Consider the following 56,295-nt stretch of genomic DNA (forward strand, 5'->3'; position numbering starts at 1 on the left):
GCGGCGGCCTGCTTGTGACCCCCACGCTCCACCGCTGCGCGGGTCGCTGCCCCCCCAGGGGGCTGGCCTTGCTTGGGGCGGCCCGGCGCGGCGGCCTGCTTGTGACCCCCACGCTCCACCGCTGCGCGGGTCGCTGCCCCCCGAGGGGGCTGGCCTTGCTTGGGGCGGCCCGGCGCGGCGGCCTGCTTCGCGTCCTATGAAGCTCGCCGTCGTCGGTGCCGGCTGGGCCGGCATGGCCGCCGCGGTGGAAGCCGCTTCGCGCGGCGTCGATGTGACGGTGTTCGAATCGGCCCGCACGCTGGGGGGCCGCGCGCGCGCCCTGCCCGCGCAGTTGCCCGACGGCACACCTCTCACGATCGACAACGGACAACACATCCTCATCGGCGCCTACGGCGACACGCTGGCGCTGATGCAGCGCGTGGGGCTGGACCTCTCCCAGGCGCTGCTGGCCCTGCGCCTCGCCCTGCCGCACACCGACGGCTCGGGCCTGCAGACACCCGCCTGGGCTGCGCACTGGCCCGCGCCGCTGGACGCGCTCGCGGCCATCGCCACCACGCGCAGCTGGCGCTGGCGCGAACGGCTCTCGCTCGTCACCGCTTCGCTGCGCTGGCAGCGCCAGGGCTTCGAGTGCGACCCGATGCTCACCGTGGCCGAGCTGTGCGCCCGCCTGCCCGCGCGCGTGGTGCAGGAACTCATCGAGCCCCTGTGCGTGTCCGCGCTGAACACGCCCACGGTGGACGCGAGCGCGGCGGTGTTCCTGCGCGTGCTGCGCGACGCCCTGTTCGGCAAGGGCTTCGCGGGCTTCAGCGCGTCCAGCCTGCTGCTGCCGCGCACCGATCTCTCGCGCCTGTTCCCCGATGCGGCGGCCGAGTGGCTGCTGCGCCATGGCGGCTCGACCCAGATGCGCATCGGCACCCGCGTGAGCACCCTGCGCCCGCTGGCGGCGCAATGGATGCTCGGCCATGAAGGTGGCGAAGAGGCCTTTGACCGCGTGATCTGGGCCACCGCCGCGAGCCCCGCCGAAAAAGCCATCCGTCAGGCCGCCGACGCCTGCGACGAAGGCACCGAGCCCATCCTCAAGGCCTGGGCCCGCTCGGCCCGCGCGTTGCCCTTCACGGCCATCACGACCGTGTATGCCTGGGCACCCGGCGCGCGCCTGGCCTCGCCCATGCTGGCCCTGCGCGCCGAGCCCGACGCCCAGACCGCCCCCGCGCAGTTCGTGTTCGACCGGGGCCAGCTCAGCCCTGCGGACCCGGCCGCGCAAGGCCTGTTGGCCTTCGTGGTGAGCACCAGCGGCGAGGACCGCGACGACCTGCAGACCCAGGTGCTCGAACAAGGCCGGCGACAGCTGGGCCTGCCCGCGCTGCAGGCCGTGCAGACCGTGGTGGAAAAGCGCGCCACCTTTGCCTGCACGCCCGGCCTGGTGCGGCCGATGCAGGCCATCGCCCCCGGGCTCTGGGCCGCAGGCGACTACGTGGACGGGCCCTACCCCGCCACCCTCGAAGGCGCGGTGCGCAGCGGCCTCGCGGCGGCCCGGCTCGCCACCGAAGCCCACTGATCGACCCCTCTGCGGAACCTCTGGGGCGCACGGGGTTCACACCGTGTGACATTTTTTTCAACCCCGACCCGAAGGAGACCTCGCGGATGAACGCCCCCCTCCCCGCCCGACACCTCATCGCCGCCGCCGGCCTGTGCCTGCTCGCGCTCAGCACGAGCGTGGCGCAGGCGCAAAGCATGGTCAGCGTGCAGGGCAGCACGCTCAACATGCGCGAAGGCCCGAGCACCAAGGCCGCCGTGCTGTGGGAGCTCAAGCGGGGCTACCCGCTGCAGATCACCGAGCGCAAGGGCAGCTGGATCAAGGTGCTCGACTTCGAAGGCGACACGGGCTGGGTCGCGCGCTCGTTCACCGGCAACACGCCGCACCACGTCGTGAAGGCGAAGGTCGCCAACATCCGCAGCGGCCCGGGCGCACAGCACCGCATCGTGGGCAAAGCGGAGTACGGCGAGTTGCTGCGCACGCGCGAGAAGCGGGCCGACTGGGTGCGCGTGGAACGCGAAGAAGGCGTGGGCGGCTGGATCGCCAAACAGCTGCTCTGGGGCTTCTGAGCCCGGCGCTCAGCCGTTCTCGCGCACCGCGAGGTAGGCCGGGCGCGCCATGCAGCACCGGATCCATTCGTGCGTGAGCGGGTGGGCGTCCATCAGCACCCTGGACGGGCGCGCCCAGTTCAAGACGCTGGCCACGCACAGGTCGGCCACGGTGAAACGCGCGGCGGCGAGGTGGGCCTGGCCCGCCTCTTTCTGGCCCTGCAGGTGCCGCTCGATCACGCGCAGCGGCACCGCCAGGCGGCGCTCGGCCGCGTCGGCCAGCTCGGGCTTGCGCCGCTCCGTGGGCATCACCAGCCGGTGCATCAGCACCGTGAGGGCATCGGCCTCGGTTTCGGTCATGGCCCAGAAGCTCCAGCGCAGGGCTTCGGCGTCTTCGTGCGGCGTGGCCGGCGTGATGCTTGCACCGTCGGCCGGGCCGTGGTGCCGCGCGATGTACAGCGCGCAGGCCATGCTCTCCCACACCACCACATCGCCCTCAGGCCGGGCATCCACCACCGCCGGCACGCGGCCATTGGGGTTGATCGCGAGGAACTCGGGCGTGCGCGTGCCGCGGTCCTGGTAGGCCAGCTCGACGTGCCTGAAATCCAGGCCCAGTTCGGTGGCGGCCCAGAGCGGGCGCACAGCGCGGGAAGCGGGAATGCCGTAGATCGTGAGGCCCATGCTCAGGCCAGCTGGCGGCACAGGGCCGTCAGGTCGGCCACCGTGACGTGGGGCTGCAGCGGCGCGTGTTTCCAGGCGTGGCCAGCCCGGTTGAGCCAGGCCACCTGCATGCCCGCACCCAGCGCGCCTACCACGTCCAGGTGTGCGTCATCGCCAATGTGCAGCACCTCGGCAGCGCCCACGCCGGCGCTGACGGCTGCTGCGTGGAAAATGCGCGCATCGGGCTTGCCCACGCCGAACTCGCGTGCGCTGAAGGCGGCGTGGAAGTGCTGCCCCAGGCCCACCTTGTGGACATCCGCATTGCCGTTGGACAAGGCCACCACCGGGTAGCGCTTCGCCAGAAACTCCAGCGCCGGCAAGGCGTCCTCGAACAGCTCCACGCGCTGGCGCTCGGCGAAAAAGATGTCGAAGGCCGGTTCGGCCAGTGCCGGGTCGTCGCCCGCGCGCGTCAGCACCAGGCGAATCGCCTCGCGGCGCAGGGCGCTCATGTCGTGCGCCAGGTCGGGCCGCAGGGTGTGCATTTCATTGCGCACTGCGCGCAGGGCTTTGGGGTCGCCCCACTGCGCGGCGGTGGCCGGCGCGTGCTCCAGCAGCCAGGCCGCCAGCACGGCCTCGGCGCGCTCGATGATGGGCCAGATCGGCCACAGCGTGTCGTCCAGATCGATGGTGATGGCGCGGATGCGGCTGACGTCCAGCGCCGTGGGGAGAGGGGTATTCATGTCTGCGGGAGAATAGCGCATGCCCTTCCGCCCCGAACCGACGATCCCCCATGGCCAGCCAGCGCGCACGGCCATCGTCTATTGCAACCTCGGCACGCCCGATGAAGCCAGTGCCCCCGCCCTGCGCCGCTACCTCGCCGAGTTCCTGGGCGACCCCCGCGTGGTGGAGATTCCCCGGCTGGTCTGGTGGCCCATCCTGCACGGCATCATCTTGCGCACGCGACCGAAGAAGTCCGCCGCCAAGTACGCCAGCGTCTGGCTGCCCGAAGGCTCGCCGCTGAAGGTGTGGACCGAGAGACAGGCCACGCTGCTGCGCGGCTACCTGGGTGAGCGCGGCCACCAGGTGACGGTGCGCTATGCCATGCGCTACGGCAACCCGTCCATCGCGTCCGTGCTCGACGAGCTCAAGGCCCAGGGCGTGGCCCGGGTGCTGGTGCTGCCAGCCTACCCGCAGTACAGCGGCACCACCACCGCCAGCGTGATCGACGCGGTGACGGCCTGGAGCCAGCCCGTGCGCAGCCTGCCCGAGCTGCGCTTCGTCAACCGCTACCACGATGACCCCGGCTACATCAAGGCGCTGGCCCGGACCATCCGCGCGCACTGGACGGCGCACGGCCAGGGCGACCACCTGGTGATGAGCTTCCACGGCGTGCCCGAGCGCACCCTGCACCTGGGTGACCCCTACCACTGCGAGTGCCGCAAGACCGCGCGCCTGCTGGCCGAGCAACTGGGCCTGGCACCCGAGCGCTACACCCTCACCTTCCAGTCGCGCTTCGGCAAGGCCAAATGGCTGGAGCCCTACACCGAGCCCACGCTGGTGGCGATGGCGAAGAAGGGTTTGAAGCACGTGGACGTGGTCTGCCCCGGCTTCACCAGCGACTGCCTGGAGACGCTGGAAGAAATCAACATGGAAGCGCGCGAGGCCTTTCTGCACGCGGGCGGCCAGCAGTTCCAGTACATCCCCTGTGTGAACGACTCGCCTGAGTGGATTCGCGCACTGGCCGATCTGGCCGAACGGCACCTGCAAGGCTGGCCCACCAAGACAGCGGACAACCCGATGGAGCTGCAGGCCGGCCGCGAACGGGCCCTGGCGCTGGGCGCGAAAGACTGATCCTGGTTCACACGAGGGAAGACCATGTCCGCCCACCCCATCTTCAAGACGGCGTTTGCCAAGGTCTATCCGCTGTATGTGCAGAAAGCGGAGCGCAAGCACCGGACGAAAGCAGAAGTGGACGACGTCATCCGCTGGCTGACGGGCTACGACCAGGCGGGCCTGGAGCGGCAGATCGCGCAGGGGCACGACTTTGAAACCTTCTTCGCCCAGGCCCCGGCGATGAACCCGAACACCTCGCTGATCACTGGCGTCGTCTGTGGCGTGCGCGTCGAGGCGGTGGAAGACCCCCTGATGCAGCGCATCCGCTACCTGGACAAGCTGGTCGACGAGCTGGCCAAGGGCAGGAAGATGGAGAAGATCCTGCGGCAGTAGCGCTGGCGGGAGCGGCGCGCGCGGCCATGAGGACGCGAAGTCGTCCTACATCGCCCCGTGCCTTGGCGCGATAAGGTGGAGCCTCGATCACTGCAGGAGGTGCACCGTGGCGACCAGAAGAAGAACCCAGGGCTCGCTCGTCCAGCGAGTCAAAGCGCAAGACGACGCCCGCGACAGCTTTCCCGGCGAGCACTGGCTGGTGCTGGGCGCGGGCATTGCGGCATGGGCGCTCACGCGCAAGAGCCCATCGGTGGTCGTGCGCACGGCAGGCATGCTGGCCGCCTCCGCCCTCGTGGGCCGAGCCGCCAGCGGCCGCGATGGCTTGAGCAAGCTGCTGCGCTACACACCGTTGGGCCGGCGCATCCGCTAAGGCGGTGAGGTCTTGCCGTCTGGCTCCTGCGAGCCCCGCAGCACCCCGTTGATCTCGGCACCGAAGATCAGCGTGATGGCGCTGATGTACAGAAACACCAGCGTGGCCACCACGCCCGCGAAGCTGCCGTAGAGCAAGGCCAGCTTGCCTGCGGTGCGCAAGGTGTAGGACAGGCTCGCGGCCGCCCCCACCCAGAGGGCGGCGCCCACCACGGCACCTGGGATCACGGTGTAGAGCCGCTGGCGAATGTCCGGCAACCAGCCGTACATCAAGGCATACAACATCAACAGCACCAGGAAAGCCGAGCCATAGCGCACGCTGTTGCGCGCCCACAGGGTTTCCTGTCCCACGCCCACGTTCTCGGCCAGCAGCAGCCACACATACGGCATCACCACCACCGAACTGAAAGCCAGCAGCACGCCCGAGCCCACCACCACCGTGAACAGCGTGACCTTGATGCGCGCTTTCCAGAACGGCAACCCGCGCTCGATGCCATAGGCGCGGTTCAGCGCCGAACGGATCGCCTGCATGCCCGACGAGGCGGTCCACAGCGTCACCAGCACGCCCACGGCCAGCAAGGCCTGGTTGCGCTGGGCCAGCACCTGCTCGATGACCGGCTGCACCGCGTCGCGCACCAACTGCGGCGTGTAGCTCACAACGCGCGTGACAAGCGCCGCCGCATCTCCTGGCTTTCCCAGGTAACCGGCCGAAGCGGACAGCAGGATCAGCAAGGGGAACATCGCCAGCACCGAGGAAAACGCAAGGCTTCCGGCCTGGTTGGCGCTCTGGTGCAGGATGTAGTTCCGGATCGCCATCACCAACACCCGCAGGCCCGGCGTGGCGAGCACCGCGCGCTGGATGCGGTCTTTCGCCTTGCGCAGCGCGCTCATGGATAGCTTTCGAGATCAGGACCGTTCATGGGAATGCCAATACCTGCAGTTGACCGAAAGATGTCCATGGTAGCGGAGGGTCACTCCCTCCTGGGCGATGCCCCAGTCACCAAGATAACGGCCTTTGCAAGCGCGGCTATTTCAAAAGCTTGAAAAGTCCGACTGCGATACTTGTGCCGATGCCCGCAACCTTTTCCGCCAGGTGGTTCCTGGGTCGCATCTGAGGGAATCGCATTGAGGGTTCGACCCAATGATCGCCCAGCCCCTTTCGGACAATGTCAGCAACGCGTGGCGATCCGAGCGCGGTGACTGCCGTCTGCAACGCCCTCGTCTTCGCGGTCGACTTCAAACCCACGAACGAGGCAGTGAGCTCCCTCAGCCACGACGCCGACCCCTGGGCCAGGAGCGGCGTCAACGCCTTGAGCGAATAGCCGTCTACCTCCAGAAACCAATGCATCAGATCGAACTGCGCCATCTTCGCGAGTGCGCTCGCCAGCAGCCTCGCCTCGCCGGTGCTGCAGGGCGCCTGGCTCAGGTACCGCCACGCCTGGTCGACATACTTCCCGGACAGCGGGGGGGGGCCAAACTCATCCTCGCAGAGATGAGACACGGCAAACATCAAAGGATATTGCTCATAGGTCGAAGCCGAAATGGCCCGACCCATGCGGGCGTCTTCCTGGAACTCTTCCTGCATCTTTCGAAGCAGAAATCGGCTGTTCTCGCTAACGACGCACCGATCACAACCGGTCTCGCGCCAAAGGTCGTTGAGCAATGTGCGCCTGCTTTCCCTGCATTTTTCGCTCGCCAAGACGGACTCTGTCTGCACCATGAAGCTCACGGAAGGTAAGCCCCCTCCTCGCGAGAGACTGTCGGCTTCTTGTCGATGCGCGACCTTGGGCATCAAGGCCTCAACGATCGGCATTCGTTTCTGCAACGAAGGTCGGCGCTGCTCATCAAGTCCACGCCAATGACCAGAGGAAGCCTCAGTTGAAGCATTTGACTTTGGTGTCAGAACGTTCAATCTCGAGGTCATCCATTCAGACAGCGCCTGCAGTTTGATCAGTGTTTTTCGGGCATCCTCTGTTTGCCATCCCCTGCGCATGGTCGAAAGAACTTCTTTGAAAACGTTCTTTTGCTCCAGCGTCAAATTGGCGATCTCATTGGCCAGATTTTTATCCGCTGGTCCGAGGCCCATCATCGCGTGAGCGATCGACTTGGATTCAGCCGATCCGCTTTGAATCAGCTCAATCGCGCGGTTGATGCACTGAATAGGGGTGTCTTCGGCAAGCAGGTCCTGCTTGAAGCGGCTCAAGGCGTTGTAGCGCTTCTGCATGCGCTCAATCAGCAGCTCCCTGGTGGGGGCTGCAGGTAACGTTTCACGGCCGGGACTATGCGGCGCGCGAGGAACGGACGACAACATCAAACGGTTTCCTTGCTCGATATACGAGCTTGCAAAACGGCTATGTTCTCAATATGCCTTTGCGCTGTGCATCCAGGGAATCGAATGACCTATTCAAGCACCTTGGGCATGCCGTCCCGGGTATGAAGCTCAAGGCCACGCCTCCCGGCAGCTCGGGGAGCCCTCCTCTTCAGTGCCCCGCCAGAAACCGCTGCACCAGCTCGAACTGCTCGGGCACGTTGAGCGCGGGCGCGTGCCCGCACCCGGCAATCGTCACCACCAGCGCGCGCGGCCCGCGGTCGCGCATGGCCTCGGCCGTGTCGGCCAGCAGCAGGTCCGACTCCGCGCCGCGCAGGCAGAGCACGGGCACGTCGATGCGGTCGTAGGTGGGCCAGAGGTCGTAGTCCGTGGGGTGGTGGCTGAACTGCATCACCATGGCCGGGTCGTAGTGCGGCGTCACGCGGCCATTGGCCAGTCGGCGCGCCGAGCTTTCGGTGAGCAGGCGCCACTGCGCGTCGCTCAGGTAGCCGTAGGGCTTGTAGACGGTGCGGAAGTACTGCTCCAGCTCGCTCATGGTGTGGAACGCCGCCGGATTGCCCGCGTAGCTGCGGATGCGCTGCACCGCCGCATCGGCCAGCTTGGGGCCGATGTCGTTGAGCACCAGCCGCTCGATGCGCCCGTGCAGCGGGCCGGCAGCGCACACCATGCCGATGGCGCCGCCCATGGAGGTGCCGACCCAGTGGAAGCGCTTGATGGCGAGCTGGTCCACCAACGCGGTGGCGATGCGCGAATAGAAATCCAGGCAGTACTCGGCTTCGGGCTCGGGGCTCCATTCCGAGAGGCCGCGCCCGATCGTGTCGGGGCAGATCACGCGCCAGCCCTGCGCGCTGAGGTGCGCGGCCAGCGGGTCCATGTCTCTCCCGGTGCGGGCCAGGCCGTGCCAGGCGATCACCGTCTGACCATGGGGCGTCTCGGGCTCCCAGTCCATGAAGTGGATTTCGCGGCCTGCGCAGGTGAGGTAGCGCGAGCGTGGGGTCACGGTGGTGGCCGTGGGCGCGAGGGTGATGGCGGTGTTCATGGCCGGCCTCCTTTCAGGCGAGCGAGCGAAGCCCGCTCTCGCAGCTTGCCCACGATGCCTGTGGGGAAGTAATACACCGACAGGACGAAGAGCACGCCCAGCCAGAGCAGCCAGCGGTCGGGCGTGAGCAGCGCGGGCAACAGCGGCAGGCCTTCGGTGGCGCTGCCGGCCATGCGCAGCAGGTCCTGCAGGTAACTTTGCGCCACCACGAAAAGCACGCTGCCGATGAATGCGCCGTAGAGCGTGCCCATGCCGCCGATGACGACGATGAGCAGGATGTCCAGCATGATCTCGAACGAGAGCGAGGTGTCCGGCCCGTTGTAGCGCAGCCAGAGCGCGAGCAGGCAGCCCGCCAGCGTGGCGAAGGAGGCGGAGAGCACGTTGGACAAGGTGCGGTAGACGACGGTGCGGTAGCCCAGGGCCTCGGCGCGGAAATCGTTCTCGCGGATGGCCTGCAGCACGCGGCCGAAGGGCGAGTTCACGATGCGCAGGATGGTGAGGAAGATCGCGGTGACGGCCAGGAAGATCAGGTAATAGGTGATCAGCCGGCCATTGAGGTCCACCTCGCCCAGCGGCGTCTGCAGCGGCTCTTCGGTCAGCGTGAAGCCGGGCGAGAGCAGCTCGGGCACGCGGAAGGTCAGGCCGTCTTCACCACCGGTGAAATCCGACAGCTGCGAGGCCAGCGTGAGAAAGGCCGAGGCCACCGCGAGCGTGATCATGGCAAAGAAGATCGCGCGCACCCGCAGCGAGAACAGGCCGATGAGCAGCGAGAGCACCAGCGAGACCAGCAGCGCGCAGAGCACACCCAGTGCAATGGCGCCCCAGGACGGTGACTCCGCCGCGTTGAGCGCGATGGCCACGCCGTAGGCACCGATGCCGAAGAACATGGTGTGCGCGAAGCTCACGATGCCGGTGTAGCCCAGCAGCAGGTCGAAGCTGGCCACCAGCGCCACGAAGATCAGCACCTTGGCGGCCACGTTGAGCGCCTTCACGCCCGGAAACAGGAAGGGCGCGAAGGCCAGGCCCAGGAAGAGCACGATCAGCAAGGCGACCAGCCAGCGGCTGCGCGGCAGGTCGTTGGACAGAAGACGGGACAACATGCTTCAGCTCCTGCTCAACGGTTGGTGACGGGATACACGCCCTGCGGACGCCACAGCAGGATGGCGACCATGAGCGCGATGTTGGAGAACAGCGCGACCTTGGGTGCCAGGAAGCCGGTGTAGTTGGCCATCAGCCCCACCAGCAGCGCGCCGATGAGCGCGCCCAGCGTGGAGCCCAGGCCACCGATGATGATGACGATGAAGATCAGCACGTTGACCTGCGCGCCCATCTGCGGCAGCACGGTCTGCTGGTACAGGCCCCACATCACGCCGCCCAGGCCGGCGAGTGCACTGCCCACCACGAACACGCCGATGAAGAGCTGCCGGATGCGGTAGCCGAGGGACTCGACCATCTCGCGGTCCTGCACACCGGCGCGCACCAGCAGGCCGACTTTAGTGCGGTTGAGCGTCCACACCATCGCCGCGAACACGGCCGCGCCCACCAGCACGGCGAGCAGGCGGTACTTCTCCACCGCGGCATCGCCGAAGATGAAGGAGCCGCGCAGGCTCTCGGGCAGCGGCAGCGCGATCTGCTCCGGGCCCCAGATGACCTTGATCATCTCCTCGCCAATGATCATGCCGCCCATGGTGATGAGGATCTGCTTGAGGTGCATGCCATACACCGGGCGGATGATGAGCCGCTCGAACACCCAGCCCAGCGCGCCGGCCACGGCCATGGCCACCAGCATGGCGGGCAGCAAGGCCACGAGGTTGAGCCAGAGGCTGTTGGCCGTGGTGTAGCTGCCCATGCTGGCCAGCACGGTGGTGGCCACGAAGGCGCCAAGCGCGATGAACACGCCGTGGCCGAAGTTGAGCACGTCCATGAGGCCGAAGACCAGCGTGAGGCCCGAGGCGATGATGAAGACGATCATGCCCATGGCCAGGCCGGCCACGGTGAGCGTGAGCCAGGTCGACGGGCTGCCCACGGCGGGCAGCGCGAGCAATGCGAGCGCGGGCACGAGCGCCAGCGGCTTCCAGTCGAAGTCGGCGTTGAGTTTCATTGGTGTGCTCCGAGGGACAGGCCCAGCAGCCTGGATTGCAGCGATTCGTCGGCCGCGAGCTCGGCCATGGAGCCGCTGTGCACGACGCGGCCGTCGTCCATCACGGCCACGGTGTCGCCGAGCTGGCGCGCGAAGTTGAAGTTCTGCTCGACGAGCAGGATGGTGGTCTTGGCGGCCTTGAGTTCGCGGAAGGCCGCGATCATGTTCTGGATGATCGCGGGCGCCAGGCCCTTGCTGGGCTCGTCGATCAGCAGCAGCTTGCGCGGCTCGACGATGGCGCGCGAGACGGCGAGCATCTGCTTCTGCCCACCGCTCAGCTTGCCGGCCGGGTGCAGCCAGAATTTCTTCATGGCCGGGAACAGGCCGAAGATCCATTCGAGGCGGTTGGTGTCGATGTCGTCCAGGCTGCGCGCGCCGCGCGCGGCCAGCAGCATGTTCTCGCGCACCGAGAGGTCCGCGAAGATGCCCATGCTCTCGGGCACGTAGGCCACGCCGCTGCGCGCGATGTCGGGCGTGGGGCGTTGGGTGATGTCCTGGCCGTCGAGCGTCACCGTGCCCTGGCTGGCGTGCCACAGGCCCATGATGGTGCGCAGCGTGGTGGTCTTGCCCGCGCCGTTGCGGCCCAGCAGCATGGTGAGCTGGTTGGCGGGCACCGCGAGGTCCACGCCGTGGAGGATGTGGTACGCGCCGATGTGGGTGTGAACCCCTTTCAGCGTCAACAGGTCCTGGCTCATGCGCTCACCTCTTCTTCGGGGTTGATGCCAAGGTAGGCCTGCTGCACCACGGGCGAGGCGATCACGGTGGCGGGTTCGCCATCGGCCACGAGCTCTCCGTTGTGCAGCACGATGATGCGGTCCGAGAGTTCACGCACCACGTCCATCTTGTGTTCGACCAGCAGGATGGTCTTGCGCTTGTCTTCCTTGAGCTTGCGGATGAGGTTCAGGATCACGGGCACCTCGTCCACACTCATGCCGGCTGTGGGTTCATCGAACATGAAAACCTGCGGCTCCAGCGCCATGAGGATGCCGACCTCCAGCTTGCGCTGGTCGCCGTGCGGCAGGCTGGAGGCAAGCGCGTCGCGCTTGTCGGCCAGCGCCACGGTTTCCAGCACCTCGTCGGCGCGCTGCAGCAGGTCGCGCCGGTCGCTCCAGATGCGCCACAGGTTCAGCCCCGCGCCCGCCCTCGCCTGCACCGCCAGCCGCACGTTCTCCTGCACCGTGAGGTTGGGGAACAGGTTGGTCAGCTGGAACGCCCGGCCCAGGCCGGCCTGCGCACGCGCCGGCGCGCCCAGCGCCGAGATGTCCTTGCCACCGAGCCGCACACGGCCCGCGCTGGCCTTGATCTGGCCCGAGATGAGGTTGAAGTAGGTCGTCTTGCCCGCACCGTTGGGGCCGACGATGGCGGTGAGCGTGCCGGGCGCGAACGCGCACGAGACGGCATTCACCGCCACGTGCCCGCCGAAGCGGACCGTGAGGTCTTGGGTTTCAAGCATGGGAGATCCGGAGAGCGTGGACACCGGTCGCCGCCGGTGCGGCGACCTTCCAGAAACACGGCGGAACCGGCTTTGCCGGGCCGCACGTGTTGTCCCCGCCGCGTCAGCGGCGCAGGGGGTTCTTACCTCTTGTTCCGAATAGGAATGTCGAGATCAGAAGGTTTGATTTCGCGCACCAGCTCGGGCACACCCCAGGCAAACGCCGGGTCGGCCTTGATCTTGAAGTGGTACATGCTCTGCATGGCCTGGTGGTCTTCCTTGCGGAAGGTCATCGTGCCCTTGGGCGTGTCGAAGCTCATGCCTTCCATGGTCTTGATGAGCGTGTCGGTCTTGGTGTCGCCGTTGGTCTTCTTCAGCGCGGTCACCACGGCCATCGCGGCCGAGAAGCCACCGGCGGTGAAGAAGTCCGGCGGCGTCTTGAACTGCTTGTAGTGCTCGGCCACCATGGCGTCGTTCACCGGGTTCTTGGGGATGCCGAAGTAGTAGTACAGCGCGCCCTCCATGCCGGGGAACTGCTTGTAGGCCACCATCGCGGGCAGGATGTTGCCGCCGGTGGCGAGCTTGATGCCGTAGCGCTTGTCCAGCTCCATTTCGGCGATCTTGCCGAAGGGCGTGGGCGCGCCCGACCAGCCCACCGAGATGTACTTGGTGCCCGGCTGGTCCTTGAGCTTGTCGACGATGCGCAGCAGGCCGGCGGTGAAGTCCGTCGTGCCCACGGGCAGGTATTCCTCGTGAACGATCTTGGCCTTCTTGGTGAAGTCCTTGGCGGCCTTCACGCCGTCGCGGCCAAAGGCGTTGTCGTTGGCCAGCATGGCAATCACGTTGCCCGGCTGATCCAGCGCCACGGCGTTGGCGGCGGCGTCCTGGCTGCTGTTGCGGCCGGTGCGGAAGATGTACTTGTTCCACTTGTCGCCGGTGATCGAGTCGGCCACGGCGGGCTCCACCAGCAGGATCTTCTTGTACTCCTCGGCCACGGGCAGCATGGCCAGGGCCACGGGCGAAGCGGTCGGGCCGATGGCCAGATCCACCTTGTCGTCGGCGTAGGCGGCGGCCAGCAGGCTCTTGCCCACATCGGGCTTGCCCTGGTCGTCCTTCTCGATCACGACGATCTTCTTGCCCCCCACCATCATGGTGCCGCCGGTGGCGTAGCTCAGGCCCATCATCAGACCGGCCTGGGTCTGCTTGGCATAGGCCTCCAGCGGGCCGGTCTTGCTGTGGATGTGGGCGATGCGGATCTCCCCCTTGTTGGCCTGGGCCGATGCGAGCGAGGTGCCGAGCGCCGCGGAGCAGGCGAGCGCGATGACCGCCAGGCGGCGGGTGGTGTGAGTCATGTCTTGTCTCCTGGTTGGAAGGATCGTGACAGCGCGGTGCGCCGTGCCTTCCTTATCGCAGACTTCGTGCCAGCGGTACAGGCCTTTGATTTCAAAGGATTTTGCTCAGACAGCTTCGGCGATTGTACAGATTTCAGACAGCTCCAGATCGTGAAATTGTCTGAAATTCAGACAGTCGTCTGAATTTCAGACGCGTCACCCAGGGCCGCCAAACGGTCGTACAGGCTGGCGCGCGAGATGCCGAGCAGCTTCGCGGCGGCGGTGCGGTTGCCACCGGTGCGGGCCAGGGCCTGCGCGATCGCGCGCTGCTCCAGCTCGGCGATCTGCTCGGGCAGCGGGCGCAGTTCGTCGCCCTCTTCCCTTGCACGCACCACGGCCTTGGGCAAGGCGGCCGCCGGCGCCAGGGCGGGCAGACCGGCTTCCTGCAGCACCGCCCCCACCTGCGCGGCGGCGATGTGGTGCGAGTCGCTGCGCAGCGCAAGCTGTTCCAGCACGTTGCGCAGTTCGCGGATGTTGCCGCGCCAGGGCTGCGCGGCCAGCAAGGCCTGGGCGTCGGCGGTCAGCTCCAGCTGCGCGCCGCCGCCGCGCGCGGCGATGTCCTCGCACAGGGCCTCGATCAGCAGCGCGATGTCGTCCTGCCGCTCGCGCAGCGGTGGCACGCGAATGGGCAACACGTTGAGGCGGTAGTAGAGGTCTTCGCGGAAGCCGCCTTCGCGCACCATCTGCTGCAGGTCGCGCGAGGTGGCAGCGACCACACGCACGTCGAAGCGCACCAGCTTGTTCGAACCCAGCGGTTCGATCTCGCCCTCCTGCAAGGCGCGCAGCAGCTTGACCTGAACCGACATCGGCATGTCGCCCAGTTCGTCCAGGAACAGCGTGCCGCCATCGGCCAGCTTGAACTTGCCATCGCGCCCCTTCTTGTCGGCGCCGGTGTAGGCCCCGGGGGCCACGCCGAAAAACTCTGCTTCGAGCAGCGTGTCGGGCACGGCCGCCATGTTCACGCTCACGAACGAGCGGCCCGCGCGCGGCGAGGCCGCGTGAATGGCGTGCGCGAGCAACTCCTTGCCGGTGCCGGTCTCGCCCAGCAGCAGCACCGGGCTGGCCGACTGCGCGGCGCGCCGGGCCTGGCGTTTGACCTCCAGCGCGGCGGCGCTGCTGCCCACGAAGCTGGCGAAGGTGTACTTGCTGCGGCGCTGGCTGGCGAGTTCGCGCCGGGCTTCGCTGAGGTCCTGCTCCAGCCGCGCGAACTTGCTGATGAGGGGTTGCAGCGTGGTCTCGGGGTGATCGAACAGCACGATGCCCAGCACCCCGATCACCTCGCCCGCGTCGTCGCGCAGCGGGATGCGGCTCACCACGAAGGTGCCGGCGCGGTTGGTCAGCAGGTCGATGAGGATGGGCTTGCCAGTGGCCAGCACCTGGTGCATCTGCGTGTTCTGCACCACGCGCGAGACCGGGTGGCCGACGAAGTCTTCCTCGCGCTCGAAGCCCAGCGCGGGCAGGAAGCGGCGGTACTGGTCGTTGATCCAGACCACGCGCGCGTCGCGGTCCACCAGCATCATGCCCTCGCTGGCGTTGGCGAACAGGTCGAACATCGACCTCGCGGCGAGTTCAAGGATGCTTTGCGCGTCACGCGGCAGGCGGTTGTCCCGGGTCATGGCGCGATGGTAACCCTGCACTTCTCCGCGCCCGCGCTGTCACTGAACAGTAATAAGTAAAAACTACGATTCGCCGCGATGACGCACATGGTTCTTTCCTCTGTCCTTGGTTTTCCGACCAGCCCCCCCTCTCCCCATCGCGACGTGAATGAACCAACGGGCGGCCCACGCCACCACAGCCACGTGCACGCAGACGTGTGGGTGTTCAGGGACACCCCAATGGCCTCCACGGACCCTGGGCACCTGGAGGGGGCAGTGACCGCCCGACGGCTGCATTCCCAACTCGATGCCGTGTGCGGCATGGCCTACCTCACCCGCGCGCCGCAAGGCCTTGCCTCGGGGCTGAGCAAGGCGCCCTTGGAAAAAACCGGGCATGAGAACAGCGCGCCGATCGGGGACGGCTTTCCCGTGGAAGCGCTGGGCGCTTTCCAGGCCCTGCAGGGTGTGGGCGGCGCCATCGAAACAGGCGCGGCGATCAAAAACCTGTCCAACACCTGCCAGGCTTTGTCGCACCGACAGGCCACCCACGCTGCATTCGCAGAGGGCCAACGGACGCTGGACGAGGTCCACCGCCGGTGGAGGCATTCAGAGGCACCTCCCTCTCTGGCGCGGCGGCTGTGCGACGCCGCCAAGAAGGCCTGGCAGGCGCGCGCATCCAAAGTGAAGCTGGAGTCGGCCATGCGGCACGCGCCGGAGCAGATCGTGGATGTGGTTCGCTACACCGTCGTGTCCTGGACATCGCGCCTGTTTTCCGTCCTGAAGCTGGCCTTCAAGGCCAGCGCATGGCTCTCGTTGGCCGCCAGCATCTTGGGCATCGTGGGCTCGGCATTTCAAGCCTTGGCAGGCATCTTCAAATGGCATTCGTCAAACAAGCTGGTCGGGCAGGCCGAGCGCGCGCTGCGCTTGATCGACAGCGGCTCACCCGCCGCCAGCCCGGCATCGCTGCAAGCCCATGTGATCCGACACGCTCGCAGCCAACGAAAGGAGGCGCTGCAACAAGCCCGAGACAAGCGGACCAAGGCAAGGATAGAAACCATCACTGGCATCGCTGCCACCCTCTTCAGCGCCTTGGCATTCCTCTTTCCCCCGCTGGCGTTCATCGCCATCGCCACAGGTCTGGCCTATGCCGGCTACCGGGTGTACCGAGGCATCCGATCGTTTTTCTCGACCCGCGAACTGAATCGGCGAGAGACGGCCTGGCGCGTCGACTTCCATTCCCCTGCGTTCATCGAGACCCTGAACCGCTCTGCCCGCTCAGAGGGATGGACGGCCGCCAAGCTGAAGATGGCGGCGGAAAACCCCTGCTACGCCATCCATTGCCTGATCGAACGGATTCAGCAGGATGGCGCGGCATGGCTGGACGGCCTGCTGGAGCAACTCGGTGTTTCGCGGCCGGATCGAGACGCCGTCTTCTTGCTGGCCCAGACCCATGACGTGCCGCAGGCCAGCCACTGCCTGGAGAGGATGCTTTTCGGCGGCGACTGGTCCCCGTCCGAGCAAACGGGCACCGCCTGAGGTCACGCCACCTGAGGCATCACAGCTTCACGGCCCTGGGTTCATCGAAACTCAGGTACGTCCACGTCCCATCGTTGTCGCCCCGGTAGGCCCCGGCCGCCCCGTCGTGCTGCGCGGCCATGGCGGCGAATTGCCAGGCCTCATCCTGCGAGCAGTCCACGACGCGCGTGACCCACCGATCAAAGCCGAGGGTGCGCACCTGTTGTGCGGCCCGTTGCAAGGCGTCGGGCACCGAAGGGTGCTCCCAACCCCAGGTGAAGCGGCTCTCCTTCGTGCTGTAGACCCCCACCACCTGCGCGGCGGCCTGCATCACGCGGCCGTCCGCGAAACTCCAGCGCAACCAGCCTTCGTCCATGTCGAGGTGCCATTGGGTTTCGCTGCCCAGACCCCATGCCTGGCGGTGCTTCGTCGTCTGCTGCTCCAGCCAGGTCATGGCGGTGACGAGCCATTGGTCTTCAAAGGACTGGTGAGCGGACAGCGCCGCAGCCATCCTGTCCCAGGCCTGAGGCAGTCTCTCGGCGACAGACAAGGCTTCGCCTGCCGTGGATGCGGCTTCGTGGCCCTTGGGCTGGTGGCAGTCGAACTCGATGTTGAACCTGCCATCGGGGTACAGCGTGAAGGTCAGGCCCCACATGCGCTCCCCGGTGGTGTTCAGAAGATCGTCGCGCAGGAACAGCACGGCGTCTTCGGGTGCCGTGAAAGCCCCAGTCCCCGCGAGCCTTTTTCTTTCTATCTGGTTCTCGTGAACCAGATAGATGCTGATTCGGGCCATCTTGTTCAGGATGACCGCATGGCAAGTGACCGAGTCCCACGGCCGCCCACGAATGAAGGCGAGACAGGCGGCCTTCAATTCTTGATGCGCCTGTTCAACAGATCTGGAAGTGTTCATTGCAGAATCCCGAACCTCACGAAGTTGGCATGACTCAATGGGCGAAGACGGGCTCGCCGCTCCACGCTTTTCATGGGCGGCCATGCTGTCTTGGGGGAAAAGCGGCGTCCAACGCCTGTCAAGGCTGACAGGCTTGACGATTCGGGAGGGCTTTGACCTCAGGGGCGGGATGCGCTTCGTTGCCGCTATCCGTCTTTTCATTCCAAATACCTGCACTTGACGCTTGCGCAGGCCGGAATCGTGGTGAGCTTGCCCGGACGCTGGGTGCCCGCCGCGTTGTATGCAGGGGACAACCCAGGTCTTCCAGGCCAGGGATTCCCCCTAGCCGAGGGACGGTTTCGAACCGAGGCTAGCTTCCCGCTGGCCCTTTGAGCCGTGCCAACAGGCGCGGCAACACCAGCACCACGAGCACCACGGCCAGCAGCGTGGCCGACATGGGGCGCTGCAGGAAGACCATGAAGCTGCCTTCCCCGATGGACAGGGCATTGCGCATCTGCGCTTCGGCCATCGGGCCGAGGATGAGGCCCACGATCACGGGTGCGGTGGGGAAGTCGTAGCGGCGCATCACCACACCGAGCAGGCCCAGGCCATACATGAGGAAAAGATCGAACGCGCTCTGGCGCATGCCGTACACGCCCACGGTGGCGAAGATCAGGATGCCGGCGTAGAGCTGCGGGCGCGGAATCTTCAGCAGCTTGACCCACAGGCCCACCATGGGCAGGTTGAGCACCAGCAGCATGACGTTGCCGATGTAGAGCGAGGCGATCAGCGCCCACACGAGCGCGGACGAGGTCTGGAACAGCTGCGGGCCGGCGTTGATGCCGTAGTTCTGCAGCGCGCTCAGCAGGATGGCGGCGGTCACCGAGGTCGGAATGCCCAGCGTGAGCAGCGGCACCAGCGTGCCGGTGACGGCCGCGTTGTTCGCGGCCTCGGGACCCGCCACGCCCTCGATGGCGCCGACGGTGCCGAAGTCGGCCTTGTGCTCGGGCGCGGCCAGTTTGCGCTCGGTGGCGTAGCTCAGGAAGGTGGGGATTTCGGTGCCGCCGGCGGGGATGGTGCCGAAGGGGAAACCGATGGCCGTGCCGCGCAGCCAGGCGGGCCAGGAGCGGCGCCATTCGCTGCGCGTCATGTGGGCCTTGTTCATCTTGTTCATGCTGGCCTCGCTGCGGCCTTCGTAGAGCGCGTTGTAGAGCGCCTCGGCCACGGCGAACAGGCCCACGGCGACCAGCACCACCTCGATGCCGTCCATGAACTCCAGGATGCCGCCGGTGTAGCGCACCTGCGCGGTGATCTGGTCGATGCCGATGAGGCCCAGCGCCAGACCGAAGAACAGCGCGGTGAGGCCGCGCAAGGTGCTCTGGCCGAGCACCGCGCTCACGGTCGTGAAGGCCAGCAGCATCAGGCAGAAATACTCGGGGGGGCCAAGCTTCACGGCGAATTCGGCGAGCATGGGCGCGAACAGCGTCACCAGGATGGTGGCGATGGTGCCGGCCACGAAGGAGCCGATGGCGGCGGTGGCCAGGGCCGCGCCTGCGCGCCCGCTCTTGGCCATCTTGAAGCCTTCGAGCGCGGTGACCATGGTGCCCGTCTCGCCCGGCGTGTTGAGCAGGATGGAGGTGGTGGAGCCTCCGTACATGGCGCCGTAGTAGATGCCGGCGAAGAAGATCATGGAGGCCGTAGGTTCGACCTGGCCGGTGATGGGCAGCAGCATGGCAACCGTCACGGCCGGGCCCAGGCCGGGCAGCACGCCGATGGCGGTGCCCAGCGCACAGCCCGCGAAGGCCCACAGCAGGTTGATGGGGGTGCCAGCGGTGGCGAAGCCCGCGAGCAGTTGGTTGAGGGTGTCCATCATGTCGGTTCCGCCTTCGGGTTCAGATCCAGCCGCTGGCGGTGACGCCGGGCAGGTTCACGGCCAGCAGCTTGGTGAACAGCCAGTACACGGGCGCCGCGATGACGATGCCGGTGACCGCATCCTTCACCGTCTGGCGCAGGTCGCCGATGGGCTTGCCCTCGCTGGCGCGCAGACCGCGCACCGCCAGCGCGAAGCACAGCGCACAGCTCAGGATGAAACCGATGGTGGTGATGAGTGCCGCGTTGAGCAGCACGCCGGCCGAGACCCAGGCCAGCGCGCGCCAGTCGCCGCGCGCCGCGCCCGAAGGCTCTTCCATGTGCCGGTAGCCGCCGGTGCGCACTTCCCAGATGAGCATCACGCCGCAGATGGCGAGCGCCGCGCTCACCACCCAGGGCAGAAAGTCGGGGCCAACGCCGGCGTAACCCGCGTCGGAAGGAATCGCTGCCGCGCCATAGGCAAGCACGGCGGCCACGATCAGTGCGCCGATGCCCATGGCCAGTTGGCCGGGGCGGTGGTCGGGCGCGGCGGCGGCCTGGGGAGTGGGGTTCATGACGGGTCCTTGTCAAAACGAATCACCCTGGTGCGCGAACACACCAGGGTGAGGGCATGGCGCTCCCGGCGGGAGCGCACCGAGAAGGCAGGCTCAGACCATGCCGGCACGCACCATGGTCGCGCGCAGGGAGGAGAAGTCCTTGTCGACGAACTCGTCGAAAGCCTTGCCGGTCAGCAGCGCGGGCGTCCAGTTGTTTTTTTCGATGGCGGCCGCCCACGACTTGCTCTGCGTGGCCTTGACGATCATGGCGGTGAGCGCGTCGCGCTGGGCCTGGGTGATGCCGGCCGCGCCGTAGACGCCGCGCCAGTTGCCGATCTCCACATCGATGCCCTGCTCTTTCAGCGTGGGCACATCGATGCCCTTGACGCGCTGGGCCGAGGTGATGGCGATGGCGCGCATCTTGCCGCTCTCGATGTACTGCTGGAACTCGCTGTAACCGCTGCCGCCCACGGTGACGTTGCCACCCAGGATGGCGGCCGTGGCCTCGCCACCGCCCCGGAACGGCACGTAGTTGATCTTGGATGCGGGCACGCCCACCAGCTGCGCGATCTGCGCCGCGGCGATGTGCTCGGTGGCGCCGCGCGAACCGCCGCCCCACTTGATGCTGCCCGGGTCCTTCTTGAGCTGCTCGACCACGTCCTTCATGCTCTTGTAGGGCGAGTTGGAGGGCAGCACGAACACGTTGTACTCGGTGCTCAGGCGCGCAATGGGCGTGAGCTGCGTGATGGACACCGGCGGCTTGCCGGTGATGATGCCGCCGAGCATGACGGCGCCCATGACCATCAGCGCGTTCGGGTCGCCTTTGCTCGCGTTGTAGAACTGGGCCAGGCCGATGGCGCCGGCCGCACCGCCCTTGTTCTCGTAGGTCACCGAGGCGGCCACGCCGGCATCGCGCATGGCGTCGCCCAGCGCGCGGCCGGTGCCGTCCCAGCCACCGCCGGGGTTGGCGGGGATCATCATCTTGATGTTGGCACTGGCCCACGCGGCGTTGGGCAGCGCGCCGGCGGCAGCGAGGGCCGCAAGGGATTTGAGGAAGGTGTCGCGACGCATGGCTTGTCTCCTAGGGAATGGCTGAACCGATGTGCGTATCTTCTGCCCGCACGCTGTCAGTTCGCTGTCCTTCTGATTGGGGGAAACCCTAGGAGACAGACCGGCGCCGCGCGGGCTCAGAAGCGGTGGCGAATGCCCACCTGGATGCCGTTGGAGCTCGAACCGGCCACCGGGCTGTTGAAGCCGAGCGCCGCCGCCGTGTCGTTGGAGACGGCGGTCAGGTGTCCATAGAGCGCCGTGCGCTTGGACAGGTTGTGGGTGGCCTGCAGGGTGTAGATCTTCGCGTCGTCGCTGGCCGCGGCGGCCGAGCCGTTGACGTTCTTGGCCTGCGCCGCACCCACCGACACCGTGGTCTCGCCGAACTTGAAGGCCACCGCCAGACCGAACAGCTTGAGCTTCTCCACGGCCTTGTCTTCCACGTCGTAGTAGCCGGTGAGCTTGACCGGGCCGAAGTCGTACGCCCCCACGAACAGCAGCGCGTCCTTGCCCTGCTTGCCGGCCAGCACGCCGTCGGCATCGGCCACCTGCATCAGCGACAGGCCCAGCGTCCAGGGGCCCTGCGCATAGAGCGCGTGCGCGCTGACCTGCTTGCCGAAGTCCGCGCTGGCGTTGTTGCTGGCGCGCTCCTCACCCAGGCTGTACTGCAGCTGGAACACGGTGCTGGCCACGGTGGGCGACACGTAGGTGATGGCGTTGTCCACACGGTTGTAGTCCCCGTTGCCGATGATGGGCACCACGCTCACCACGTCGTAGACCTTGGTGCCGATGATGCTGGCGATGTCGTCCATCGGCGTGTACTGGCGGCCCAGGCGCACCGTGCCCCAGTTGCCGCCCAGACCCACATAGCCCTGGCGCCCGAACAGCCGGCCACCCTGGCCGAGCGTGCCCACGTCGGCATTGAAACCGGACTCCAGCAGGAAGGTGGCCTTGAGCCCGCCGCCCAGGTCCTCCGTGCCGCGCAGGCCCCAGCGCGAGCCCTGCTGCTGCCCCGAGGTCACGCGCGTGACCGAGGTGGCACCCTTGACGCGTTCGAGCGCCACGTCCACCACACCGTACAGCGTCACGGACGACTGCGCGCTCGCGTAACCGCTGACCAGACCCAGTGCCGCCAAGGCGATGGCATGTTTTTTCATGATGACTTTCAGAAGTGAATGGGAGAGGCCATGCTCGTTTTGGCGGCTGTCAGTTCGCTGTCCAACCGATTGGGACAAACCCTAGGCCGGGCACGGGCGCGGACCGGCGGGTATCCACCCCCCGCCCATAATCGGAGGCCATGAAGCTGCTCCTGATCGAAGACAACGCCACGATGCAGACCACCTTGCGGCGCAGCTTCGAGCGGCGTGGCATGCAGGTGCTGGGTTGCGAAGACGGCGCCCGTGCCCTGGCGCTCTGGCAGGCCAGCCTGCCCGATGCGGTGCTGCTCGACCTGAGCCTGCCCGGCGTGGACGGGCTGGAGGTGTTGAGCCAGGCGCGCGCCGCCGGCCTGAGCACCCCGGTGATCGTGCTGACCGCGCGCGGCACGGTGGGCGACCGCATCCTCGGACTGAACACGGGCGCCGACGACTACATGCCCAAGCCCTTCGACCTCGACGAACTCGAAGCCCGAGTGCGGGCCCTGGTGCGGCGCTCCGGCAACGCCGACCAGGCCGCGCGTGGGCCGGTGTGGTGCGGCATGCACGTGGAGAAGGACAGCGGCGCGGTCTACTTCGATGGCCGCCCGATGGAGCTCGCCCCGCGCGAACTGGCGCTGCTGCAGGCCCTGCTGGGCAAGCCGGGCCATGCCATCGCCAAGGAGCGGCTGTTCGAGCTTGTGTTCCCGGGCGAGAGCCAGGTGCAGCCAGAGGCCATCGAGGTGGTGGCCTACCGCCTGCGCAAGAAGATCGCCCACACCGGCGCGCAACTGGTCACGTTGCGCGGCCTGGGTTATCTGCTGAAGGCCACGGCGTGAACCCCGCCGCCGAGACCCCACGCCCGCGAGCGGTGTCGCTGCGCCGCACGCTGCTCATGGGCATCCTGCTGCCGGTGTTCGCGTTCGTGATCGTCAACACCGTCGTGCTGTATCGGCAGGCGCTCGACGCCGCCGACACCGCCTACGACCGCACCCTGCTGGCCACCGCGAAGTCGCTCGGCGAACAGCTGCGGGTGACCGGCGCGGGCGACGAGGTGCGGGTCGAATCCACCCTGCTCTACTCGGCGCTCGAGGCCTTCGAGGCCGACAACCGCAGCCGCATCTTCTACCGCGTGAGCGGCCTCAAGGGCGAGATGGTCTCGGGCTTTCGCGACATGCCCGACTGGCGCCGCGACATCCCGCAGAAGAACCTCTACGCCGCCCTGGTCAACTTCTACGACGACGAGTACCGTGGCGTGCCGGTGCGCATGGCGGTGCTGCTGCAACCGGTGTCCGGTGTGTACGAGCAAGGCATGGCCACCATCCAGGTGGCGGAAACGCTGGAGCTGCGCGAGACGCTGGCACGGCAGATCCTGCTCGACACGCTGTGGCGGCAGGCCGCGCTGGTGGTGGTGATCGCGCTCGTGGTGGTCTTCGTGGTGCAGCGCGCCACGCGCCCGGTGCGCGCGCTCAGCCAGGCGCTGGGCATGCGCAGCGAGAACGACCTCTCGCCGCTGTCCACCGAAGGCGCGCCGCGCGAACTGCTGCCGCTGCTGGACGCCACCAACCAGCACATGCAACGGCTCTCGCACCTGCTGGAACACCAGAAGCGCTTCGTTCGCGACACCTCGCACCAGTTGCGCACGCCTCTGGCGGTGCTGAAAACCCAGGTGCAATCGGCGCGGCGCGGCGATGTGCCGCCCCAGCAGGCGCTGGAGGAGATCGGCCACACGGTCGAGCGCGCCACGGAGCTGGCCAACCAGATGCTGGCGCTGGCCAAGGTGGAGCAGTTGCGCCAGGATGGCAAGCCGCCCGTGATCGACTGGTCCCAGGTGGTGCGCGCGGTGGCGCTGGACCTCTCGGCGCTGATTGCGGAGCGTTCGATCGACTTCTCGATCGACACCCAGGTCGCGCCAGTGCAGGCGCACGAATGGGCCTTGCGCGAGCTCAGCCGCAACCTGCTGCACAACGCGATCAAGAACACACCCACGGGCTCCAGCCTGTCGGTGGTGCTGGTGGTGGACCTGCAAACCGCTGCGCTCACCGTGCGCGACGAAGGCCCCGGCATCTCGCCCGCGCTGCGCGAACGCCTGTTCCAGCCCTTCGTCACCGACCAGCAGCATGCGCCCGGCGTGTCGGGCTCAGGCCTGGGTCTGGCGATCTGCCGGGAAATCGTGCTGTCTCTGGACGGCCGCATCGAACTCAACAACCGGACCCACCAGGGGCAGGTCATCGGGCTGGAAGCGATCGTGCGCCTGCCCATGGCCACACCGGCCAGCCCTTCATGAAACCTGACACCGACAACGCCACCGGCAAGGTCCGCCTGGACAAATGGCTCTGGGCCGCGCGCTTCTACAAAACCCGAAGCCTGAGCAGCGAAGCCATCGACAAGGGCCATGTGCGGCTCAACGGCCTGCCGGTCAAACCCTCGCGCGACGTGAAACCGGGCGACACCCTGGAGCTGCGCATCGGGCCGGACACGCGCACCCTGGTTGTAAAGGGCCTGAGCGGCGTTCGCGGCCCCGCGCCGGTGGCCGCCCTGCTCTACGAAGAAACCGCGGCCTCGCTCCTGCAGCGCAGCCAGGCCGCCGAGCAGCGGCGCCTGGCGCCCGAGCCGGCCCACAGCCAGCCAATGGGCCGACCCACCAAACGCGACCGGCGCCAGCTCGAGGACCTGCGCGATGCGCCGCCGCGCGGGGAATGGAACGAGCGCTGGAGCGCCTCGCTCGACGACGAGGAGTAAGGCCTAAGCCTTTCGCAGGCCCAGCCACATCACTGTGGCCACCACCACCAGGCCGCCCACCACCTGAACGGCGGCGATGGACTGCCCCAGGATCGCCCAGGCCAGCACCAGCGCAAAGATGGGTTCGATGTTCATGATGGCCGAATTGCCCACCACCCCGAGCCTGGGCAGCACGGTGAACATGATCGTGAAGGCGGTGCCGTAGAGGAAGGTCAGGCCCAGCAGGCCCCACCAGCCCGTGGGCGCCGCGGGAAGGGACAGGCCGCCCTGCGCGGTGGCCGCGATCATCGCCATCACGGCAACGATGGCCATGGTGGTGGCCGTGCGCAGCCGGCCATCGAGTTCACTGGTTTCGTGCTGCGTCAACACCAGCGCCATGCCGAAGGTGGCGGCCGCGGCCAGCGCGAACGCCACGCCCACACCGATCTGCGCCCAATGGCCCGAGGCCCCCAGGCCCGATGCCGCGCCGAACACGTCGAGCGCGAGCGCCAGACCGAGGAGCATCACCGGCATGGCCTTCAGCACGCGCGGCTGCGGCCGCTGGCCGTAGACCAGGCGCGCCCAGAGCGCCGTCCACAAGGGGTAGGTGTTGAACGCGAGCAGCGCCAGCGCCACGGGCAGGCGCGCCACGGCGGCGTACAGGCACAGGCTTTGCACACCCACCAGCAGGCCGATCGCGGGCAAGGCCTTGCGATGCCGCGCCTGAAGGCGCATGGGCACGCGGTAGACCAGCAGGATGGCCGCGACCACCAGCGCCGTCACGCTGCTGCGAAAGGCCACGGCCGTGGCCACGCTCACGCCGTGGTCGAATGCGAGCCGCGCGGCGACGTGGTTGGCGCCCATCATGAACGCGATGAGCAACAGGGTGGCGAAGGCGGCGCGGCTCAGGGCCGCAGGAGAATGGGCGGAGGACGTCATGCCTCGATTGTCGGTCAGGCCTTGCTTGCTATCGCAACTGCTGGCCGAACAGGTAGGTCATGTTGACCCGCCGGGCTTCGTATCGGTCCACGAAGCGGATGGTGTCGGTCTCGTGGAACAACGCCGAGTTGAACAGCACCGCGCGGTTGCAGCGGTGCGGCACCGTCACGCAACCCGCCTTGTGTTGCGCCAGGAATTCGTAGATGCGGGCACTGTCTGCGTTGTACTGCTCGAAGGTCCAGTCGGCCGGCGCCGGCACGTCGTACACCTTGAGGCCGCCGCTCTCGGGATCGAGGTTGTGTTCGCTCGGTGCGATCCAGAAGTTCAGGTTGACCTTGGCGAAGTCGGCGTGCACGTTGATGCCGCGCGTCACGGCCGGCTCGTACTTGAAACCCCAGAGCTGGGTCAGCAGGTAGTCCTTGAACACGCGGGGCATGCGTTGCTTGAGCTCGCGCGCGAGCTGCAGGTGCAGCGGGCTGTTGAAGCCCCGGTTGGCGAAGGCCCCCAGGTAGCTGTTGGCGTACTCACCGTGCCACACGCGCGAGGCGTGGGCAAAGTCCTGAAAGGCCTTGAGCGCCGGCTCGGACAGGAAGTGGTCGATGGTCAGGATTTCGGGCGTGCCCGCCAAGTAGGCCTCTTCCAGCGCGAGCCAGTCGTTCTCCGGGTTGAGCACGTCGGGCATGGCATCGGGCATGGCATGCAGCCAGGGCGTGGCCAGAAACTCCTGCAGGCTCGCCAGTTCCTTGACCGAGGCGCGCAGCGTGCCGCCGGGTGGCAGATCTTTCGCCTGTTGCAGCAGCGCACTGCCGGTCTTGAGAAACGGCGCCAGGCCGGGCACGGCGTGGCCGTGTGCCTGCAGCCACTGCGCCTGCTGCACATCGTGTTTGAGGCGGAAGGCACTGAGCGCCAGACCCGCGTGCCGCAAGGCCGGCGCGCGGTACGCGCTCTGAAGGAACACCTCGAGGCTCCTGCGGCCGGCGGCGATGACGCGGGGCGTGTCCACGCTGTCGCTGAGCACCGTGGCCGCCAGGTTGGTGTGCGCCTGGACCATGGCCGGATCCAGCGCGATGGCCTTCTCGCAACTGGCCACCGCCTCGGGGATGCGGCCCAGCTGCTTGAGCGCATTGCCGCGCTCCACCCAGGCCTGGGCGTGTTTCGGGTGCGCCTCGGTGGCGCGCTCGGCGCGGGCCAGGGCCTCGTCGTAGCGGGCCAGTTCGTTGAGCGCGTTGCTGAGGTTGCACAGCACCACGGGGTTGTCGGGCTCGACCGCCAGCGCCCGCTCGTAGCTGGTCAGCGCCTCCGGCTGGCGTCCCAGGCGTTGCAATACATTGCCGTGGTTGCACAGCAGCGCGGTGTGCGCCGGATGGGCCTGCAAGGCCCGATCGAAGCAGGCCAGGGCCTCGGGCAAGCGCTGCAGCTTCTTGTGCAGCAGGCCGAGGTTGATGGCGATGTCCGCATCGTCGGGCAGCAGCGCCCTTGCCTGCTCATACGTGGCCAGTGCCTCGGTGTCGCGGCCCAGCTGCTGCAACGTGAACGCCAGGTTGTTCAGCGCGTCGGCATTCTGCGGCGAGGACTGCACCGCACGGCCGAAGTAGCCCGCCGCCCGCTCGGGATGGCCGGCCTGCGACTCCAGCAGGCCCAGGTGGTACAGCACCGCGAATTCGGTCGGGAACTGCTTGAGCACGCCTTCGTACAGCGAGCGGGCCGAATCCAGCAGGCCCTGCGAGTGGTAGTGCACCGCCAGCTGCATCTGCTGGGCGGGCGCGAGGGAAGCGTTCATCGCGGCTCCTTGACGATCAAAACGGCCACGGCCGCCACGCGGCGGGACGTGAAAAAGCCCCACGGCCATGGGCGGTGGGGCTTGGTGTTCAGAAGCCCGCGTCTGGGGCGCCTGGCATAACTGGCGGAGCGAGAGGGATTCGAACCCTCGATGAGGCTCTACACCCCATACTCCCTTAGCAGGGGAGCACCTTCGGCCACTCGGTCATCGCTCCGGAAGCTGCGTATTATGCCTCAACTCAGGAGGCATTTCCCTCTGGTGGAGGGTTCAACCGGTGATGGTGTCGGCGGTCTGGTCGAGATCGAACTCGCGGTGCAGCGAACGCACGGCCAGCTCCATGTATTTCTCGTCGATGACCACCGAGGTCTTGATTTCGGAGGTGGAGATCATCTGGATGTTGATGCCCTCCACGCTCAGGCACTTGAACATGCGGCTGGCCACGCCGACGTGGCTGCGCATGCCGATGCCGACGATGCTCACCTTGCAGATGCGCGCATCGCCCACCACCTCGGCCGCACCCAGCGCGGGCACGACCTTGGTCTTGAGCAGGTCCAGCGTCTTCTGGAATTCGTTGCGGTGCACCGTGAAGCTGAAGTCGGTCTTGCCGTCCTTGCTCAGGTTCTGGATGATCACATCGACCTCGATGTTGGCGTGGGCCACCGCACCCAGGATCTGGTAGGCGATGCCGGGGGTGTCGGGCACGCCGAGCACCGAAATCTTGGCTTCGTCGCGGTTGAAGGCAATGCCGGAAACGACGGCTTGTTCCATGTCTTCGTCTTCCTCAAAAGTGATCAGGGTGCCGGAGGCGGCTTCTTCATTCAGGTCGATGTCCCAGGGCGTGAAGCTGGAGAGCACGCGCAGGGGCACCTTGTACTTGCCGGCGAATTCCACCGAACGGATCTGCAGCACCTTGCTGCCCATGCTGGCCATCTCCAGCATTTCCTCGAAGCTCACGCGCTGAAGGCGACGTGCTTCGGGCACCACGCGCGGGTCGGTCGTGTACACGCCGTCCACGTCGGTGTAGATCAGGCACTCGGCCGCCTTGAGCGCCGCGGCCACGGCCACGGCAGAGGTATCGCTGCCGCCACGGCCCAGCGTGGTGATGTGGCCTTCGGGGTCCACGCCCTGGAAACCGGTGACGATGACCACCTTGCTGGCGGCCAGATCGGCGCGGATGCGCGCGTCGTCGATCGATTCGATGCGCGCCTTGGTGAAGGAGCTGTTGGTCTTGATCGGCACCTGCCAGCCGGCATAGCTCACCGAGCCAATGCCCTCGGCTTGCAACGCGATCGCCAACAGGGCCGACGAGGCCTGCTCGCCGGTGGCGGCGAGCATGTCGAGTTCGCGGTTGTAGGCGCTGTCGGTCTTGCCCGGGGCCAGCTCCTTGGCCAGGCCGAGCAGGCGGTTGGTTTCACCGCTCATGGCGCTGGGCACCACGACGAGCTGGTGGCCGGCACGGTGCCATTTGGCGACGCGTCGGGCCACATTGCGGATGCGCTCGGTCGACCCCATGGAGGTGCCGCCGTACTTGTGAACTATCAAGGCCATCGGGAGGGATTGGATTGGGTTGATTGCGGCCGCGCAACCGGTGTTCCACGCGGCATGCCAGGCCCCAAAGGGCCGTTGAGGGCAACCGGGAATTATATCGGCGCCACGAAACGCAGATCCCCACCCTCGCGAGTGACCAAGCCGCTGGCCACCTTGAGGCGGATGCGGTGGCCGCGCGTGGTGCAGGCCGCGATCTGATCGAGCAGTTCGTCCAGCTGGGCCGCGCTGGCGGCCACGTTCGCTTCGGCGCGCAACCAGTGGCGAAGCACGTTGGCCTGGCGGTCGCGCGACAGCGCTTGCAGCCTCGCGATCGCGGGAGGCGTGCCCACCTGCGCGAGATCGATGCGGGCCAGGTCGTCGAGCAGCCGCTGCCCCTGGGCGGCGTGGGCCGCGCTGCGCGCGAGCATGGGCCGAAAGCCGGGAAAACAGGCCTCCCACGCGGGCATCAGCACCGCACGGATGCGGTTGCGCGTGAAGCGCTGGTCGGCGTTGCTGGGATCGTCCACAAAGGCGTGACCAGCGGACGCCAGCCAGGCGCGCAAGGCGGTGGACGGCACGTCGAGCAAGGGCCGGCCAAACACCTGGCCGTGGCGCTCGAAGCGCTCGCCCATGGCAGCCAGCCCCGGCAGGCCCGCACCCCGGCTGAGCGCGAGCAAGACGGTTTCGGCCTGGTCGTCCGCGTGCTGGCCCAGCAGCACACAGGCCGCACCGGCCTCTTCGGCCATGCGCGCCAGGGCGGTGTAACGGGCTTGGCGGGCGGCGTCTTCCGGGCTATCGCCCGGCGCATGCACAGCCTGCACACGCTCGGCGCGCAACACGATGCCGTGCAGAGCGCAAAACGCCTGGGCGTGGTTCTGAAAGGAGTCGGCCGCCGCCTGCAAACCGTGATTCACATGCAAGGCGATCACCTGGCCCGGCCAACGCCGATGCGCCGCAAACAACAAGGCCGTGGAATCGGCACCGGCACTGAAGGCCACCGCCATGGGTCCGTCTGGCGGCAGAAAGCCCCAGCGCTCGCACCACGCGGCCAACGCCCGATCGCAGGGGTTGGCCGGGGTTGGCGAGGCATTCACCTCAGCGCTTGTCCTTGCTCTCGGCCTTGGTGTCGGTGAAGCGGCCGTAGCTGTTGAGGCGCGCGTAGCGCCGATCGAGCAGCTCCTTGGCCTTGAGGTCCGTCACCTGGCGCCAGGCGTCGCCCAGGGCGCGCTTGAGGAAGGCGGCCATCTGCTTGTGGTCGCGGTGCGCGCCACCCACGGGCTCGTTGACGATCTTGTCCACCAGGCCCAGCGCCTTGAGGCGGTGCGCGGTGATACCCAGGGCATCGGCGGCATCGCTGGCGCGGTCGCTGGTCTTCCAGAGGATGGAGGCGCAACCTTCGGGGCTGATGACCGAGTACACCGAGTACTGCAGCATGAGCACCTGGTCGGCCACCGAAATGGCCAGCGCGCCGCCGGAGCCGCCTTCACCAATGATGGTGGAGATGATGGGCACTTCCAGCTGCGCCATCTCGAAGATGTTGCGGCCGATCGCTTCGGACTGGCCGCGCTCTTCGGCATCGATGCCGGGGTAGGCGCCCGGCGTGTCCACGAAGGTGAAGACCGGCAACTTGAACTTCTCGGCCAGCTTCATGAGGCGCAGTGCCTTGCGGTAGCCTTCGGGCTTGGTCATGCCGAAGTTGCGCAGGCCGCGCTCTTTCGTGTCGCGCCCCTTCTGGTGGCCCAGCACCATGCAGGGCTGGCCGTTGAAGCGCGCCAGACCACCCACGATGCTCAGGTCGTCCGAGAAGTGCCGATCGCCATGCAACTCCTGGAAATGCGTGAAGATCTCGCGCACGTAGTCCAGCGTATAGGGGCGGTCGGCGTGGCGGGCGATCTTGGTGATCTGCCACGGCGTGAGGTTGCTGTAGATGTCCTTGGTGAGCTGCAGGCTCTTGCCAGCCAGCTGTTCAATCTCTTCGGAGATGTCCACCGCGGATTCGGTCTGCACATAACGCAGTTCTTCGATCTTGGTTTCGAGCTCGGCAATCGGTTGCTCGAAATCGAGAAAATTCTTTTTGGCCAAGGTGTGCTCCTTTGGTCTTGTTTGCAACGACGTCCCGGCGAAGCCGGTGCGCTCAGTAACTGACCGGCAGCGGATCGAGCGACCGCCAAATATACCAAGTTGCCACGCTGCAGAACGGTGCCCAGGAGTTCGCCACCTCCCGGATCTCGCTGCGGCTGACCGGTTCGCCCGAAAAATACGCCAGGCTGATGCCATTCTGCAAACCAAGGTCGTCCAGGGGTAGTACGTTGGGCCGCATCAGGTGGAAGATCAGGAACATCTCGGCCGTCCATCGGCCAATGCCACGAATGGCCACCAGCTCGGCAATGATGGCCTCGTCGTCCATGTCGGCCCATTGGCTCACGTGGACTTGGTCGTTGGCAAAGTGCAGGGCCAGGTCCACCAGGTACTCGACCTTGCGGGCCGACAGGCCGGCCGCGCGCATGTCGTCCACCTTCAGCTTGAGCACCTGGGCGGGCACCATCTTCCGGGGCAACTGCTCGAAGCGGTCCCACACCGACTGGGCCGCCTTCACCGAGATCTGCTGGCCGACGATGCTGCGCGCCAGCGTGACGAAGGCATCTCCGCGCGACTGCAGGCAGGCGCTTCCGTGCTGGGGGATGAGCTTCTTCATCACCCGGTCGCGCTTCATGAGATGGCGACAGGCATCCACCCAATAGCCAGGCGCCTCAGCGTTGAGCTCGGGCAGGACGGTGGTGGCCATCAGTTGCGCTCCCAGGTGGTGCCCGTGGGGCTGTCCTTGAGCACGATGCCCTGGTCCAGCAGCTGCTGCCGGATGCGATCGGCCCCAGCGAAATCCTTGGCCTGCTTGGCCGCGCTGCGTTGGGCGATCAGGGCCAGAATGGCCGCCTCGTCCAGCCCGCCTTCGGCCCCACCGCCCTGCAGGTAGGTGGCCGGGTCGGCCTGCAGCAGGCCCAGCGTGCCGCCCAGGGCGCGCAGCAGGCCGGCCAATGCCGCGTCCTTGCTCCGGTTGACTTCGCCCGCCAGTTCGAACAACACGGCAACGGCCTCGGGCGTGCCGAAGTCTTCGTCCATGGCCGCGCGGAAGCGCTGAGCGTGCGGTTGAGACCAGTCGATCTGCGTGGAAGCCGCCGGTGGCACGTGCGACAGCGCGGTGTACAGGCGCTTGAGCGCACCCCGGGCGTCGTCCAGGTGGGCATCGCTGTAGTTCAACGCGCTGCGGTAGTGCGCCCGCAGGATGAAGAAGCGCACGGTCTCGGGGTCGTACTTCGCCAGCACCTCGCGGATGGTGAAGAAGTTGCCCAGGCTCTTGGACATCTTCTCGTTGTCGACCCGCACGAAACCGTTGTGCACCCAGAAGCGCGCCAGCGGTTTGCCGGTGGCGCCTTCGCTCTGCGCGATCTCGTTTTCGTGGTGCGGGAACTGCAGGTCGGCCCCACCCCCATGGATGTCGAAGGTCTCGCCCAGGGTGCTGCAGCTCATGGCCGAGCACTCGATGTGCCAGCCCGGCCGGCCCGAGCCATAGGCGCTGTCCCACTTGGCTTCGGCCGGCTCGTCGGGCTTGGCCGATTTCCAGAGCACGAAGTCCAGCGGATCGTTCTTGTCGCTGGCCACCGCCACGCGCTCGCCCGCGCGCAGGTCGTCGAGCGATTTGCCGGAGAGCTTGCCGTAGCCAGGGAACTTGCGCACCGCGTAGTTCACATCACCGTTGTCGGCCTGGTACGCCAGGCCCTTGCCGCGCAGGGTCTCGATCAATGACAGCATCTGGGGCACGTACTCGGTGGCCCGGGGTTCGAGGCTGGGGGGTTCAATGCCCAGTGCGCCGATGTCCTGGTGCATGGCGGCGGTCATCTCGTCGGTCAACGCGCGCAGCGTGATGCCGCGCTCGAGCGCGCGCTTGATGATCTTGTCGTCGATGTCGGTGATGTTGCGCACGTAGGTGACGCGCAGGCCGCTGACCTTGAGCCAGCGCTGCACCACATCGAAGGCCATCATCATGCGGGCATGGCCGATGTGGCACAGGTCGTAGATCGTCATGCCGCAGACGTACATGCGCACATGCCCAGGCTCAATGGGCTGGAAGTCCTCCAGTCGGCGCGACAAGGTGTTGTAGATTTTCAGGGTCATGGAACGGGAACGGGAACGGGATTCCGGATGGCTGCCGGAGGGTGAAAAACGGGGCTTCCACAGGCCGTGCGTGGCACCATCCGAAGAGCGGGCCCGTCGGCGTTCCATGCGGTCTGGCGCAACCGTCGGAACGGGACCCCTCAGATACAATCCATCGGTGTCAGTATATCCAGCCCGGTGACACTCCACAGCACGCCGCCGGGCATTCGATCAACGTGTCACTGGCCCCTTCATGAGAGGGAGCCCAGGTTTGTTTTCGAGGTGCCATGTCTCGCCACGTTCCATCACACCCCCACTGCAGCGGCCCATCGTCCTCCATCATCACCAGAAACGGCTTTTCCATGCGACTGCGCCAACTGGCCCTCGTGGCCCTGACCGCCGCCAGCCTCGGCACCTCGCTGGCCTGGGCGCAAGGCGACGACTATGCCGAGGTCAACCGGCTGGTGCGTGCCGGCCAGCTCAACGAAGCCCTGGTCAAGGTGGACCAATACCTGGTGGGCAAGCCACGCGATCCGCAGATGCGTTTCCTCAAGGGTGTGATCCAGACCGAGAGCGGCAAGTCGACCGATGCAATTGCCACCTTCGCCAAGCTCACGGAAGACTACCCGGAGCTGCCCGAGCCCTACAACAACCTGGCTGTGCTGTACGCCGGCCAGAGCCAGTTCGACAAGGCCCGCGCCGCGCTCGAAATGGCGATCCGCACGAATCCGAGCTACGCCACCGCCCACGAAAACCTGGGCGACGTCTATGCCAAGCTGGCCAGCCAGGCCTACAGCAAGGCGCTGCAACTCGATTCGAACAATCCCGCTGTCGCACCCAAGCTGAGCCTGATTCGCAACCTTTTCGCGGCCGATCCGCGCGGTGCCCGCCCGGCCACCTCCGTCGCCGCCGCGCCCCCGACGGCTCCATCGGCTCCATCGGCTCCGGTGGCCACACCGCCCGCCGCGAAGCCTCCCGTCGCGGCTGCGCCGGCCCCTGCGGCGCCCGCCGCTGCGGCAGCACCCGCCCCGGCCGCCGCCGATGCCCAGGTTGACGTGGAAGCGGCTGTGGCCGCATGGGCCAAAGCCTGGTCCTCGAAGAACGTGTCCGCCTACCTGGGTGCCTACGGCCCCGCGTTCACGCCACCGGGCGGCCAGTCGCGCGCCGCCTGGGAGGCCGAGCGCCGCTCGCGCATCGAACCCCGCTCACGCATCGGCGTCGGCATCAACGACCTCAACGTCACGGTCAACGGCGACCGCGCTTCGGCGCGCTTTCGCCAGGACTACACCTCCGACAACCTGAACGTCACCAGCCGCAAGACGCTGGATCTGGTCAAGAGCGGCAACCGCTGGCTGATCGTTCGGGAATCCACGGGCTCTTGATGGTCAGTCGGCGGTTCGCGCAACGGGGCCATGCCAGCCTCACGACCGAGCTGCTGGGGCCGGGGCCAGACAACGCTCAACGCGTGACACCGAGACATCGCACGCTCGTGGTCGCCACGGCCGTGGCGGTGGCCGCCCTGCTCGCTCTGTCGCTGCACAAGCGCCAGACGGCCGACGCCAACACCGTCGCCGAGCCGGTCAGCGAGGCCCCTGCCGTCTCACTGATCAACAGCGCCCTCACCCGCGTGCAGGATGCGGTCCAGGGGACGGCCAGTCCGCCCCCCTCAGGTCTGACGCCCGTGAGCCTCACAGGCGAACAGCTCCAGCAGGTCAAACCCATGATGGGTCGGGCCGAGGCCCGTCTGATCGAGATCTACCAGCTCATCGGGAACGCGCAACACCGGGAGGCCCTGAAACAGGCCGAGAGCCTGGTGCGCGACCACCCCAATTTCCAGCTGGCCCACCTTGTGCACGGTGACCTGCTCAGCCAGCAGACCCGCCCGGTGCGCCGGCTCGGCGACGTGCCCGACACGCAGGCCATGGCCGCGTCGACACAGCTCACCGCCCTGCGCGAGGAATCGCGCCGCCGGCTGCTGGCGCTGACCGAGCGCCCGCCCGAAGGGGCCGTGCCAACGCAGTTCCTCACCCTCGCCCCACAGAGCCGCCATGCGATCGCGATCGATGCCTCGCGCTCCCGCCTCTACCTGTTCGAAAACCTGAACCCGGCCCGTGGCAGCGCCAGCGAAGCCGATCGCGCGCCGCGCCTGAAACTGTTGGGCGATTTCTACATTTCGGTCGGCCTCTCGGGTATCGAAAAGACCGCGGAGGGCGACAAGCGCACCCCCCTGGGCGTCTACTACATCACCAGCACCCTCAACCCGGCGGACCTGCCCGACCTGTATGGCGTGGGTGCCCTGCCGATCAACTACCCCAATGCGCTCGATGTGCAGCGCGGCAAGACCGGCAGCGGCATCTGGCTGCACGGTACGCCCACCGAGCAGTTCGTGCGCGCGCCGCAAGCATCCGACGGCTGCGTGGTGCTGTCCAACCCCGACCTGCAGCGCCTGCTGGGCACGGTGCAGATCCGCACCACGCCGGTGGTGATCGCGCCCTCGCTGCAATGGGTGCAGCCCGAAACCCTGGCCAGCGACCGGACGCAGTTCGAAGCCGTGCTGGAAGCCTGGCGGCAGACCCGCAGTGCGGGCCACCTCGCCGAACTCAAAACGTTTTATTCCAACCGGTTCATGAACCAGGGCCGCGATCTGGCCCAATGGTGGCCCCGCGTCGAAAGCGAGCTGCGGGCCAATGGCTCGCGCGAGCTGCAGATGAAGGACCTGTCGGTGCTGCGCTGGCGCGACCAGGACGACACCATGGTCGTCACCTTCGGTGAAGTGGCCGCGGGCCAGAGCCGAGGGGTCACCAAACGCCAGTACTGGGTGCGCGAGCAAGACCGCTGGACCATCTTTTTTGAAGGAACGATCTGATGACACTGTCTTCTTTGCCCCTGCGCCGACGCGCGGCCCTCTGGCTCACGGCCCTGGCGGCCGGCGCCGCCCTGCTGCCTCTGGCCGCCCAGGCCCAGGCCACCGCCGCGCCCCGCGTGAAGCTGGCCACGTCCCAGGGCGACATCGTGGTCGAGCTGTACCCCGACAAGGCCCCGAAGACGGTAGAGAACTTCCTGCAGTACGTGCGCGACCAGCACTACGACGGCACGGTGTTCCACCGGGTGATGAGCAACTTCATGATCCAGGGCGGCGGTTTCACGCCCGACCTGCAGCAAAAGCCCACCAAGGCGCCGATTCCGCTGGAAGCCACCAACGGCCTGAAGAACGACCGAGGTGCCATCGCGATGGCACGCACCTCCAACCCCAATTCGGCCACGTCGCAGTTCTTCATCAACACCGTGAACAACCCGAACCTGAACGCCCCCAGCCCCGACGGCTACGGTTACACCGTCTTCGGCAAGGTCGTGGCGGGACTGGATGTCGTGGACAAGATCCGCGCCGTGCCCGTCGGCGACCAGGGCATGCACCAGAACGTGCCCAAAACCCCCATCACCATCCTCAAAGCCACCCTGGAGAAATGACCATGGCCAACCCCCAAGTCGAACTGCACATTGCCGGATACGGCGTCGTCACGCTGGAACTCGACGCTGAAAAAGCACCGCTGTCCACCAGCAACTTCCTGGCCTATGTGAACAAGGGCCACTACAACAACACCGTGTTCCACCGCGTCATCCCTGGCTTCATGGTGCAAGGTGGTGGCTTCGAACCCGGCATGACCCAGAAGCCCACCGACGCCCCCATTTCCAACGAGGCCAACAACGGCCTGAAGAACGACACCTACACCGTGGCCATGGCGCGCACCAGCGACCCTCACTCGGCCACCGCGCAGTTCTTCATCAATGTGTCGAACAACGGCTTCCTGAACCACACTGCGCCCAGCGCACAGGGCTGGGGCTACGCCGTCTTCGGCAAGGTGGTCTCGGGCAGCGAGATCGTGAAGAAGATCGAGGGCACGCCCACCGGCCGCAAGGGCTTCCACGACGACGTGCCCAAGGACGACGTCGTGATCGAAAAGGCCGTCGCGCTCTGATCGCCAGGGGCGGCAACGCCCCTGCACCGCATGACCGCCCAACCCGTCGACCGCTTCGCCGAATGCATCGCTCCCGCGAACTGGCAAGCGGTCGATGTCATTTCAGACCTGCATCTGCAGGCCGGTGAGCCCGAGACCTTCGAGGCGTGGGCCGCCTACCTGCGCCGCCCCGCGCACGAGCGCGCCGACGCGCTGTTCATCCTGGGCGATCTGTTCGAGGTGTGGGTGGGCGACGACGTGCTCTCCACCCACACATCCCCGTCGGCCGATCACGCGTTCTGGCGCGCCTGCGCCGAGGCCTTGCAGGCCTACAGCGCGCACGCACCGGTCTACTTCATGCCCGGCAACCGCGACTTCCTCCTGGGACCGGCCGGACTCGACGCCTGCGGCATGCAAGGCCTGAGCGATCCCACCGTGCTGGTCTTTCTGGACCAGCGCTGGCTGCTCAGCCATGGCGATGCCCTGTGCCTGGCCGACACCGACTACATGCGCTTTCGTGCCCAGGTGCGCGAGCCCGCCTGGCAACACCGCTTTCTGGCACAACCCCTGGCCCAACGCGAAGCGATCGCGCGTGAGCTGCGCGCCCAGAGCGAGGCGCGCAAGCGCAGCACCGGCAGCGACCCCAGCCTCTGGGCCGACGTGGACATCCAGGCCGCCAAGGCGTGGCTGCGGCATGCCGAGGCCCACACGCTGATCCATGGTCACACGCACCGGCCCGCGACCCACGACCTGGGTGACGGCCTTCAGCGCGTCGTGCTCAGCGACTGGGAGCTGAGCGCGCGGCCGGCCCGCGCCGAGGTATTGCGGCTGGACGCGAGGGGCCTGCACCGCCGGCCCTTGCGACCCTGAGCCGCCTCCACCTTCCTTCATGATCCACCTGCTCCAACGCTGGCTGCCCCGCGCGCTGCGCCGTCCCACCCCCATCCCGGATGCCCTCTGGCGCCAGACCGTGGCGCACCACCCCTTTCTCGCGGCTCTCGATGGGCCCGAGCTGCAGCGCCTTCGCCTGCTCTGCACGCACTTCCTGATGGAGAAGGAGTTCCACGGCGCCAACGGCCTGGCCGTGACGGACACCATGGCGCTGGCCATCGCGGCGCAAGCCTGCCTGCCGCTGCTCCACATGCATGGCGTGTCAGGCGAACCGGTGCGCGACCCACTCAAGCTGCTGGACTGGTATGGCGACTTCGTCGGCATCGTCGTGCAACCCGGTGCCGTGGTGGCGCGGCGCAAGACCACCGACGGCGCGGGCGTGGTACACCACTACGACGAGGTGCTGGCCGGTGAAGCCATGGACCGGGGCCCCCTCATGCTCAGCTGGGAGGACGTGGCCCACGCGGGCGAGCGCGCGCAACACGGACACAACGTGGTGATCCACGAGTTCGTGCACAAGATGGACATGCACGACATGCAGATGGGCGAAGCGCCCGACGGGGCCCCGCCCCTGCCCTCGGGCTTCCTGGGCGCGCGCCAGCGCAGCGAAGCGCGCGCGATCTGGCAACGCACCATGCAGGACAGCTTCGAACGTTTCCGCGAAGCGGTGGCCATGGCCGAGCGCTTCGGCGGCGAGCCGCCCTGGCTGGACGACTACGCCGCGCAGGACGCGGCCGAGTTCTTCGCCGTGACCTGCGAGGCCTACTTCGTCAACCGGCCACGCTTCGAGACCGAGTTCCCCGAACTGATGCCGCTGTACGACGGCTTCTTCCGCCCGGGGCGTTGACGCTCAGCGCTTGAGCAGCGCCTTCAGCACGTTCTGCAGACGGCGCTCCGCCGTCGAATCGAAGCTCGAGCCCAGCACGGCGGCCACATCCTCCGCCCAGGTGTCGGCCGGTGCGGCGGCGTGGCGGCGCGTGAGCAGTTGCAGCTGCAGCATGCGGCGCTCGCTCAGGTGCTCGGCCGGCGTCGGCACCTCGGCGGCCATTTCCAGGCGCAGCAAGGTTTCACCCGGCAAGGGCGCCGCCGGCTTGGACACCGCCGACGCCCACGCGCCGCGCTGAGCCGTGCTCACTCGCGGGCCCAGGGCCTGCGCGGTGGGAAGCTGTTCGGCATCGCGCTGCTGCCAAGCCGTCATGAGCTGCGTGAGCACCTCGCCGTGGGCCTGCGCCGCGAGCTTGCGCAGGCTGGACTGAGCCGCCTCGATCGCCTGGCGCTGCGCGCGGAACGCCGCATCGCCCAGCCGGGGGCCACGCGGCTCGCGCTCTTCACGCCAGGACGGTGCACCCGGTCCACGGGCATCGCGTCCACCGCGCGCATCGGGGCGACCCGGTGCACCATCGCGCCGCCCCTCCGGGCGATCGCCGCGGCGGCCATCGCGGCCGGCCGGCTCGGCCTTCTTCATCCCGGGTCGGTCGTCGCCCCGCACCGCCACCAGCTTCTTCGGCGGCGCGGCGGGTTTGGCAGGTGCCGTCGGCACCGAGGCCTCGGCCTCCTCGGTGGCGGCGGCCTCGTCCACGGCATCGGCAGGCGCCGCTTCGGCACTGGCTGCGGCTGGCTCGACGGATGCCGGCGCCACAGGTGCTGGCGCAGGCGCGGGGGCCTGGCCCGCCAGGGCCGCTTCCAGCTCGTTCATGGCCGCGCGGATGCGCTGCGCGTCGCCACTGGCGCTCGCCGCTTCCAGCGCGCGCGAGGCGTCAAGCACGCGCTGGTCGTGCGCGTTCAGGGCCGTGGCAGCCTTCTCGCGCTCGCTGCTCTTGCGGGCGAATGCTTCGTCGATCGGCTGGCGGAAGGCTTCCCACAGTTTCTGTTCGTGCTTGCGCTCCAGCGGCACGGCATGGGCTTCGGCCTGCCAACGTTGCTGCAGGGCCTTGACCGCATCGATGCGCAGCATGGGCGCTGCGCCCAGCGCGATGGCTTCCTCGATCAGCGCCTTGCGCCGCGCGGTGCTCTCGGCCTGCGCCGTCTCCAGGCGCTCATGCGCCTTGTGCATGGCGTCTTTCCAGACCGGCTGGATGTCGGCAAACGCCTTCTCGCTCAGGTGGCCAGCTTCGCGCCAGCGCTCGGAGAATGCATGCAGTTCACGCACCTGGGCTTTCCAGTCGCTGCTGTCGGCGTGCGCCAGCGTCCAGGCCTTGAGTTCTTCGATGATGGCCAGGCGCTGCGCCTTGTGCGCCTCGCTCTGCTGGCGCACCTGCGCCAGCCAGCTCTCGACCACCTTGTGCGCCTCGGTGCAGGCCTCGTCGAAGCGCTTCCACAGCGCATGGTTGGGTTGGCCGCCCTGGTCGGTGGTCTTCCACTGGTCGCGCAGGCTGCGCAGGGTTTCCTGCATCTTGCGCCCGCCCAGGCGCTGGCCCTCGGGAGCTTGCAGCAAGGCCTCTGCCTTGGCCACGAGTTCTTCGCGCAGCTGGTCGGCGCGCCAGCGTTGCCAGCCTTCGAGTTCACCGGCCTGCCCCAAAGCCGCCTGGGCGCGCGCATCGAGCGCGGCTGGGACCAGCCGGCCATGGCTCTTGAGCAGGCCGCGAACGTCGGCTGCCGCCTTGGGCGTGGCCTTGCCGTGCCCTTCGGCGAGCTCGCGCTCGAGCACGCTCAGCGCCTGTTCGAGTTCGGCCACCACGCGGGCGCGTTTCTCCTGCTGGGCCTGCGTGTCCTGCGGTGCCTTTTCGGCCGGGGCGCTCACGTCCTGGCCCCGCGCGGCGCGCAGCTCGTCGGCCCACACGGGCACGGCGGGCAATGGCGCCTGGGGGTTGGCATCGGCCGCCACGGTCTGGCTCAGAGCGGCCTCGAAAGCGTCCCACACCAGTTGCAGCTGCTGGCGCGAGGCGTCGAGCATGGGCGGGAACTTCACGTCCACGCTGGGCCATTGGGGATCTTGCGCCAGGGCGCCTGCCTGCTGCTGCCACTGCGCCACATCGGTGCGCAGCGTCTCGGCGATCTGCTGGGCGTCGCGCCAGGGCTTGGTGGACAGCACCTCGATGCGCTGCGCGATCAGCACGGCGGCCTCGCGTTCGACCTGCACCCGGTGCTGCAGGTCTTCGATGGCCTTCACGCGCTCAGCCAACGCCTGGCGCAAGGTGGCCAGCGGCTCGCGCGACAGCGGTGCACCTGCGCGTGCCGCATCGCGTTGCCAGGCCAGTGCGTCGGCCAGGTTCAGGCGCGGCTGGTCGATCAGACCCTGGGCCTTCTGCGCCCACTCCACCGACATCTGTTCCTGCGACTTCTGGCGCTTGAGTTCGTCGAGCTTTTCCTTCAAGGGCTTGGCGGCTCCGCGGTCGCGGTGCGAGAGCTCCTTGAACACTTCGTTCATCTGCTCGAGCGCGGGGCCGGTGGCCAGCCAGTCGCGGATGCGCGCGGCGCGCTCACCCGACGTCGGCGCGGAGAACGCGCCACCGGTGACGGCATCCAGGGGGTGGGCGGCGTTGGGGCTGGCCGGCTTGGGGGAGGTGGGCGTGTTCACGGCAGACTCGGAAGCGTTGGACGAAGACGGGGCTTTGCGCAGGGAAAACAGCGACATGAAGTGGGGGGCTCAATCGATTCGGTTGTCGGCACCACGACGGCGCGACCAAGGCGTATTGTCGCCGCAGTTGGCGCGTGCCCGCCCTGCCCGGCGCGCGCACGCGGGATGCTCAGCGCGGCGCCAGCTTGAGTTCGGCCTGCGGGCGCCACTTCTCACCCTGGCGGCCCAGTTGGGGCGCGCCCAGGAACATGCGGTCTTCCGGCAACTGCCGGCCTGCAAGGTAGTCCTTGACGACCACGCCGCGCGCCACCGCGAGTTCGCGGATGGCATCCGACGTGACCGGGATGGACGCCTGCAGCAGGGCTTCCATCTCAGCCGGCGGGATGTCCTTGGCCAGGCCGACCAGGTTGCGGGGTTTCGGGATGTCGGTCCGCCGGTACACCTCCTTGAGCAAGGCAGGGTATTCGGCGGGCGTCACCGCAGGCGTGTCGCTGATGGCCGCGCCATCGCGCGCCAGCTGGCGGCGTTTCTCGGCCAGCACGCGCTCGTCCAGCCGGGCACGCTGGTAGCCGCTGCGCTCGGCCTCCAGATCGCCATGCCCCACCACGGTGATCTGCAGGGTCGGCCGGTCGGCCAAGGCCTTGGCCACGGCGTCCAGCCGCTGCCGGGCCTCACCGTCCAGCGCCTTGCTGCCCGGTGTGAAGACCACCTGGCTCATTTCCTCCCCGCCCCCGCCGAAGGCCCCGGCGATCAGGGAGAACGGTGAGGTGATGGCCTTGCCGATCAGGTTGAAGATAAGCCGGAAGATGAGGGGCGCCAGCTTGAACTGCGGGTCGTTGAGCGAGCCGCTGACCGGCAGGTTGATGTCGATCACCCCGTTGCGGTCGGCCAGCAAGGCCACGGCCAGCTTCACCGGCAGGTTGGGCGCCTCGCTCCCGGCCACGCGGTCGCCGAAACTGAGCTGGTTGAGGATGATCTGGTTGCTGGCCGTCAGCTGGCCGTTGGGCTCGATCTTGTAGGCCACGTCCATGCTGAGCTTGCCGCGCTCGATGCCATAACCGGCGTACTTCACGGTGTAAGGCGAGAGCGGCGGCAACTCCAGATTGCGCACCAGTGCGCGGATGTCGAGTGCCAGCGGCTGGGCCAGCGGGTTGAGCTTGCCGTCGATCTCCAGCGCCGCCGTGCCCTCGGCGCGCCCGCGCAATGTCAGGTCGGCCATCTGTGGCGCGCCGCCCGGCGGCACGCTGGCGAAAGCGCTCAGGCTGCCGGTGAGTTCACTGAGGTTGGCGGAATAGTTGGGCTTGATGAAACGGTCGGAGAACAACACACGGCCATTGACCAGGCTGATCGGTCCGAAACGGATGTCCGGGTCGGGCACGGCGCTCGCGTTGGCAGGAGGCGGCGGTGGCGGAGCGGTGGCCGCCGGGGCGGCGGCGCCCGGGGGCGCGGGCGCTGCCTCATCGTGCTTCACGAGGCCTTGCAGGTTGATGCGCCCCGCCTCGTCGATGATCACGCGGGCAAAGTAGTCGCTGAGCACAGTCTCCTGCACCGCCACCCGGGTGACCTGGCCAGGCGCCATGGCAAGCCGCAGACCCCGCACCTGCAGGGACTTCCAAGCCAACAGCTCTTCGGCGGGCGACAGCGTGTTGGCGGCGAAATCGTCCAGCCCCACGTTGCCGGCGACCGTCAACCGCAAACCCGCCGGGGGCAATGCCGCCTCGACCGTGCCACGGTAGCTGGTGTCCGCGCGCAGCAGGTCCAGGTTCAGGCGGTCGCCGAAATAAGGCTCCAGGGCATGCAGCGGCAGCTTGTCCGCTTGCACCTTCAGCTGGGTGCGCAGGCTCTCGGCGTCGCGCTCGCCCTTGCCGGGCAGGCGCAGCGAGCCGTCGAGGGCGAGCCGGCCAGGCTCGGCGCGGTTGCCTCGCGCCGCACCCATGCGCAGCTGCAGCGAGACCGGCATGTCGGGCTGGCTGCGGGCCATGGGCTGCAGGTTCTTGACCTGCATCTTGATCTGACTGAGGTCGAGCCTGACCGGGCGCGCCAGCGCGAGGTCTTCGAGCGCGACGGTGCCCGCATCGATCTGCACGTCGGCCAGCGTCAGCTGCCACGGGGAAGGCTCGGCCGGTTTCGACGGGGGTGCTGCTGCAGCGGGCGCATCCGATGCCTTCATCCAGCCGTCCCCCATCCAACGCCCCGCCTTGTCGCGCTGCGCGCGCACCTGTGGCCGATCAAGCACGACCTTGCCCACGGCCACGGTGCTGCGGGCCAGATCCACGCGCGCGTCCTGCACCTGGAGGCGGCGCAGGCTGGCCTGTGGCTGGCGGGCCGTCCCCAGGCGCACCTCGCTCAGCTCGAGCCGCGATGCGCTGAGCAGGAGTCCCATGGGCTGATCGGCCTTGGCCGCCCGCCAGGCCACATCGAAGTCGGCGGCGAGCTGCCCGTCGAGTTCGTGCGTCAGCACGCCGGCGGCGTACGGCGCGAACGTCGACAAGGGCAGTTCGCCCAACGAGACCCGCGCGTTGGCCTCGGCGTCGGTGGCCGTGCCCTTGAGCGACAGCGGCGTCTGGCCCAGGCGCGCGGACACCTCGAAGGGCACCGGCGCCTGCATCGGCCAACTCAGCGCCTGGGCCTGCACGCTCAAGGCCTCCAGCGCCAGTTGGGCGGCCGGCCGGGTGCCGGCATCGCGCCATCGCACGGTCCCGCCGTCCAGGTTCAGGCGCGCCACGCTCACTTTCCACGGCGAAGCGGGCGCAGGGGTGGGAGGAGACGCGGCATTTCTGGACTGGTCGGCCCAGGATTGCGCCACACGTTGCAAGTTGAGCAGCCCAGCCGCGTCGCGCGAGATCGACACCGTGGGCGACTTCCAGTCGATGGCGGCCAGATCCACCTGCCCCGCCAGCGGCTCCACGCGATTGAGTGTCACGCCCAGGCGTTCCCAGGCCAGCAGTTCGGCCGTGGTGGACGGTCCTGTCCGCTCGACCACCCGCAGATCCGAAAGGGCCGCCGTGCCAGAGAGGGAGAGGCGCGGCGCGTCCTGCTGTTCGAACGCCAGCTTGAGCGCGAGTTGGAGCACGCCGGCTTCGGGCTTGACGGGCCAAGTCGCCGGCCAGTAGGGCAGGTAAGGCGCGAGATCCAGGGTGGGAATGTCCACGCTGGCATCGGTGTCCCGGGTCTGGGCAAACGGCGTGGTGCTGGCGCTCGAATCGAAAGCGCTCCCATTGAGCACGAAAGCCAGCTTGGGCTGGGTCACCACATCCCGTCGGGACGGCAGGTTGCTCAGGAAGGGCACGCCCACCGACAAGCCGCTCAGCTGGTGCGTGACGCCCACGCTGTCGTCGAGGAAAGTCAGTTCCCCCCCCGACAGGTTGATGTTGAACAGGGCGAACTGCGCTGGGTCGGACGGGGGCTCATCGTCTTTCGGGCGCAAGCGCTGCAGCACGTCGTCCACGTCGTACCGGCCTTCGCCCAGGTGGCGCAGCTTCAGCTTGGGATGCTCCAGCACGAGGGCGTCGAGCACTGGCGCGAGCCGAAACAGCGACTGCAGTTCGGCGTTGGCGTAGAGGCGATCCAGCGTGAACTGCTCGCCCTCGCCTGTGGCGTCGGCCACGCGCAAGCCCTCGATGGCCACTTCCAGGGACCACGGCCGGAAATCAACTTGTTCCACCGTCACCTGGCGTCCCAGCGCGGCCGAGGCCTGCTTGGCCAATTGCCATTTCAGCAAGGGCGGCATGCCCAGCCAGGTCACCAGCCAGAGCAGAAGGAGCCCCAGCAGGCCCAGCATCAGGCGCCGAGCCCACCGACCTTGAGACCACTGGGAAAAAAAGCTGTTCATTCGTGCGTTCGCTTGCCAACGGATCCACGAGTGTCGTCGAACTGAGGGGGTGCGGCAGCGCACACCTATATAGAGTCCCCCAGAAACAAGAAACCCCGGCAAGCAGGGCCTGCCGGGGTTGACGGCGGGCTAGATGCTCATGCCGTCGGTTTTGGCGGAGGGAGTTGGATGTCTCTCCAGCCTGGAAGCAACAGATTGCTCCCGTTGGAAACTGACTTGCGGTTCGCCGCGTCGTCAGCTGATGCCAGTCTTCAGACAGGCCACTGCAGGTTACTCCCCTTGCCGCCCCGGATCAAGGCCGCATGACCTGTTCTTCATGCAGATTTTCAATCGCGCCTGAAACGACCATTTGACGACCCCAAAATCACGTTTTGGAACATGAAAGGTGGTCACTGCCCGACAAACGGTCATCGAACCGACAGCCATCCGCGGGCCTTGCAGGCTCAAGGCTTTCCGCTAGCAAAGCCCTTTTGCTTACGTTTGCTCACACTTGTTTATATCCAAAAGTAGGCTTAAAACGATTCATAAACATTGACTCGATATTAATAAGCCCATAGGATGCGCCAGCTTTGCCCACCGAAGGGTAAACCCGAACCGCTGCCACCCAGGCTAACTCGACCGCTCCACCCTCTGGGTCGGGCCGTCGATGGCGACCAATCCAGTCGGCCCAGCTCCCACGAGCGAGACCGGCGCAGAAAGGAGCGATGACATGACCGCGCAAGACGCAACGCCACCCAAGAGCACCTCAGGTGCCGTGGCATCCTTCAAAACCGCTGTTGGCGACGCCTACCAGGGCTTCTTCGACATCACCCACAACAGCCTGGCCCTGCTGGGCACCCTGGCGGCCGTGGCACTGATCACCCTGAGTGCTCGCGCCGACCTGCGTGCCAGCGCCGAGGAGCAATTGCTGGGCTGGCTGCTGGAACGCCAGGAAGCTGCCAGCGTGGATGCGGTGTACGCCGCCGAGCCCAGCGCGGTCGACCGCGTGACCGCCGCTCAACCCGGCGATCTGCCCAAGCAGCAGGCCAATGTGACCTATTGGCTCAGCCGCAAGTACCGCGTGGCGCCTGAGCCCCTGAGCGCGCTGGTGGCGGAGGCCTTCGAGGTCGGCGAGAAAGCCAAACTCGATCCCACGCTCATCCTGGCCGTGATGGCGATCGAGTCCCGCTTCAACCCGTTTGCGCAGAGCCCGGTGGGCGCGCAGGGCCTAATGCAGGTGCTGACCCGCGTTCATACCGACAAGTACAACGACTTCGGCGGGCAGCTGGCCGCGTTCGATCCGGTGTCCAACCTTCGTGTGGGCGCGCGCGTGCTGCAGGACGCGGTCAAGCGCGCCGGCTCGGTCGAGGGTGGTTTGCGCCTGTACGTCGGCGCGGTGACCACGGACGGCAACTGGTACATCGACAAGGTGATGGCCGAACACATGCGCATCCAGAGCGTGGCGCTGGGCAAGCCGATGCAGCGCTATGTGCCGCAAGCGCGCCCGACCACGGTGGTGGCCCCCGCTGCCCCGGCCCCGGTGGCCGCCCCGGCAGCCGAAATCGAGGCCGAGGGCCCGGCCGCGCCGAACGCCCTTCCCCCTGGCGCGCCGCTCACCCGTTCCTGACCTCGCCAACCGGCCTCTCGGCCTCGGCTAAACTAGCCGGGTACGCAACTGGCGATAGGCGCGCACCCCGACACATCTCTGTCGGCGGCTGCCGCTGACGTGGCCCCCCTGCCCGATCTGTGATCGTCTTCAGGGACAACCACTGGGAAGCGTGCCGCCCGGCCTCAAGGGGTGCGGGTGTTCAGCCGTTCGCCTGGGCAGCCCTTGTCACCGCGCAAGGTTCCACGTCTTGAAGGACTGCCATGTACGACCGCAACATCCTCATCCAGCAAACCGACCCCGAGCTGTTTGCCGCCATCCAGGCCGAGAACGCCCGCCAGGAACACCACATCGAGCTGATCGCCAGCGAGAACTACGCCTCGCCGGCCGTGATGGCCGCACAAGGCACGCAGCTCACCAACAAGTACGCCGAAGGCTATCCCGGCAAGCGCTACTACGGTGGCTGCGAGTACGTGGACGTGGCCGAGCAGCTCGCGCTCGACCGCGTCAAGCAGCTTTTCGGCGCCGAAGCCGCCAACGTGCAGCCGCACTGCGGCGCCTCCGCCAATGAAGCCGTCTTCCTGGCCTTCCTCAAGCCCGGCGATACCATCATGGGCATGAGCCTGGCCGAAGGCGGCCACCTCACCCACGGCATGGCGCTCAACATGAGCGGCAAGTGGTTCAATGTGGTTTCCTACGGTCTCAACGACAAGGAAGAGATCGACTACGACGCCATGGAGCGCAAGGCGCACGAGACCAAGCCCAAGCTGATCATCGCGGGCGCCTCGGCGTACAGCCTGCGCATCGACTTCGAGCGATTCGCCAAGGTGGCCAAGGACGTCGGTGCCATCTTCATGGTGGACATGGCCCACTACGCTGGCCTGATCGCCGCCGGCGTCTACCCCAACCCGGTGCCTCATGCCGACGTGGTGACCTCCACCACCCACAAGAGCCTGCGCGGTCCTCGTGGCGGCATCATCCTGATGAAGGCCCAACACGAAAAGGCCCTCAACAGCGCGATCTTCCCAGGCCTGCAGGGTGGCCCGCTGATGCACGTGATCGCGGCCAAGGCCGTTGCTTTCAAGGAAGCGCTTTCACCCGAATTCACCGCTTACCAGCAGCAAGTGCTGACAAATGCCAGCATCGTTGCGGAAACGCTGACTTCGCGCGGCCTGCGCATCGTCAGCGGCCGCACCGAGAGCCACGTGATGCTGGTCGATCTGCGCGCCAAGGGCATCACCGGCAAAGAAGCCGAAGCGGTGCTGGGCAGCGCGCACATGACGATCAACAAGAACGCCATCCCCAACGACCCGGAAAAGCCCATGGTCACCAGCGGCGTGCGCATCGGCACGCCGGCGATGACCACTCGGGGCTTCAAGGACGATGAAGCGCGGCTGACCGCCAACCTGATTGCCGACGTGCTCGACAATCCACGCGACCCGGCCAACATCGACGCCGTGCGCGCCAAGGTCAATGCCCTGACCGCCCGCTTCCCGGTCTACAAGTGATGTTCCCAGGCCGTACAACGGGAGTGCCCTCCGCATGAAATGCCCGTTCTGCGGCCATCTTGAAACCCAGGTGGTCGAAACCCGCGTCTCGGAAGACGCGGACTTCATCCGCCGCCGCCGCCAGTGTGGCCACTGCGAGAAGCGGTTCACCACCTACGAACGGCCGGAAGTGAGCTTCCCGGCTGTCGTGAAGAAGGATGGCCGCCGGGTGGACTACGTGCCGGCCAAGCTGCGGGCTTCGTTCGCGCTGGCCCTGCGCAAGCGGCCCGTCAGCACCGAGCAGGTCGACGCGGCCATTGAGCGCATCGAGGAAAAGCTGCTGAACCTGGGTGCCCGGGAAGTGCCCGCCGCCCGGCTGGGCGAGATGGTGATGCGGGAACTGAAGAAGCTCGACAAAGTGGCCTACATCCGGTTCGCCAGCGTGTACCGGAGCTTTGAAGACATCGACGAATTCAGGGCCTTGGTGGACGAAGTCCGGCGCTGAAAGTGCCCGATCTCACGGGTCAGAAATACCCCCGTTCCGCCCGTCGGGCCATTCACTAGCCCGGTCGGCCCAGCCCGGACTCTGCGACTTCCATCGATAGAGTAAGCATATGTACATTGCTGCGGCGCCCCAGAGAGCCACGCCTGTCCCCCTGTGGGCAGAACGCGGCTTCACGATCATCGAGTTGATGGTCGTGGTCGCGCTCGTCGCCATTCTGGCGGGCCTTGCAGCACCCAGCTTCACTGACATGTTTCGCCGATTCCGGGTGGACTCGGTGCGGGAAACGTTCACCTCTTCCGTGACCCTCGCCCGCGAAGAGGCCATCCGGATGGGAACACCCATGGTCATCCGCCGCACCACGGGTTGCGGCCTCGCCCTGGCGAACAACCAGGACTGGAGCTGCGGCTGGCGGGTGTTCGCCGACCTGGACGGCAACAACACCATGAATAACGCGGAAGCCGCCACGCAGGAGGTGTCCTTGACCCCCAACGTCACGGTTCGAAAAGGCAACAGCACCAACCCCGAATTCATCGTGATCAACCGCTTCGGCCAAGTCACGCAGGTGGATCAGCGGTTCGAGGTTTTCCCGACGGGCATGGCGGCGGCCAATGGCCAGTTGATCTGCTTCACGGCGGGCACCCGCCTGCGCACGGTCAAGAACGCCTCCACCTGCCCCTGACGACGTCCGAACCATGCAATTCGCACGATGAACAACAAGGCATCCTCCCAACGTGGCGTCAGCCTGATTGAGGCCCTGGTCGCTCTGCTGGTGCTCGCCCTGGGCATTATGGGCATGGCCGGCATCCAGACCCGAACGCTGGTCGAGTCCCGCACCACGAACTCCCGCGCCATCGCTCTGCAGATGGCAGATGATCTCCTGGACCGCATGCAGGCCAACTCACCCATCCGGATCAATCCGCCCGCCGCTAGCCCGTATCTGGCCGCCTGGGGTGCCGTGGCGGCGGCGCCAGTCAACTGCTTCAATGCCGCCTGCAATGGCGCGCAGTTGGCGGCATTCGACCTTGTGCAGTGGAAAGCCTCCCTGGCCCGCGTGCTACCCGGTGGCGATGCCCGGGTGTTCCAGTCCAACACCGACAACGCGCAATTTGGCGTCCTGATCGGCTGGAACGAAACCCAGGCGAAAAACCAGGCAGAAGCCACCGGCGCCCAGGCTACGCTGTTCACCGATGCCATTGCCATCCGCGATGCCGCCAATGCGGTAGGCACGGGCGTGGCAGGTGTCGCCTGCCCTGCGGGACTCATCTGCCACCTGGTTTACATCCGGCCATGAGGGAGCACAACATGGCTGTTTCATCACGCCCCCCTTCGCTTCATGGACGCCGTCACCAGTCGGGCGTCAGCCTGATGGAGCTGTTGATCGGCATCAGCATCGGCTTGCTGGTGGTGGTGGCTGCCATCGGCAGCCTTGTATATACACGCACCTCATCTGTCGCGGTGGGCGACAGTTCGCGGCTGCAGCAGGACGCCTCCAACGCTTTCCGGACACTCGGCCACCACATCCGGCAAAGTGGTGCTCGACGCATCGTGAACCCTCTGGCGGGCAACGCCAATGTGGAGTTCAACAGTGCCTACGGTGGCTTTGGCACCAATCCCAATACCAGTTCACCACTGGTGCTGCGAGGTACCGACGGCGCCGACAACGCCCCCGACACGTTGCAAGTGAGCTACGACACCGATCCAGTGCTGCAAAGCATGGATTGCCTGGGAGCCCCGACGCTGGTAGCCAACAACATCTCCAGCACTTTCTCTGTGGTCGGAAACGAACTCCGCTGCCTGGGCTCTGGTTCTGCCACCCCGTTCGCCCTGCTCCAGGGCATGGAAGATTTCCAGATCCAGTATGGCGTCAGGACCGGCGACAACCTGCAGTACCGGACAGCCACAGCCATCGCTGCGTTGGTTCCCGCACCTTGGGACCAAGTGGAAACCGTGCAGGTGTGTCTTCGCCTCGTGGGTGAAATGAGCAACAACCCCGGTGCCGACATCACGGGCTGCAATGGAGAGAACGTCGCGAACGATGGGCGCATCCGCCGTGTCTTCTTTCGCATCTTCAAGATCCGCAATCAAGGCCTATGAAACACCATTCGTCTCCCTTGCGGAAGCACTCTCAGCAAGGCATCTCGCTCATCGTGGTGATGGTGATGCTGCTGCTCGGAACCATCGTGGTGTTGAGCAGCACGCGCCTGGGTTGGCTCAATGAGCGCCTGGTGGGTGGCGAGAGCGACTACCAGCGGGCATTCGCTGCCGCAGAGGCACTTGTTCGCGATGCAGAGCGCGACATCCGCGGCTTGCGGATCGACAACGTCACCCCATGCAACGCCACAGCAGGCTATGTCGGGTGCCGCAACTTCCTGGGTAACCAGCCGTTTTTCCCCCAGGAAGACGACGACCTGGACCTGCTGCAGACGCGCGTCGCCGGCGGCACCAACGGGTGCCTTCAGGGCATCTGCCTCCCGGCAACGGTGACGACCCTGACCGCAGTCAACTGGACCACCAACCTGGCCGCCATGACCGCCGCAGTTGGCACTGCGTCAGTGGCCGCACGATACGGAGAATTCACGGGCCTCAATCCGGCCGCCGCCGGCAACCCCTTGCTGTCGTGGTCGCGTCCCGGTGTGGCTCCGGTCGTCGCGCCCCGTGCCTGGTACTGGGTGGAGGTGTTCCGGTACACCGACGCAGGTGGCATCGTCGCTGCGGCAGGCAACGTGCCCATTCCGGACAGGAAGCACCCTTATGTGTACCGCATCACGGCGTTCGTCCAAGGCATGAAGCCCGGCACGCGGGTCTGGCTGCGCTCGATCTTCGTGCCTCGGCCGCAGAACCAGAACATTTGATTTTCAGCGAGATCACCATGAAGCTGCATCCCCGATCCTGGCTTCCCTGCGCTGGCCTGGCGCTCGCATCGTTGCACGGCCCACTGGGCGCCGCCCAGCTCAACCTGGCGCAATCCCCACCTGGCGCGGGCCGGGAGCCTTCACCCAACATCATCGTGTCGGTCGACGACTCCGGCAGCATGGGCGCGACGGGGATCGCGACCCTGAAATCTGCCTTGCAGCAGACCTTTGCGGAAACCAACGTGCCGGACGACCGGATCCGCCTGGCATGGCAGTCCATGAACCGCTGCCGCGGCATTCCCAGCAACAGCACGGCGTGTGGCAGCCTGAACGGCATGCGCCCACTCCTGGGCACACACCGCACCAACTTCATGACCTGGGTGAACACGCTGACACCCAACAACGGCACGCCCTCCCACCTCATGATCGACGAGGCGGGCAAATACCTGAGCCGAACCGATCTCGGCATCAACAGCCCGTGGGCGGCCAATCCCGGGACGCAGGAAACACCACTGCTGTCATGCCGGAAATCGTTTCACATCTTCATGACCGATGGTGGCTGGAACAGCGCCGAGGCGAGCAACACGAACAACCACGTGGACACCTCGGGGCCGGACTACGTGCGCATCACGCGCGGTGGCAACGCTGACGGCACCGCCCTCACACTGCCGGACGGCACAGCGTACTCCATCACCTCGGATCAGACGCGGCTCTACAGGGACAACTGGGGCCACACAAACCTGAGTGCGCTGTCGGACCTGGCCTTCTACTACTGGTCCCGTGACCTGCAGCCGGGGCTCACCAACAACGTGAGAAAGAGCCCCAAGGATCAGCTCCCCGCCGAGAACTTTGGCACCACGGCCAACCCCGCTTCGCTCGAGTCTTACTGGAACCCGCGCAACAACCCGGCCACCTGGCAGCACATGGTGAACTACACCATCGGCTTCAATGACGCGGCCACCTGGACGGGCGCCCCCACCTTCAGCGGCGACACCTTCGCTGGCCTGGCTCCACTGATCCGCGGTACCACCAACTGGCCATCGCCGTTCTGCGGCACAGGCAGCAACTCGGCCTGCGACGGCAGCTCCGGCTACAACGCGCGCGAGAACGAACGGAAAGTGGAACTCTGGCACGCCGCCCTCAACAGCCGCGGCCGCTTCGTGCCCGCCCCCAATGCCGCGGCACTGGTCTCCGCCTTTCAAGGCATTCTGGACGACATCCTGACGCAGACGGCCAACCCGATGGTCAGCATCGCCAGCAGTTCCAGCCGTTTGCGCACGGATGGTTTTGCCTATGTCGCGGGGTTCAATTCCGAGCGATGGAGCGGTGACCTGGGGGCCTACACCATTGCCGCAGGCACCAACGTGGTCAGTTCGACGCCCACCTGGACCGCCGCCAGCCAGCTCGACGCAGCCTCCTTCAGCGTCACGAACCGACTGGTGCTGACCACCCGCAGCGACACCCTCGTGGGTACCCCATTCCTTTTCGCCAACCTTTCGGATGCCCAGAAAACCGCGATCCAAGGCGTCGACAGCGCTACCGTGGGGACGAATCGGGTGAACTACCTGCGGGGTGATCGCACGCAAGAGGTGCAGAACGGCGGTTCCCTGCGGCGGCGCGATTCTCGCCTGGGCGACATCGTCAACTCCAACATCTGGCACACGGGCCGGCCCTTGCGCATGTCCTTCGAGCACACGGGTCACGCAGCCTTCCGCTCCACGTACGCCAGCCGCACGGCCGTGCTGTACGTGGGCGCCAACGACGGCATGCTGCACGCGTTCAACGCCGCGACCGGCCAGGAGCTCATGGCGTATGTGCCCCTGGGGGTCTATGCCAACCTGCGCAACTACACCCTCACAAACTACGGCCACAGGTTCTTTGTCGATGGACACCCCTTCACAGGAGATGTGGACACCAGCGGCAGCGGCACTGGCAACGGCGCCACGCCCACCTGGAAGACCATGCTGATTGGGGGCCTGGCCGGCGGCGGCAAGGGCTACTTCGTGCTGGACGTGACCAACCCCGTGGCGTTCGCGAGCAACCCATCCACGTTCACGGCGACAGGCGTGGTGATGGACAAGACGGATGGCACCGACGCCGATGTGGGCCACATCTACGCCGTCCCCGTGGTGGACCCGGTCACAGGCGCGCGCTCCGAGCAAATCGTCAAACTCAACAATGGCCGCTGGGCGGCCGTCATGGGCAACGGGGTCAACAGCAGCAACGAACGCCCCGTGCTGTTAATCCAGTACCTGGATGGCAGCAAAGAGCTGCTGAAAATCGTCGCGAACTCCACCACCGCCCAATCCAACGGACTGTCCGCTCCCCGACTGGTGGATGTCAACGGCGATGGCAAGATGGACGTGGCCTATGCGGGCGACCTGCAAGGCAACCTCTGGAAGTTCAATCTGACCCACACCACCGATTCACAGTGGGGCGTGAGCAACTGGTCAGGGGGCACCACGACCTGCAAGAACGCAACCAACTGCACCCCCCTCTATGTAGCGCAGGACGCTTCGTCCACGCGGCAGCCCATCAGCGCCGCTCCCCTGTGGATCGCACATCCTCTGGGCGGCGTGCAAGTGCTGTTCGGCACGGGCCGGAACATGCAGGACGCGGACCGAACCAACACCAGCGTCCAGACCATCTATTCCCTCTGGGACAAGAGTACCTACACGTTCCCCGGCGGCGTGCTGACCGCCGTGGACGGCGGCAACATCACGACGGGCCGCTCGGCACTGGTGCAGCAAACGGTGGTGGGCGCTGTAACGAGCACGGCCAGCGGCGCCGAGGTGGCCACGGACTACTACAACACGTCCGAGAACACCATCGCTTACTCCCGGGCCGACAACACCGCCAAACGCGGTTGGTACCTTGACCTTCCTGCCTCCCGCGAAAGGGTGCTGTCCAACCCTCAGCTTTTCGAAGGCCAGAAGGTGATCATTGGCAGCAACGTGCCGAAAACTGGCGCCTCCGGGGAAACCTGCGATTTCGACACCGTGACCGAAGACAACTGGATCAACGTCTTCAACATGGTCTCGGGCGCGCCTGCAAAAACGCCCGTGTTCTCGACCACCGACACCACCATGAACATGGCCAAGGCCACGCGGACACGGTTCGGCAGCGGCGAGTACATCAGCATCAACAAGTCCGACGGCAACCTGGACCTCATCTCGTTCGTCAACAGCAACAATGGACCTGGTGGCGGTGGCCCTCCCCCCACCTGCAATCCAGCCATCCAGTTGTGCACAGTGAAAAAGACGTTGACGACAGGCACGGTTCCTGGCGCCCGGGCCGACTGGCGAGAAGCCCGATAACCTCCTCAATGAACAAGGGAAACGACTTCATGAAACACGGTCACGCTCGCTCGCGGACATTGGGCTTCACGCTGATCGAGGTGATGATCGTCGTCGGCGTGATCGGCATTCTTTCTGCCATCGCGTTCCCCAGCTACAACCAGTACGTGCAGCGGACACACCGGGCCAACGCGCGAGCCGCACTGCTACAGACAGCCCAGTGGCTGGAACGCGCAGCGACCGCGCAAGGCACCTATCCGGCTGCCGCCGCCATTCCCGCCGGCGTGCTGCAAGTGGAAGGTGGCCGTTACGCGATCACGCTGCCCGTGCTGACCGCCGGGACTTTCACCTTGCGGGCCACACCCAATGGTGCGCAAGCCACCGACCCATGCGCGATCTTCCAGATGACCCACGCCGGCGTGCGAACCCAGGTGGCCACGGCGGCCGTGCCCGCTCCCTTGACGGCGCAGGAGTGCTGGAACCGCTGATAAGCTCGGCGCATGACTGCGCCCGCCTCCAAGCATCCGCTCGATCAAGCCCTGGCCCTCGCTGGACAAGCCACGCGCTCCAGCAACCCCAACCCCCGCGTCGGCTGCGTCATCACCACACCCGATGGCCGTGAAATCGGGGCTGGGCACACCCAGCCCGTGGGCGGCCCCCACGCCGAGGTGATGGCCTTGCGCGATGCACAGGCGCGCGGCGAGTCGGTGGCCGGTGCCACCGTCTACGTCACGCTGGAGCCCTGCTCCCACCACGGACGCACGCCACCCTGCTGCGACGCATTGATCGCTGCGCACGTCGGCAAGGTCGTGGTCTCCACGGGGGATCCGAACCCCCAGGTGTCTGGCCGTGGGATGGACCGCCTGCGCGCGGCCGGCATTCTGGTCGAACTGCTGCCAGACGACCACGATGCCGCCAGAGCGGCTCGCGAACTCAACATCGGATTCTTCAGCCGCATGATCCGTCGCACACCTTGGGTGCGCATGAAGGCCGCTGCGTCGCT

The 56,295-nt window shown here is 67.0% G+C and carries 50 protein-coding genes and 1 tRNA gene (1 of these 51 only partly in view); 25 read left to right on the top strand and 26 right to left on the bottom strand.

Features of this window, described 5'->3' with window-relative positions; genetic code table 11:
• Positions 1 to 196 precede the first annotated feature (196 nt).
• On the top strand, positions 197 to 1,558 hold the full coding sequence (gene hpnE, locus ACODTB_RS11180) for a hydroxysqualene dehydroxylase HpnE (protein WP_291112307.1): 1,362 nt from the start codon (positions 197 to 199) through the stop codon (positions 1,556 to 1,558).
• An 86-nt stretch (positions 1,559 to 1,644) separates the two neighbouring features.
• Positions 1,645 to 2,106, top strand: a complete 462-nt coding sequence (locus tag ACODTB_RS11185; RefSeq protein ID WP_291112305.1) for an SH3 domain-containing protein — start codon at positions 1,645 to 1,647, stop codon at positions 2,104 to 2,106.
• 9 nt (positions 2,107 to 2,115) lie between these two features.
• On the opposite strand, the gene ACODTB_RS11190 is transcribed toward ACODTB_RS11185, so the two are convergent.
• Complete coding sequence (locus ACODTB_RS11190) at positions 2,116 to 2,766, bottom strand: glutathione S-transferase family protein (protein WP_291112304.1); 651 nt, start codon at positions 2,764 to 2,766, stop codon at positions 2,116 to 2,118.
• Positions 2,767 to 2,768: 2 nt separating this feature from the next.
• Positions 2,769 to 3,485, bottom strand: coding sequence for an HAD family hydrolase (locus ACODTB_RS11195; RefSeq protein WP_291112302.1), 717 nt, complete (start codon positions 3,483 to 3,485; stop codon positions 2,769 to 2,771).
• A gap of 19 nt (positions 3,486 to 3,504) precedes the next feature.
• Here ACODTB_RS11195 and hemH point away from each other — a divergent pair, with 19 nt between their 5' ends.
• The 3 genes from hemH (at position 3,505) to ACODTB_RS11210 (ending at position 5,341) form a co-directional block, all read left to right on the top strand.
• Positions 3,505 to 4,596: a ferrochelatase gene (gene hemH, locus ACODTB_RS11200; RefSeq protein WP_291112300.1), complete on the top strand. Its 1,092-nt coding sequence runs from the start codon at positions 3,505 to 3,507 to the stop codon at positions 4,594 to 4,596.
• Positions 4,597 to 4,620: 24 nt separating this feature from the next.
• Entirely contained in the window at positions 4,621 to 4,971 is a 351-nt protein-coding gene (locus ACODTB_RS11205; protein ID WP_291112298.1) for a DUF2200 domain-containing protein, read from the top strand.
• Between the two features lie 106 nt (positions 4,972 to 5,077).
• Positions 5,078 to 5,341: a hypothetical protein gene (locus tag ACODTB_RS11210; protein ID WP_291112296.1), complete on the top strand. Its 264-nt coding sequence runs from the start codon at positions 5,078 to 5,080 to the stop codon at positions 5,339 to 5,341.
• Here ACODTB_RS11210 and ACODTB_RS11215 read toward each other — a convergent pair.
• The 9 genes from ACODTB_RS11215 to ACODTB_RS11255 form a co-directional block, all read right to left on the bottom strand.
• Complete coding sequence (locus ACODTB_RS11215) at positions 5,338 to 6,231, bottom strand: YihY/virulence factor BrkB family protein (RefSeq protein ID WP_291112294.1); 894 nt, start codon at positions 6,229 to 6,231, stop codon at positions 5,338 to 5,340. The genes ACODTB_RS11210 and ACODTB_RS11215 overlap by 4 nt on opposite strands.
• A gap of 136 nt (positions 6,232 to 6,367) precedes the next feature.
• On the bottom strand, positions 6,368 to 7,651 hold the full coding sequence (locus tag ACODTB_RS11220) for a hypothetical protein (RefSeq protein ID WP_291112292.1): 1,284 nt from the start codon (positions 7,649 to 7,651) through the stop codon (positions 6,368 to 6,370).
• Between the two features lie 169 nt (positions 7,652 to 7,820).
• Complete coding sequence (locus ACODTB_RS11225; protein WP_291112290.1) at positions 7,821 to 8,708, bottom strand: alpha/beta fold hydrolase; 888 nt, start codon at positions 8,706 to 8,708, stop codon at positions 7,821 to 7,823.
• The gene (locus ACODTB_RS11230) at positions 8,705 to 9,808 is read right to left on the bottom strand and encodes a branched-chain amino acid ABC transporter permease (protein ID WP_291112288.1); all 1,104 of its coding nucleotides are present in this window, start codon (positions 9,806 to 9,808) and stop codon (positions 8,705 to 8,707) included. The genes ACODTB_RS11225 and ACODTB_RS11230 overlap by 4 nt, the downstream gene beginning before the upstream one ends.
• 14 nt (positions 9,809 to 9,822) lie before the next feature.
• Positions 9,823 to 10,809, bottom strand: a complete 987-nt coding sequence (locus ACODTB_RS11235) for a branched-chain amino acid ABC transporter permease (protein WP_291112286.1) — start codon at positions 10,807 to 10,809, stop codon at positions 9,823 to 9,825.
• The gene (locus ACODTB_RS11240; protein WP_291112284.1) at positions 10,806 to 11,543 is read right to left on the bottom strand and encodes an ABC transporter ATP-binding protein; all 738 of its coding nucleotides are present in this window, start codon (positions 11,541 to 11,543) and stop codon (positions 10,806 to 10,808) included. The genes ACODTB_RS11235 and ACODTB_RS11240 overlap by 4 nt, the downstream gene beginning before the upstream one ends.
• Positions 11,540 to 12,301, bottom strand: coding sequence for an ABC transporter ATP-binding protein (locus ACODTB_RS11245; protein ID WP_291112282.1), 762 nt, complete (start codon positions 12,299 to 12,301; stop codon positions 11,540 to 11,542). Before ACODTB_RS11245 ends, ACODTB_RS11240 begins: the two co-directional genes overlap by 4 nt.
• A gap of 122 nt (positions 12,302 to 12,423) precedes the next feature.
• The gene (locus ACODTB_RS11250; RefSeq protein WP_291112280.1) at positions 12,424 to 13,632 is read right to left on the bottom strand and encodes a substrate-binding domain-containing protein; all 1,209 of its coding nucleotides are present in this window, start codon (positions 13,630 to 13,632) and stop codon (positions 12,424 to 12,426) included.
• A 167-nt stretch (positions 13,633 to 13,799) separates the two neighbouring features.
• Complete coding sequence (locus ACODTB_RS11255; RefSeq protein WP_291112278.1) at positions 13,800 to 15,287, bottom strand: sigma-54 interaction domain-containing protein; 1,488 nt, start codon at positions 15,285 to 15,287, stop codon at positions 13,800 to 13,802.
• 300 nt (positions 15,288 to 15,587) lie between these two features.
• On the opposite strand from ACODTB_RS11255, the gene ACODTB_RS11260 reads away from it, so the two are divergent.
• Complete coding sequence (locus tag ACODTB_RS11260; RefSeq protein WP_291112264.1) at positions 15,588 to 16,802, top strand: hypothetical protein; 1,215 nt, start codon at positions 15,588 to 15,590, stop codon at positions 16,800 to 16,802.
• Positions 16,803 to 16,821: 19 nt separating this feature from the next.
• Here the strand turns inward: ACODTB_RS11260 and ACODTB_RS11265 are convergent, their stop codons facing one another.
• From ACODTB_RS11265 to ACODTB_RS11285, 5 genes are all read right to left on the bottom strand, one after another.
• Positions 16,822 to 17,691: a DUF6882 domain-containing protein gene (locus ACODTB_RS11265; protein WP_291112262.1), complete on the bottom strand. Its 870-nt coding sequence runs from the start codon at positions 17,689 to 17,691 to the stop codon at positions 16,822 to 16,824.
• A 349-nt stretch (positions 17,692 to 18,040) separates the two neighbouring features.
• Positions 18,041 to 19,540 (bottom strand): tripartite tricarboxylate transporter permease, encoded by a 1,500-nt coding sequence (locus ACODTB_RS11270; protein WP_291112435.1) that lies wholly within the window; start codon positions 19,538 to 19,540, stop codon positions 18,041 to 18,043.
• 22 nt (positions 19,541 to 19,562) lie between these two features.
• Positions 19,563 to 20,093, bottom strand: a complete 531-nt coding sequence (locus ACODTB_RS11275) for a tripartite tricarboxylate transporter TctB family protein (protein ID WP_291112259.1) — start codon at positions 20,091 to 20,093, stop codon at positions 19,563 to 19,565.
• Positions 20,094 to 20,186: 93 nt separating this feature from the next.
• Positions 20,187 to 21,146: a tripartite tricarboxylate transporter substrate binding protein gene (locus ACODTB_RS11280; RefSeq protein ID WP_291112257.1), complete on the bottom strand. Its 960-nt coding sequence runs from the start codon at positions 21,144 to 21,146 to the stop codon at positions 20,187 to 20,189.
• Positions 21,147 to 21,262: 116 nt separating this feature from the next.
• Positions 21,263 to 22,279 (bottom strand): porin, encoded by a 1,017-nt coding sequence (locus ACODTB_RS11285; protein WP_291112254.1) that lies wholly within the window; start codon positions 22,277 to 22,279, stop codon positions 21,263 to 21,265.
• A 140-nt stretch (positions 22,280 to 22,419) separates the two neighbouring features.
• Between ACODTB_RS11285 and ACODTB_RS11290 the strand changes: the two genes are divergently transcribed.
• From ACODTB_RS11290 to ACODTB_RS11300, 3 genes are read left to right on the top strand one after another with little or no spacing between them, the layout of a single operon-like run.
• Complete coding sequence (locus ACODTB_RS11290; RefSeq protein ID WP_291112252.1) at positions 22,420 to 23,094, top strand: response regulator transcription factor; 675 nt, start codon at positions 22,420 to 22,422, stop codon at positions 23,092 to 23,094.
• A gap of 56 nt (positions 23,095 to 23,150) precedes the next feature.
• Positions 23,151 to 24,542 carry a sensor histidine kinase gene (locus ACODTB_RS11295; protein WP_291112433.1) on the top strand — a complete coding sequence of 464 codons (1,392 nt, stop codon included), beginning with the start codon at positions 23,151 to 23,153 and terminating at the stop codon, positions 24,540 to 24,542.
• Positions 24,539 to 24,997, top strand: a complete 459-nt coding sequence (locus ACODTB_RS11300; RefSeq protein ID WP_291112250.1) for an RNA-binding S4 domain-containing protein — start codon at positions 24,539 to 24,541, stop codon at positions 24,995 to 24,997. Before ACODTB_RS11295 ends, ACODTB_RS11300 begins: the two co-directional genes overlap by 4 nt.
• A gap of 3 nt (positions 24,998 to 25,000) precedes the next feature.
• On the opposite strand, the gene ACODTB_RS11305 is transcribed toward ACODTB_RS11300, so the two are convergent.
• From ACODTB_RS11305 to cysS, 8 genes are all read right to left on the bottom strand, one after another.
• The gene (locus ACODTB_RS11305) at positions 25,001 to 25,915 is read right to left on the bottom strand and encodes a DMT family transporter (RefSeq protein ID WP_291112248.1); all 915 of its coding nucleotides are present in this window, start codon (positions 25,913 to 25,915) and stop codon (positions 25,001 to 25,003) included.
• Between the two features lie 28 nt (positions 25,916 to 25,943).
• The gene (locus tag ACODTB_RS11310; protein ID WP_291112245.1) at positions 25,944 to 27,695 is read right to left on the bottom strand and encodes a tetratricopeptide repeat protein; all 1,752 of its coding nucleotides are present in this window, start codon (positions 27,693 to 27,695) and stop codon (positions 25,944 to 25,946) included.
• Positions 27,696 to 27,816: 121 nt separating this feature from the next.
• Positions 27,817 to 27,909, bottom strand: a tRNA-Ser gene (locus ACODTB_RS11315).
• Positions 27,910 to 27,962: 53 nt separating this feature from the next.
• A complete protein-coding gene (locus tag ACODTB_RS11320; protein WP_291112242.1) occupies positions 27,963 to 29,243 on the bottom strand; it encodes an aspartate kinase in 1,281 nt (426 codons plus the stop codon).
• 92 nt (positions 29,244 to 29,335) lie between these two features.
• Positions 29,336 to 30,226: a tRNA lysidine(34) synthetase TilS gene (gene tilS / locus ACODTB_RS11325; protein WP_291112431.1), complete on the bottom strand. Its 891-nt coding sequence runs from the start codon at positions 30,224 to 30,226 to the stop codon at positions 29,336 to 29,338.
• 91 nt (positions 30,227 to 30,317) lie between these two features.
• Positions 30,318 to 31,304, bottom strand: coding sequence for an acetyl-CoA carboxylase carboxyltransferase subunit alpha (locus ACODTB_RS11330; protein WP_382324119.1), 987 nt, complete (start codon positions 31,302 to 31,304; stop codon positions 30,318 to 30,320).
• A 52-nt stretch (positions 31,305 to 31,356) separates the two neighbouring features.
• Positions 31,357 to 32,007, bottom strand: coding sequence for a DNA-3-methyladenine glycosylase family protein (locus ACODTB_RS11335; protein WP_291112237.1), 651 nt, complete (start codon positions 32,005 to 32,007; stop codon positions 31,357 to 31,359).
• On the bottom strand, positions 32,007 to 33,392 hold the full coding sequence (gene cysS / locus ACODTB_RS11340) for a cysteine--tRNA ligase (protein ID WP_291112236.1): 1,386 nt from the start codon (positions 33,390 to 33,392) through the stop codon (positions 32,007 to 32,009). Before cysS ends, ACODTB_RS11335 begins: the two co-directional genes overlap by 1 nt.
• Positions 33,393 to 33,733: 341 nt before the next feature.
• On the opposite strand from cysS, the gene ACODTB_RS11345 reads away from it, so the two are divergent.
• The 6 genes from ACODTB_RS11345 (at position 33,734) to ACODTB_RS11370 (ending at position 39,065) form a co-directional block, all read left to right on the top strand.
• The gene (locus ACODTB_RS11345) at positions 33,734 to 34,753 is read left to right on the top strand and encodes a tetratricopeptide repeat protein (RefSeq protein WP_291112233.1); all 1,020 of its coding nucleotides are present in this window, start codon (positions 33,734 to 33,736) and stop codon (positions 34,751 to 34,753) included.
• A gap of 83 nt (positions 34,754 to 34,836) precedes the next feature.
• Positions 34,837 to 36,237, top strand: a complete 1,401-nt coding sequence (locus tag ACODTB_RS11350; RefSeq protein WP_488929344.1) for a L,D-transpeptidase family protein — start codon at positions 34,837 to 34,839, stop codon at positions 36,235 to 36,237.
• Positions 36,237 to 36,839, top strand: a complete 603-nt coding sequence (locus ACODTB_RS11355; protein ID WP_291112228.1) for a peptidylprolyl isomerase — start codon at positions 36,237 to 36,239, stop codon at positions 36,837 to 36,839. The genes ACODTB_RS11350 and ACODTB_RS11355 overlap by 1 nt, the downstream gene beginning before the upstream one ends.
• Positions 36,840 to 36,841: 2 nt before the next feature.
• Positions 36,842 to 37,348, top strand: coding sequence for a peptidylprolyl isomerase (locus ACODTB_RS11360; RefSeq protein WP_291112226.1), 507 nt, complete (start codon positions 36,842 to 36,844; stop codon positions 37,346 to 37,348).
• Positions 37,349 to 37,378: 30 nt separating this feature from the next.
• A complete protein-coding gene (locus ACODTB_RS11365; RefSeq protein WP_291112224.1) occupies positions 37,379 to 38,197 on the top strand; it encodes a UDP-2,3-diacylglucosamine diphosphatase in 819 nt (272 codons plus the stop codon).
• A gap of 19 nt (positions 38,198 to 38,216) precedes the next feature.
• The gene (locus ACODTB_RS11370; RefSeq protein ID WP_291112221.1) at positions 38,217 to 39,065 is read left to right on the top strand and encodes a M90 family metallopeptidase; all 849 of its coding nucleotides are present in this window, start codon (positions 38,217 to 38,219) and stop codon (positions 39,063 to 39,065) included.
• 3 nt (positions 39,066 to 39,068) lie between these two features.
• Here ACODTB_RS11370 and ACODTB_RS11375 read toward each other — a convergent pair whose 3' ends face one another.
• On the bottom strand, positions 39,069 to 41,792 hold the full coding sequence (locus ACODTB_RS11375) for a DUF349 domain-containing protein (protein WP_291112215.1): 2,724 nt from the start codon (positions 41,790 to 41,792) through the stop codon (positions 39,069 to 39,071).
• 112 nt (positions 41,793 to 41,904) lie between these two features.
• Positions 41,905 to 45,567 carry a DUF748 domain-containing protein gene (locus ACODTB_RS11380; RefSeq protein ID WP_488929345.1) on the bottom strand — a complete coding sequence of 1,221 codons (3,663 nt, stop codon included), beginning with the start codon at positions 45,565 to 45,567 and terminating at the stop codon, positions 41,905 to 41,907.
• A gap of 709 nt (positions 45,568 to 46,276) precedes the next feature.
• On the opposite strand from ACODTB_RS11380, the gene ACODTB_RS11385 reads away from it, so the two are divergent.
• The 10 genes from ACODTB_RS11385 to ribD form a co-directional block, all read left to right on the top strand.
• Positions 46,277 to 47,173 (top strand): lytic transglycosylase domain-containing protein, encoded by an 897-nt coding sequence (locus ACODTB_RS11385; protein WP_291112209.1) that lies wholly within the window; start codon positions 46,277 to 46,279, stop codon positions 47,171 to 47,173.
• 242 nt (positions 47,174 to 47,415) lie between these two features.
• Entirely contained in the window at positions 47,416 to 48,660 is a 1,245-nt protein-coding gene (gene glyA / locus ACODTB_RS11390) for a serine hydroxymethyltransferase (RefSeq protein WP_291112206.1), read from the top strand.
• 34 nt (positions 48,661 to 48,694) lie between these two features.
• On the top strand, positions 48,695 to 49,144 hold the full coding sequence (gene nrdR / locus ACODTB_RS11395) for a transcriptional regulator NrdR (RefSeq protein ID WP_291112203.1): 450 nt from the start codon (positions 48,695 to 48,697) through the stop codon (positions 49,142 to 49,144).
• Positions 49,145 to 49,253: 109 nt separating this feature from the next.
• On the top strand, positions 49,254 to 49,823 hold the full coding sequence (locus tag ACODTB_RS11400; protein ID WP_488929346.1) for a GspH/FimT family pseudopilin: 570 nt from the start codon (positions 49,254 to 49,256) through the stop codon (positions 49,821 to 49,823).
• 27 nt (positions 49,824 to 49,850) lie between these two features.
• The gene (gene pilV, locus ACODTB_RS11405; protein ID WP_291112190.1) at positions 49,851 to 50,435 is read left to right on the top strand and encodes a type IV pilus modification protein PilV; all 585 of its coding nucleotides are present in this window, start codon (positions 49,851 to 49,853) and stop codon (positions 50,433 to 50,435) included.
• Positions 50,436 to 50,446: 11 nt separating this feature from the next.
• Positions 50,447 to 51,238, top strand: coding sequence for a PilW family protein (locus ACODTB_RS11410; RefSeq protein WP_291112187.1), 792 nt, complete (start codon positions 50,447 to 50,449; stop codon positions 51,236 to 51,238).
• A complete protein-coding gene (locus tag ACODTB_RS11415) occupies positions 51,235 to 51,996 on the top strand; it encodes a pilus assembly PilX family protein (protein WP_291112184.1) in 762 nt (253 codons plus the stop codon). The genes ACODTB_RS11410 and ACODTB_RS11415 overlap by 4 nt, the downstream gene beginning before the upstream one ends.
• 155 nt (positions 51,997 to 52,151) lie before the next feature.
• A complete protein-coding gene (locus tag ACODTB_RS11420) occupies positions 52,152 to 55,313 on the top strand; it encodes a pilus assembly protein (protein WP_488929347.1) in 3,162 nt (1,053 codons plus the stop codon).
• A 29-nt stretch (positions 55,314 to 55,342) separates the two neighbouring features.
• Entirely contained in the window at positions 55,343 to 55,780 is a 438-nt protein-coding gene (locus ACODTB_RS11425) for a type IV pilin protein (RefSeq protein WP_291112181.1), read from the top strand.
• A gap of 12 nt (positions 55,781 to 55,792) precedes the next feature.
• Positions 55,793 to 56,295, top strand: partial view of a bifunctional diaminohydroxyphosphoribosylaminopyrimidine deaminase/5-amino-6-(5-phosphoribosylamino)uracil reductase RibD gene (gene ribD / locus ACODTB_RS11430; RefSeq protein ID WP_291112150.1) — the 5' portion only. Its footprint extends 655 nt past the window's final position; the window shows 503 of its 1,158 coding nt (coding positions 1-503); the start codon lies at positions 55,793 to 55,795; its stop codon lies off the right edge, out of view.

The sequence above is a fragment of the Hydrogenophaga sp. FG152 genome, from assembly GCF_057809615.1.

What these genes read in the sequence shown, in the direction of transcription:
- hpnE (WP_291112307.1), top strand. Translation starts at nt 197, where the DNA reads ATGAAGCTCGCCGTCGTCGGTGCCGGCTGGGCCGGCATGGCCGCCGCG.
- ACODTB_RS11185 (WP_291112305.1), top strand. Translation starts at nt 1,645, where the DNA reads ATGAACGCCCCCCTCCCCGCCCGACACCTCATCGCCGCCGCCGGCCTG.
- ACODTB_RS11190 (WP_291112304.1), bottom strand. Translation starts at nt 2,766, where the DNA reads ATGGGCCTCACGATCTACGGCATTCCCGCTTCCCGCGCTGTGCGCCCG.
- ACODTB_RS11195 (WP_291112302.1), bottom strand. Translation starts at nt 3,485, where the DNA reads ATGAATACCCCTCTCCCCACGGCGCTGGACGTCAGCCGCATCCGCGCC.
- hemH (WP_291112300.1), top strand. Translation starts at nt 3,505, where the DNA reads ATGCCCTTCCGCCCCGAACCGACGATCCCCCATGGCCAGCCAGCGCGC.
- ACODTB_RS11205 (WP_291112298.1), top strand. Translation starts at nt 4,621, where the DNA reads ATGTCCGCCCACCCCATCTTCAAGACGGCGTTTGCCAAGGTCTATCCG.
- ACODTB_RS11215 (WP_291112294.1), bottom strand. Translation starts at nt 6,231, where the DNA reads ATGAGCGCGCTGCGCAAGGCGAAAGACCGCATCCAGCGCGCGGTGCTC.
- ACODTB_RS11220 (WP_291112292.1), bottom strand. Translation starts at nt 7,651, where the DNA reads ATGTTGTCGTCCGTTCCTCGCGCGCCGCATAGTCCCGGCCGTGAAACG.
- ACODTB_RS11225 (WP_291112290.1), bottom strand. Translation starts at nt 8,708, where the DNA reads ATGAACACCGCCATCACCCTCGCGCCCACGGCCACCACCGTGACCCCA.
- ACODTB_RS11230 (WP_291112288.1), bottom strand. Translation starts at nt 9,808, where the DNA reads ATGTTGTCCCGTCTTCTGTCCAACGACCTGCCGCGCAGCCGCTGGCTG.
- ACODTB_RS11235 (WP_291112286.1), bottom strand. Translation starts at nt 10,809, where the DNA reads ATGAAACTCAACGCCGACTTCGACTGGAAGCCGCTGGCGCTCGTGCCC.
- ACODTB_RS11240 (WP_291112284.1), bottom strand. Translation starts at nt 11,543, where the DNA reads ATGAGCCAGGACCTGTTGACGCTGAAAGGGGTTCACACCCACATCGGC.
- ACODTB_RS11245 (WP_291112282.1), bottom strand. Translation starts at nt 12,301, where the DNA reads ATGCTTGAAACCCAAGACCTCACGGTCCGCTTCGGCGGGCACGTGGCG.
- ACODTB_RS11250 (WP_291112280.1), bottom strand. Translation starts at nt 13,632, where the DNA reads ATGACTCACACCACCCGCCGCCTGGCGGTCATCGCGCTCGCCTGCTCC.
- ACODTB_RS11255 (WP_291112278.1), bottom strand. Translation starts at nt 15,287, where the DNA reads ATGACCCGGGACAACCGCCTGCCGCGTGACGCGCAAAGCATCCTTGAA.
- ACODTB_RS11260 (WP_291112264.1), top strand. Translation starts at nt 15,588, where the DNA reads ATGGCCTACCTCACCCGCGCGCCGCAAGGCCTTGCCTCGGGGCTGAGC.
- ACODTB_RS11265 (WP_291112262.1), bottom strand. Translation starts at nt 17,691, where the DNA reads ATGAACACTTCCAGATCTGTTGAACAGGCGCATCAAGAATTGAAGGCC.
- ACODTB_RS11270 (WP_291112435.1), bottom strand. Translation starts at nt 19,540, where the DNA reads ATGGACACCCTCAACCAACTGCTCGCGGGCTTCGCCACCGCTGGCACC.
- ACODTB_RS11275 (WP_291112259.1), bottom strand. Translation starts at nt 20,093, where the DNA reads ATGAACCCCACTCCCCAGGCCGCCGCCGCGCCCGACCACCGCCCCGGC.
- ACODTB_RS11280 (WP_291112257.1), bottom strand. Translation starts at nt 21,146, where the DNA reads ATGCGTCGCGACACCTTCCTCAAATCCCTTGCGGCCCTCGCTGCCGCC.
- ACODTB_RS11285 (WP_291112254.1), bottom strand. Translation starts at nt 22,279, where the DNA reads ATGAAAAAACATGCCATCGCCTTGGCGGCACTGGGTCTGGTCAGCGGT.
- ACODTB_RS11290 (WP_291112252.1), top strand. Translation starts at nt 22,420, where the DNA reads ATGAAGCTGCTCCTGATCGAAGACAACGCCACGATGCAGACCACCTTG.
- ACODTB_RS11295 (WP_291112433.1), top strand. Translation starts at nt 23,151, where the DNA reads ATGGGCATCCTGCTGCCGGTGTTCGCGTTCGTGATCGTCAACACCGTC.
- ACODTB_RS11300 (WP_291112250.1), top strand. Translation starts at nt 24,539, where the DNA reads ATGAAACCTGACACCGACAACGCCACCGGCAAGGTCCGCCTGGACAAA.
- ACODTB_RS11305 (WP_291112248.1), bottom strand. Translation starts at nt 25,915, where the DNA reads ATGACGTCCTCCGCCCATTCTCCTGCGGCCCTGAGCCGCGCCGCCTTC.
- ACODTB_RS11310 (WP_291112245.1), bottom strand. Translation starts at nt 27,695, where the DNA reads ATGAACGCTTCCCTCGCGCCCGCCCAGCAGATGCAGCTGGCGGTGCAC.
- ACODTB_RS11320 (WP_291112242.1), bottom strand. Translation starts at nt 29,243, where the DNA reads ATGGCCTTGATAGTTCACAAGTACGGCGGCACCTCCATGGGGTCGACC.
- tilS (WP_291112431.1), bottom strand. Translation starts at nt 30,226, where the DNA reads ATGGCGGTGGCCTTCAGTGCCGGTGCCGATTCCACGGCCTTGTTGTTT.
- ACODTB_RS11335 (WP_291112237.1), bottom strand. Translation starts at nt 32,007, where the DNA reads ATGGCCACCACCGTCCTGCCCGAGCTCAACGCTGAGGCGCCTGGCTAT.
- cysS (WP_291112236.1), bottom strand. Translation starts at nt 33,392, where the DNA reads ATGACCCTGAAAATCTACAACACCTTGTCGCGCCGACTGGAGGACTTC.
- ACODTB_RS11345 (WP_291112233.1), top strand. Translation starts at nt 33,734, where the DNA reads ATGCGACTGCGCCAACTGGCCCTCGTGGCCCTGACCGCCGCCAGCCTC.
- ACODTB_RS11355 (WP_291112228.1), top strand. Translation starts at nt 36,237, where the DNA reads ATGACACTGTCTTCTTTGCCCCTGCGCCGACGCGCGGCCCTCTGGCTC.
- ACODTB_RS11360 (WP_291112226.1), top strand. Translation starts at nt 36,842, where the DNA reads ATGGCCAACCCCCAAGTCGAACTGCACATTGCCGGATACGGCGTCGTC.
- ACODTB_RS11365 (WP_291112224.1), top strand. Translation starts at nt 37,379, where the DNA reads ATGACCGCCCAACCCGTCGACCGCTTCGCCGAATGCATCGCTCCCGCG.
- ACODTB_RS11370 (WP_291112221.1), top strand. Translation starts at nt 38,217, where the DNA reads ATGATCCACCTGCTCCAACGCTGGCTGCCCCGCGCGCTGCGCCGTCCC.
- ACODTB_RS11375 (WP_291112215.1), bottom strand. Translation starts at nt 41,792, where the DNA reads ATGTCGCTGTTTTCCCTGCGCAAAGCCCCGTCTTCGTCCAACGCTTCC.
- ACODTB_RS11380 (WP_488929345.1), bottom strand. Translation starts at nt 45,567, where the DNA reads ATGAACAGCTTTTTTTCCCAGTGGTCTCAAGGTCGGTGGGCTCGGCGC.
- ACODTB_RS11385 (WP_291112209.1), top strand. Translation starts at nt 46,277, where the DNA reads ATGACCGCGCAAGACGCAACGCCACCCAAGAGCACCTCAGGTGCCGTG.
- glyA (WP_291112206.1), top strand. Translation starts at nt 47,416, where the DNA reads ATGTACGACCGCAACATCCTCATCCAGCAAACCGACCCCGAGCTGTTT.
- nrdR (WP_291112203.1), top strand. Translation starts at nt 48,695, where the DNA reads ATGAAATGCCCGTTCTGCGGCCATCTTGAAACCCAGGTGGTCGAAACC.
- ACODTB_RS11400 (WP_488929346.1), top strand. Translation starts at nt 49,254, where the DNA reads ATGTACATTGCTGCGGCGCCCCAGAGAGCCACGCCTGTCCCCCTGTGG.
- pilV (WP_291112190.1), top strand. Translation starts at nt 49,851, where the DNA reads ATGAACAACAAGGCATCCTCCCAACGTGGCGTCAGCCTGATTGAGGCC.
- ACODTB_RS11410 (WP_291112187.1), top strand. Translation starts at nt 50,447, where the DNA reads ATGGCTGTTTCATCACGCCCCCCTTCGCTTCATGGACGCCGTCACCAG.
- ACODTB_RS11415 (WP_291112184.1), top strand. Translation starts at nt 51,235, where the DNA reads ATGAAACACCATTCGTCTCCCTTGCGGAAGCACTCTCAGCAAGGCATC.
- ACODTB_RS11425 (WP_291112181.1), top strand. Translation starts at nt 55,343, where the DNA reads ATGAAACACGGTCACGCTCGCTCGCGGACATTGGGCTTCACGCTGATC.